The organism is Ureibacillus sp. 179-F W5.1 NHS (genome assembly GCF_045369345.1).
In the GTDB taxonomy this organism is placed as follows: domain Bacteria; phylum Bacillota; class Bacilli; order Bacillales_A; family Planococcaceae; genus Ureibacillus; species Ureibacillus halotolerans.
The window spans coordinates 1-50,676 of the sequence record NZ_JBIQFG010000024.1 but is presented as its reverse complement, the minus strand read 5'-3'; the positions used below and the strand labels follow the sequence as shown (position 1 = coordinate 50,676).

The window sequence follows — 50,676 nt, the reverse complement described above, 5'->3', positions numbered from 1 at the left end:
GATGATTATATGCAAAACGGACAATTAAAAGCTGGATATAATGTACAAATCGCAACGGAAGGTCAATATACGCTTGCTTATAGTATATATACAAATCCAACAGATACACGTACGTTAATTCCATTCTTAGATGAGATTGAGCAGCATTATTTTGAATTACCAAAACACATTGTCGCAGATGCAGGTTACGGTAGTGAACAAAACTTTCATGATATCCTTTCAAACAGAAAACGAGAAGCTCTTATTACTTATAGTAAGTATTTGAAAGAACAAAAGAAAAAGTATAAACAAAACATATTTAATCCCGACAACTGGACGTATGATGAAGAAACAGATACATATACCTGTCCAAATAAAAAACGTCTTGAATTTCAATATTATTCTGTTCGTAATGACCGTACAGGCTTCCAACGGAAGCTTAAGATTTACGAGTGTGAAAACTGTTCGGGATGCCCATTCCGTTTATCCTGTACCAAAGCAAAAGAAGGCAACAATCGAAAACTACAGGTGAATGAAAAATGGGAACAGCAAAAAGAATACGTAAGAGCAAAGCTTTCAGAAGAGAAAACAAGTGCCATTTATCGAAGACGCAAAATCGATGTGGAACCAGTTTTTGGATTCTTGAAGGCTAATTTGCGTTTCACTCGATTTTCTGTACGAGGAAAATCGAAGGTAGAAAACGAAATGGGCCTCGCATTAATGGCTGTGAATTTAAGAAAATTCACGGCCATTAACTAAAGAAAAAAAGAATTTACATACAAAAATAGAGAAAGGTGAATTTGAGTTTCCTCAAATTCACCTTTCTCACTATTTGAAGCTAGTTATGTCCCAGCCTCTTTTTTTTATTGGCCTTGGTAAATGTGAATAAGGTCGTTATTTTGTCCCCTAGCAAAGACATCAGTTCGATTTGGTCCCCAAGAAACAGCAGCAGGAGCACTAGTTAACGTCCCACCGATGGACTCCCAACTATCCCAACGAGATCCGTTCCAGGAACGTTTATAAAGTCGATTACCAGTACCTCTGATAAAGACATCCAATCGATTAGATCTACGGGAAGAAACGGTAGGAGCGCTTGTTAAAGTACCGCCAAGGTTTTCCCAATCACTCCATCTTGTACCGTCCCACCATTTGTGGATCAATTGATTATTTTGTCCTCGAGCAAAAACATCGATGCGGTTTGGTCCCCAGGAAACAGCAGTAGGTTCAGAAGCTAAATTGCCGCCAAGATCTTCCCAATCTTCCCATCGAGTGCCGTTCCACGTTCTTTTATAAAGTCGGTTGTTAGCGCCTCTAACGAACACATCGAGTTGATTTGAACGGCGTGATGAAGCAGCAGGACCACTTGTTAAAGTACCGCCAAGACTTTCCCAATCACTCCATCGGCTGCCGTCCCACCATTTGTGGTAAAGGGCATTATCAGTACCACGAACAAACACATCAATTCGATTTGGTCCCCAAGAAACAGCAGCAGGAGGAGAAGTTAAAACACCGCCAAGGTTCTCCCAACTACTCCAACGAGTGCCATCCCACCAAATATGGTAAAGGGCATTATCAGTTCCTCTTCCAAAAACATCTAAACGATTCGGTTGCCAAGAAGCAACAGCAGGAGCTCCTTGAAGTGTCCCACCAAGGCTCTCCCAATTGGACCAACCTTGACCAGGGCCCGGGGATGGACCAGGTCCAGGTTGCGCACCTCTAAGTATATTAAGAGTAATTTCAATAACTCTTGTTAATACTTGGTCAATTGTGTTGACAGGTAAATTCATTGAGCGAATGAGTAAATTAAACCAAGGTGTTTCCCTTTGGAATAGCGAGTAGATTTGACTAGCAGATTGGTTAAGATTTGCTTGATTTCTTGTAAAGTTAACGACAAAGAAAAACATTGCTTCCACTAACTGACGGTCTACTCCAGCCTGTGTTAATTGTGTAAAAAGATTGTTATTTTGGGCGCGAATTGTTTGCATAATTTGTTGAACTGTTGGTCGTCCAGTAAGTTGAACATATTGGACTTGTGCTTGATCGTATGGAGATGGGTAAGGGTATGTGGGTACAGGACTCATTGGAACATGCTGAACATAATAATATGGATATCCATAATACATGACTTAAAAATCCTCCGTTTTTGATTAGTGTATGCACATGCACTAAATATGGGAATAAAATTATCGGGTTAGGCAATTGAACTGACAAAACGGGGAGTTTTAATTACCTTCTTTTTTATTTGAAAACCATGAACGTAAAGGGCGTTCTAAAGGGGTAATGTTAATAATGAAGTAACAAATAATTAAAATTAAAATAATTAATGAAAAAATGAGCGTATCTATTGCATGCTCATGATCGACAATGACAAGTCTTACCATCGCTGTAATACCTATATATAAGAAATAACGAAGAGGAAAGTGATAGTCCTCCTTAAAATATTTTACAATCATCGTAATAAATTCAAAATATAAAAAGAAAACGAGAATGTTAGCGAGGAAGAGCTTGTAATCACTACCTCCATCTAGCATCAGGATTTTATAAAAATCCACCAATTTCTTAATTAGAAGAAATGCCAAAAAGAAGGTTAGGATGATAAGACAAAGATTTAAAAACCACTGTAATACTTTAGGGATGATTTTAACCGATACATTCCATTCAAACTTTTTTATTTTCAAGCCCTCCTTTTTTACATTTTTAAGCGTTTAGAAGTTGGAAATTGCTATTTTGAAAAACCAACTGTTGTCAAATAGTCTATGAAGATAGGAGCTTCCAAATGATAGGTTTTATTTTAGTTCCACTAAATAGGGAAACGGACAACCGAGTTCATTTTATATAGAGCATATTTACATTTAAAATGGAATATCTTATATAAACATGAGATGGTGTAATACATAGGTGGAATGATTGGGCATGAGATAGAGATAACAAAATTATCGAAGTTTAGTCACTAATAACTTACAGTTGGTCTATGTGGAAGGATGGATAAGAAAATATTAATTATCCGTAATATAAATAAATACAAGTCTATAAACTGAAATTCTATTTTTATATTAATAAAGTATAAATTTATATCTATTATACAAATAAAATCATAAAAATCAAAATTTACTAAAAAATCACACTAGACTAAATAAAAAGAATGTTTTACAATCAGAAAGTCAAATATATCGAAGAAGACTAGTGAAACAGCTATATTATTCAGAATATTTTGATTAACTATTGATGTTAAGAATTCTGAATATTATAATTAGTAAAAAAATAGACTATGAAACAATTTAGGGGGAGAAATAAATGGCAGAAAAGAGAAAGTTAAAGAGATTTGCATCGGTATTTCTAGCTTCATCTTTAATCGTTGGGGCGCTAGCAGCTTGTAGCTCTAATGAGCAAGGGACTTCATCAACTGGAAATTCATCGGAAGAAAATAGTGATGTAATTAAAATCGGTGCCAACTTAGAACTTTCAGGTTCAGTCGCTTCTTATGGCTCATCAATTGGACAAGGTGCTGAACTAGCTGTAGAGGAAATCAATGAAGCTGGTGGTATTGATGGAAAGAAAATAGAGCTAGTAAAAGTAGATAACAAATCTGATAACGCTGAAGCGACGAACGCTGCAGTTAAATTGGCAACACAAGAAAAAGTGGTCGCAATGATCGCTCCCGCAACTTCTGGTAACGTAATTGCAACAACTCAAATTGCCAATAAATATAAAATTCCAACGGTTACTGCATCTGGTACTGCGCCAAACGTAACAGAAAATGAAGATGGTTCGATTAACGAATTCGTATTCCGTACATGCTTTATTGACCCATTCCAAGGAATCGTTGCAGCGAATTTCGCAACGCAAGAATTAGGTGCTAAAAATGTGGCAATTTATGCGGACAACGCATCTGACTATGCAAAAGGTCTAGCTGCATCATTTAAAGAGCAAATTGAAGCGAACGGTGGAACTGTTGTAGCAGAAGAAGCTTATGTAGCCGATGATACAGACTTTAATTCTACTTTAACTCGTATAAAATCTGCCAACCCAGATTTCATCTTTATCCCTGGATATTATGAAGAAGTAGGGTTAATCGTAAAACAAGCTCGTGAGTTAGGTATCGAAGCACCACTTATGGGTGCTGACGGATGGGATTCCCCAACTCTAGTAGAACTCGCTGGTAGCGAAGCTCTAAACAACACATTCATTACAAACCACTATTCATCCCAAGATCCAGATGAAACAATTCAAGGATTCGTAAAAGCATTTGAAGGGAAAAATAATGAATCGCCAAACGCATTCCATGCCCTTGGTTATGACACAGTTTACTTCATTAAAGATGCGATCGAACGTGCAGATTCAACAGATGGCGAAGCAATTCAAAAAGCTTTAGCTGAAACAAAAGATTTAAGTTTAATTACAGGTACATTCTCAGTTGACGAAAAACACAACCCAGTTAAATCCGCAACAGTTCTAGAATATGTAGACGGTGAACAAAAGTTCAACTCTAAAGTTAATCCGTAATATTGCGTTTATAACGATAAAACAAAGGGGGGCGAACTGGCCTCCCTTTTTATCACTAAAGAAATTTAATTAAATGGCCATTTTATAAATTCGCTTTTCGTTTTTACGAACGAATAAAAGCCTTACTTAAAATGGAAAAAGGAGTGAGATCTCATGGAATGGATTCAACAGTTAGTGAATGGTATATCAGTTGGTAGTATCTATGCACTAATCGCATTAGGATATACGATGGTATACGGTATCATAAAGCTCATTAACTTTGCTCATGGTGATGTGTTCATGTTAGGGGCTTTTATCGGCTTTTTCGCCATTACAAGATGGGACGTAGGGTTCCTTCCAGCACTTATCATTTCGATGGTACTTTGTGCAATTATTGGTGTCATTATTGAACGAGTAGCGTATAAACGATTACGAAGTGCAACACGAATTGCAGCCCTTATTACTGCAATCGGTGTGTCCTTCTTAATTGAATATACAATGATTTTCTTCCGAGGAGCATCACCGGAAGCGTATCCTGAAGTATTGCCGAATACATCAATTGACATTTTTGGAGTAAGTATTAGCTCTAAATCTATTTTAATTTTAGTTGTTACGATCATTTTAATGATTTTATTGCAATTTATTGTACATAAAACCAAAATCGGAAAAGCGATGCGAGCTGTATCTTTGGATGCTGATGCTGCACGATTAATGGGAATTAACGTTGATAATACGATATCAGCAACCTTTGCCATTGGATCGGCTCTAGCTGGTGCAGCAGGGGTTATTTTCGGGGCTTATTACACGAGAATCGAACCATTAATGGGGGTTTTACCAGGATTAAAGGCCTTTATCGCAGCGGTACTTGGTGGTATCGGAAATATTCCTGGTGCAATGGTTGGCGGTTTAGTTTTAGGTGTAGTTGAAACGGTTGTTAGTGCTTTCGGTTTTTCGTTATGGCGCGATGCAGCAGCTTTCATCATTTTAATTTTAATACTCATTTTAAAACCATCGGGTCTATTCGGAAAAAATACCCGAGAGAAAGTGTAGGTGACTGGTATATGAAAAAATCAAAAGCCTTTTGGGTTTATATTATTTTTGCGCTAGTAATCTATACAATTGTACAAGTTATGATTTCAGGTGGATCGTTAGATTTATATTATCAAAATATATTAATACAAATGTGTATAAATATTATGCTAGCTGTTAGTTTGCATATTGTAATAGGAATTACAGGGCAATTCTCCATCGGACATGCTGGTTTTATGGCAGTGGGAGCTTACTTCAGTGCCATTGCGACAATGAACTTAGGGTTACCATTCACCGTAGCATTAATTATTGGTGCGGTAGCAGCAGGATTAGCCGGGTTACTAGTAGGAATTCCAACGCTACGACTTAAAGGAGACTATTTGGCAATCGCAACCCTTGGTTTTGCTGAGATTATTCGAATTGTCTTCCTAAATATTGATTACGTAGGCGGAGCGGCAGGTATGGTCGTGACGAATATGACAACGTGGACATACGCCTTCGTTGGTGTAGTTCTTACAATATTAGTTATTTCGAATTTTACAAATTCAAGACATGGTCGAGGAGCTATTTCTATTCGAGAAGATGAAATTGCAGCTGATGCTATGGGAATAAACACAACCTACTATAAAGTTGTTGCTTTTACAATCGGTGCTATATTCGCTGGGCTTGCTGGTGCGATATATTCCCATAACTTCTTTATTATTCAACCGACAACATTTAATTTCTTAAAGTCCTTTGATATTTTAATTTACGTTGTATTAGGTGGTTTAGGAAGTCTTTCGGGGTCTGTTATCGCAGCAATCTTTTTAACGATTGTTTCGGCTTATTTATCGAACTTCCCTGAAACGCGTATGATTATTTATTCTTTAGTTTTAATTTTAGTGATGTTATATCGTCCTACGGGATTAATGGGTACAAAGGAAATTACCCACTTATTTAAATTTGGTAAAAAGGGAGGTTCTAAAGTATGACGAGTAACCTTCTTTTACAAGTAGATAATGTAGGAATTCAGTTCGGTGGCCTTAAAGCAGTACACAATGTAAATATGCATTTGAATACGGGAGAGTTAGTCGGTTTAATTGGCCCTAATGGAGCTGGGAAAACGACAACTTTTAATATGTTAACGGGAGTGTATCAGCCGACGGAAGGGGTCATTACCTTTGACGGGAAAAATTTGAAGGGGCTAAAACCTTATCAAGTAACAAAATTAGGTATTAGCCGTACATTCCAAAATATTCGTTTATTTAAAGATTTAACGGTTTTAGATAACGTGAAAGTGGCAAACCACAATTTAGCGAAGCATTCCATTCTCTCATCTATCTTTCGATTACCTAGTCATTTTAAAGGGGAAGAAAAGATGGATAAAGAATCGATTGAGTTTTTAAAAATATTTGGATTAGATGTTTATAAGGATGAATTAGCAAAGAATTTACCTTATGGGATGCAACGGAGACTGGAAATTGCCCGGGCCCTTGCAGCAAAACCTCAACTCCTGTTATTAGATGAACCAGCTGCGGGGATGAATCCTCAAGAAACTCACGATTTAATGGAGCTGATTGCTTTTATCCGAAAAGAATTTGATTTGACAATTTTGTTAATCGAACATGATATGCATTTAGTAATGGGAATTTGTGAGCGTATTTACGTATTAGATCACGGTCAATTAATCGCGGATGGAACACCGGAAGAAATTCGTAACAATCCAAAGGTAATTGAAGCCTATTTGGGAGAGGAGGTCATTGAATAATGCTTAAAGTAAACAACATTGATGTATTTTATGGAAATATTCATGCATTAAAAGATGTCTCCATTGAAGTAAAAGAGAGTGAAATTGTAACGTTAATTGGTGCAAATGGTGCTGGTAAATCAACATTATTAAAAACATTATCAGGTCTATTAAAACCAAAGAGTGGGACAATTTCTTATCTTTCTCAACAAATTAATGGGAAACAAGCACAATCCATCGTAAAAAGTGGCATTTCTCATGTTCCAGAAGGACGAAGAGTCTTTTCGAATATGACGGTAGAGGAAAATCTTGAATTAGGTGCTTATTTACGCAAAGATCGTGATAGCATTAAAAAGGATATAGCCAATGTTTATGAACTATTTCCTATATTAGGAGAACGCCGTAAACAACAATCAGGGACGTTGTCTGGTGGGGAACAGCAAATGTTAGCGATGGGTCGAGCTCTAATGGCAAAACCGAAATTGTTATTACTAGATGAGCCATCCATGGGGCTAGCACCTTTAATTGTGAAACAAATTTTTGAAATTATTCAAATGGTTAATCAGCAAGGAACAACAGTATTATTAGTAGAACAAAATGCGAATATGGCATTATCAATTGCTGATCGTGCATATGTGATTGAAACAGGTAAAATTGTTTTATCGGGGACAGCGAAAGAGCTTCAAGAAAGTGAACAAGTTAAAGCTGCTTATCTCGGAGCATTATAACCGACGGTATTTGATTAATGGAAAAGGCAGAAATGTTGAAAGTAAAACATTTCTGCCTTTTGTTTTTATTTTTTAGGTGTGTAGTTTAATAGTTGAAATAGCTCTACCTTTTCTTTTTCTGTTAAGTCTCTCCACTGGCCAACCTTTAAATTGCCAAGATGGATATTCATAATTCGAATTCGCTGTAATCGTTTTACGGAATAACCAAGGGCTGAACACATTCGACGAATTTGACGATTTAAACCTTGCTCCAAAATAATTTTAAATACATGGGATGATACTTTTTCAACTTTACAAGGTAATGTTTTTGTATCTAAAATCTCAACACCTGATGCCATTTGTTTTAAAAAGGATGTTGTAATTGGTTGGTCCACTTGTACAACATATTCTTTTTCGTGATGATTTTCGGCACGTAAAATTTCGTTTACGATATCACCATCATTGGTTAGCAGTAGTAACCCTTCCGATTCCTTATCTAGTCGACCAATATGGAAAATGCGTTTTGAATGTCCAACGAAGTCAACGACATTACCTTTCACATGTTTTTCTGTTGTACTAGTAATGCCAACGGGTTTATTTAATGCAATATATACTAATTCTTCTTCTTTTTTGACAGGTTTGCCATCAACGCAAACGACATCCCCGTCCTGAACTTGACTACCTATTGTAGCCAGTTCACCGTTAATCGTAATTCTACCTTCTTCAATCCATTTATCTGCACCACGACGAGAAACAACGCCTGTTTCGCTTAAAAATTTATTTATTCTCATAAAGTCTCCTATAAATGTAATAACTTAAGTATACAATAACAACGCTTTTTTGAATAAAACGAATACTACTTTTCAACTCTTATCCATATCTATTTTTGCCCGTTTCCATGTTAATAAACTTCTCTATCATACAATTAGCAACGTACTTATTAAATAAAATTCGTCGATTTAAAATTATTCTATTTATTTTATAAAAAAATCTATTTTTCTAGTTCTATTTTTAGAATAACCGTCATATAAATTAGTAATACCTTTTGATAAATGGGGGAAGTCAGCACGAAAGGGTATTGGCTTTAAAGATATCATAATGAAGGGGAGAAATTAAAAATGAGCGTACTAACATTGGCTTATGCATTTCCAAACACAGAAGGAGCAATTGTAAATTTCAAAGACAAGTATGATAACTTTATCGGAGGAGAATGGACGCCACCAGTCAAAGGTCAATACTTTGAAAATATAACGCCTGTTACGGGAAAAGTATTTACACAAGTAGCACGTTCAACAGAAGAAGATATCGAACTTGCTCTTGATGCAGCTCATGCAGCGAAGGAAGTATGGGGGAAAACATCCGTTGCAGAACGCGCAAAAATTTTAAATAAAATTGCTGACCGTATGGAAGAAAATTTAGAAATGTTAGCTGTCGCTGAAACTTGGGAAAATGGTAAAGCTGTACGAGAAACATTAAATGCAGATTTGCCGTTAGCAATTGACCATTTCCGTTACTTTGCGGGGGCAATTCGAGCGCAAGAAGGTGGCATTAGTCAAATTAATGACGATACAGTAGCTTACCATTTCCATGAACCTATTGGAGTAGTAGGTCAAATTATCCCTTGGAACTTCCCACTTTTAATGGCTTGCTGGAAACTTGCACCAGCGTTAGCAGCAGGAAACTGTGTCGTATTAAAGCCAGCTGAGCAAACTCCTGCATCCATCATGGTATTAATGGAATTAATAGAAGATTTATTACCACCTGGTGTATTAAATATTGTTAATGGCTTTGGTTTAGAGGCTGGAAAACCTTTAGCATCTAACCCACGAATCGGGAAAATTGCCTTTACTGGTGAAACGACAACTGGTCGTTTAATTATGCAATATGCATCCCAAAATATTATTCCCGTTACCCTTGAATTAGGTGGTAAATCACCAAATATTTTCTTTGAAGATGTGATGGAAGCAGATGATGAGTTTTTAGATAAAGCGATTGAAGGATTTGTATTATTTGCGTTAAACCAAGGCGAAGTATGTACTTGTCCTTCCCGCGCATTAATTCAAGAATCCATTTATGAGAAGTTTATGGAACGAGCATTAAAACGTGTAGAAGCAATTAAAACGGGTAACCCGTTAGATCCAAATACAATGATGGGTGCTCAAGCCTCTTCTGAACAAATGGAGAAAATTTTATCGTATATCGATATCGGTAAACAAGAAGGAGCAGAAGTATTAATTGGTGGAGAACGTAATCAACTAGGGGAAGACTTTACGGATGGTTATTACGTAAAACCTACTGTATTTAAAGGAGATAACAGCATGCGTATTTTCCAAGAAGAAATTTTTGGACCAGTAGTAGCTGTTACAACTTTCAAAACGAAGGAAGAGGCGTTGGAAATCGCTAATGACACACTTTACGGTTTAGGAGCAGGAGTTTGGACTCGTGACATTAACACAGCTTACCGTATTGGTCGCTCAATAGAGGCTGGTCGTGTATGGACGAACTGCTACCATGATTATCCTGCTCACGCAGCATTCGGTGGTTATAAAATGTCTGGTGTAGGTCGAGAAAATCACTTAATGATGTTGGAGCACTATCAACAAACGAAAAACTTGCTTGTTAGCTATAGCCCGAATAAGCTTGGCTTCTTCTAAACCATTTAACTTTGAAAGGGGATTTCATGTGGTTGAACGTGTAATCGCTACAGATGCTGCCCTTGAATTAATTGAAAAGTTAAAAGCGAAACATGGACCGATAATGTTCCATCAATCGGGTGGTTGCTGTGATGGTTCTTCCCCAATGTGTTACCCTGAAGGGGATTTAATCATTGGAAATGCCGATGTGTTGCTCGGTGAAATTGGTGGAGTGAAGTTTTACATGCATAAAAATCAATTCGATTATTGGAAGCATACACAACTCATTATTGATGTTGTGGACGGTCGCGGTGGTATGTTTTCATTAGAAGGAGTCGAAGGAAAACGGTTCTTAACTAAATCTAGGGCATTTAATGCTGAGGAATTAGCCCAATTAAAATAAAGGATAGACCTTTTGCTAAATGAACTGCCCCCTGTCAAGTAGACAGTGGAAATAATAAAAATAGAATTAAGTGGCTTGGGTCCTATACTCCATAGGGCTTAAGCCGTTTAATCGTTCTTGGTATCTTTTGTGATTATAAAATTACTTAATTCGTCAAACGCATCAAATTTATATAAATAATACTTCTCGCACTTTAATGTTCCCCAAAATGACTCCATTGGTCCATTATCAATACATCTCCCTACGCGTGATATACTATGTGTCATCTTCGCCTCATCAATTCTTCTCTTAAATCCATGTGATATATATTGATACCCTCGATCACTATGAATTAACGAATGTTCATTATGTAAGGTAGCGATTGCCTGATCTAACGTCGTAAATACCAAATCATTATTGTTTGAATGTCCTAATACGTAACTAATAATTGAACCATCATAATGGTCTAAAATAGCACTTAAATAGGCTTTCTTTGTACAACCGTATTTCAACTCTGTTACATCAGTCACCCATTTTTGATTAGGTTTATTTGAAGTAAATTCACGATTTAATAAATTCTCTGCAACATGTTGGGGAGTCGAACGAATATAACGTTTCCGTTTTCTACGAATAACGGATTGTAATCCAGCTACCTTCATTAAGCGATAGATTCGTTTGTGATTATAATGCTTGTTAAACCTACGGTTCAAATTTAGCTTCATACGGCGGTAACCATAAATCCCTTCAACTTGCTTGTAAAGAGCTTTCATTTCTTTGATGATTTTTTCATTTTCACGTTCTCTAGCAGTAGGTGTTCGATTTAGCCATTATAATAAGCTGAACGTGCAATTCCTGCAATTTTACAGAGGAGCGAAACAGAAAATTTCTCTTTAGTATGTAATTCTTGAATAGTCTATACTTGTCCATTGATTGAATTTGACTTAACGTCGCCTCCTTTCGACTTCCTCTAACTTTTTTAAAATGGGCTGGATGTTCCTTTCCCCGTATCTTTCATTGCTCTATGACCATTATACTTTTTAATCCATTGTCTCAAAACAGATTTACTAGATATCTCATACTTTCTTGTCACTTCTCTCAATGAATAATGATAGATAATCCTGAATAGCTGCTTCCTTTAACACTTTCGAATATGGTTTCCAGCTTTTAGCATTTTCTAGACCTTCTGCTCCTAAAGCTTCGTATTTATCTCTCCAAATCCTTATCGTCTCCTGATTAACATTAAACATAGATGCGATTTCATTTACTGAATAAATTCCATTTTCAAGTTGAGTTAATATAGCTAATTTTTATTCTCTGGAATGTTTAATTCTAGCCATAAAAAAGACTCTCCCTAGGTAAACAGATTTTATTTGTTATCTGTCTACCCGAAGGGGAGCATATCAAAGAATTTAGCAAGAGGTCTTTTCATTTTTGAAACGAATTTTCATCTCATCTCGTATAAAAGGTAAGGAGTGATTAAAAATGAGTGACGAACAATTTATAAAAGCATTTATAGATAACTATCATCGGGTTTTTAATTATACAGGGGGTCAGGACCCACAACTGACGATGTTTCTTGCAAGTACATATACATTTTCAAAAAAAGAATTTAGTGGGGTAATCTTACAAAAAATAATTGACGAAATCGAGGAAAAAACAAAATCCTCCTCGGTACGCCTTGATTTGAAAATGAAGTATAAATTGGCCATTCAATTTTCACAACAAAACAATATGGATGAAACAATTCAATCATTCATAAAGAAAGATCAATTGTTAAAAGAAGTTAAATTTAAAAATACCCCCCACCGCGCTTTAGCTGCTCTTTTTTTACAGGAAGATGATAGGGAACATGCCATTAGGGCAAAACAATTGTTTGATGAATTAAATCGTCAACAACGGATTTTAACGTCTAATGAAGATGTTCCATTTGTAGTGTATTTATCTTCAGATATGAACGAACAACCGAAAACGCAAGCAGACACCATTGTAAAATACTATAACGAATTAAGAGAAAATCATTTTACGATGGGGAATTCTCTTCAAGGGTTAGCCCAAATTTTGACTGTCTATAGTTCCGACTATAATGAAGTCTTATTGCAATATGTCGTACAATTACGGGAAGAATTATTAAAACGGGATATTAAAGTGAAAAGGATTCATTATCCATATTTAGGTGTATTAGCTCTAGCTGCTACAAATGAGTCGAAAGTAGATGCGATTGTCTCATTACATCATCAATTTATAGAGATAAAAGAGTTGAAAAGTAATAAATCATACGCCCTTATTATCGCTATAAAAAAGGTGATTCAAGATGTCCTTGAAATACAAGAATTAATTGAAATGACGCCTTTATCGGATCTTACTGGACTGTTAGATATCGCAGACATTCTTGTAGATTTGGTTGGATTTTTGCCGCCTGGCTTATCAGATGTAGTGGATTTTTTAAATTAACTACAAACTTTAGAAGAAGTGGATATTACCGAACAGTGTTACAATGGGGTTATAACGATGAGGAGAGTGGTATCTATGGAAAAAACAAAATTATGGATAAATGGTGTTTGGACAGATGCTAACGATGTTTACGCGTTAACAGCTCCTTATTCAGGGGAAACTATTGCAGAAGTGGCGAAAGCTTCTGTAGAGGATGTAGAACGAGCAATTGAAGGTGCTCATAAAGCCTTTCAATCTTTTAAAAAGACGACTGCTTATGAGAGGGCAGAAATTTTATATAAAGTGGTAGACATTATGCGCGGTCGTAAAGAGGAACTTGCAAAAATTCTAGCTTCTGAAGCTGGAAAGCCTTTAACGACGGCATTAATTGAAATTGATCGTACGATTTCAACGTATCAATTTTCAGCAGAAGCAGCAAAACAATCAATGGGTGAAACGGTTCCCCTTGATGCTGCACCAGGAACAAAGGATCGAATCGGCTATACGAAACGGGTTCCAATTGGTGTCGTTTCGGCGATTACACCCTTTAATTTCCCTTTCAACTTAGTTTCTCACAAATTAGGACCTGCCTTTGCCGTAGGGAATACAGTAGTGTTGAAGCCAGCTACTCAAACACCTTTAAGTGCATTAGTTATGGCAGAGATCTTTAAAGAAGCTGGTTTACCAGATGGGGCATTACAAATTGTTACAGGGTCAGGGGGAGAGTTAAGTGATACATTAGTAACACATCCCCTTGTGAAAAAAGTGACGTTTACTGGTAGTAGTGCTGTTGGACTTAAAATAAAAGAAAAAGTCGGATTGCGTAAGGTGACATTAGAACTAGGTTCAAATTCAGCACTTATTGTTGAACCTAGTACGCCAATTGAAAAGGTAGTTTCTCGATGTGTCGGTGGGGCCTTTGGATTTTCAGGGCAAGTTTGTATTTCGTTACAACGAGTATATGTACACGAATCGATATATGAACAATTTACGACTGCTTTTGTTGAAGAAACGAAGAAGTTGAAATTAGGAGATCCTCTAGATCCATCAACAGATGTGAGTGCAATGATTAATCCTAACGAAGTAGAACGTATCAAACAATGGATTGAAGAGGCGAAAGCTGCAGGAGCTGTTGTTGCGACAGGCGGAGAATTTACACAGCGAACATTAACGCCGACAGTTATGACGAATGTTCAACCGGATATGAAAATTGTTTGTCAAGAAACCTTTGCACCAATCGTTTCCATTGTACCTTATCAAACATTAGATGAGGCGATTGCATTAGTGAATGAATCCGATTTTGGTTTAAATGCTGGAATCTATACGAATGTTTTAACGGATGCGATGAAAGCTGCTGATGAAATAGAAGCTGGTACAGTTGTAATCAATGATATTCCAACTTTCCGAGTTGATAATATGCCTTATGGTGGTGTAAAAAGTAGTGGCTACGGTAGAGAAGGGGTTAAATTTGCGATTGATGAAATGACCGAATTGAAATTCATCACAATTAAAACAACCATTTAAATAATAGTTCTCGACTTTCGTTTTTTTAGGGTAAAATGAAATTAGGTTATCAAATATTAACATCAAGAGAGTAGTAACTATGGAGGGTTTATCATGAGCAATGCAGTGCCGATGAGTCATTCTCGTTCTTTTCAAACACACTTAGTTTTACCACCTGATACGAATCATCATCAATCTATTTTTGGTGGAAGAGTATTAGCTTATATCGATGAAATAGCAGCCATTACCTCTATGAAACATGCACGATCTGAAGTGGTGACAGCATCCTTTGATTCCGTTGATTTTATCTCTCCGGCTTATGCAGGTGATATTCTAGAACTAGAAGCAATGGTAACTTCCACAGGACGATCTTCAATGGAAGTTTACGTTCGAGTAATGTCACGAAATATTAAAACAGGGGTAGAAAAATTAACGACTGAATCCTTTGTGACCATGGTCGCCGTTAATAAGGAAGGGAAACCTATCCCGGTACCTAGTGTTTACCCAGAAACGGAAAGGGAGAAGCAACTGTTTGAAACAGGACATACTCGCAGGCAATTACGTCAAGCAAAAAAGGAAAGTACACAAAAGCGTCGACTGCTTTTAGAAAATGAATAAAAAAACAGGACCTTCTTATAGAGAAGGTCCTTTCTATTTAATCTGTTAATTCGTGAACAACATTTAGCAATGAATCGGAAGAAGCGGATACTTGGTCTACACTTTCGGTTAATTCGTGGATTAGTCTTGAAATCTCAGTAATGTCTTTAGTTGTGTTTGTATATTGTTCTTTAATCCCTGATACAGCTTTGGCTATAGAATTAAAGGATTCCTCAAGACTACGTTGTGTTTGTACACTCTTTTGCACTTGTTCATCCACATTGCCTACTGATGAAGTCATATTTTCGATATTTTCTTCTGTTTCGCGAATTAAGTGAGAAACATTTTGAACTGCGCTCTTCGTCTCTTCGGCTAGTTTACGAACCTCTTCAGCAACAACTGCAAAGCCTTTTCCATGCTCACCAGCCCGTGCAGCTTCAATGGAAGCATTTAATGCTAATAAGTTTGTTTGATCGGCGATACCTGTTACTAAACCAACGATTTCTGTTATTTTCTGAGAAGAAGCTCGTAAGTTGATCATCGATTTTTCTAACATATTGACTCGTTCTAAAATAACATTCATTAACTCTGTTTGTGTTTCAATATGTGCTTTTCCATAATTTGATTTTTCTTCTGTATCCGCTACAAAATCTAGTCCTTGTTTTGTTGCTGTAGCAATACTTCCAGATTCCGAAGAAATGGCATGTAATGAAGCAGTCGTTTCTTGGCTGATAGCATGTAATTCTTCAGCAGTATTTTGTACTGTGTTCAATAAGGAATGTTTCATATCTTCCACAATCTGACGAATTCGTTGTTGTTCCGCATCGTAAGCTTGAATAACTAATTGTTGTTCCAAATTAATGATTTTCGAAAAGGCATTAATCGCTTTTGTCGTATCTTCTTTTGAAATATCTAATCCATTAACAAAATGGATAAATGTAGTCATTAATGATTGGAAGGAGCTTATATACCATTGGGATTCTAATCCAATACGTACATGAGTAGCGGCAATTTTTTTTCGTTCTTCTATATAGTTGCTATTAATACGACTTTCAAAAATATCGGTAATATGTTTTGTAAGGGTTACTTTTAATCGTTCAATTTTCGAATGTTTATTAATAATCCCCATTAAATGATCGCTTTGCATAATTGCTGCATAAAATTGATTCACCATTTCTGGAATAAATTGTTCAGTGAAAGGTTTTAATTGTCTTAAAATCGCTAATTCTTCTTTTGTTAATTTAATTAATTGAATTTGTTTAGTTAAGTCTGGGTACTTTGCAACATCTAGCTCGACTTCGTTTATGTATTTTTCAACTTCGAAATAGTTTGCTAACACTTTTTGTGAATTACTTCTGAAAATAGCCATCCTTTTATCCATTCCATTCCATTATGTATTTACCTATATTATCGTTCTATTTTCATAGATTGTAACAATAATATATTGAAAATATTATGAAATTTTACATAGATTGTTAGTTGGATTAAATTATGAAATAGTAACCTAACTATAGGGCTAATTTGTATTTTGTTTTTATCCCATGTAAAATACGAGTAGTTTATGATGTAACTAACGTGGAAAAGTGAAGTAAATATTTATAGAAAAGGAAGTTAAAGATGGAAAAGCACCGCTTTAAATTTGTTATCCCAACAATGGTCATTGTTGCTATAGGCTCTATTTTCATGTTAAGAAACTATTTTCAGGAAGTTTCAACCCGTGATAGTGTATTACTTGTAGTAATAGCAACTATCTTTTCTGGAATGATTGCTTATTTATTATTCCCGTATAATAATGAAGAAAAACCAGATCCAAAGCCAGAAAGTAGTAAGAAAAAAGTATCCAAATAATGAATTATGTTGATAGACCGCTAGTTTTACTGGCGGTTTTTTATTTTTAAATAAGGTTTATTCGTTTGAAAAAAAGTGAAACTATTTAGTACGAACTTCGTAAATATACTATAACTATAAAAACGAAACGAAAGGTTGATTTATAAATGGATAATAAATGGGCAAAGGTAATCATACATGCAAGTGCCTTTTTGATGCCTGTACTTATTCCAGTCCTATTCTGGCTACTAAGTTCAGAACATGAAATTAAAAGAATTTCGATCCAAGCTTTACTATTCCAAGGTGTTATGTGGATTTTAAATACTATTTCAATAATCTTTAGCTTTTTAATTATTGGAATTCCGTTTTTAATTGTCTTCGGAATTATGACGGTTGTTGTTCCGATTATTGGCATTGTGAAAGCGTTAATGGGTGAAAATTGGAATTACCCGATTGTTGGTCGTTGGGTATAAAAATAGGTTTAGTTTAAGTGAATAAAAGGAATACTAAGAAATAAATCCAAAATTAACCAGAATGGTATGTGGAGACTATTTCTTAATCCTTCGCTCAAAAAGCTAAAATGAGGGTGGTCTCAACTATTAATGAGACCGCCTTTTTTATGGATATAAATAGGATAGCTATAAAATAATTTAAACGCTATTCGAACGAAAAAATAGTATAGGCATTTGATTTGCATTTTGATTTTGATGTTAATATAATATAGTCAAATATAGTCAAAGTCAGAAATGGATGGGGTGAGGTATAAAAATGAGAAATATATCTGACATCATTGAAGGGTATTTGAAACAAGTTATCGAATTAGGTGGTCAAGGACATATTGAAATCAAACGAAGTGAATTGGCGGATAAATTTCAATGTGTACCATCGCAAATCAATTATGTTATTAATACGAGATTTACCGCCGAAAGAGGCTACTTAGTTGAAAGTAAACGTGGTGGTGGGGGATATATTCGAATTTTACGAGTAAGAGCTCATTCTAAGATTGATTTGATTGAAGATATGATAGACCAAATTGATAACGGTGCTACCCAATCGATGGCAGAGGATATTATCTATCGTTTGATCGATGAAGAAGTCATTTCTAAACGGGAAGCAAAATTAATGCTTGCTGCAATTGATCGGTCGACTCTTCGAATACAATTGCCGACGAGGGACCAATTGAGGTCATTGATTTTAAAGTCTATGTTAACAACATTAAAATACGATAAATAGGAACAATAGGTAATATAAAGGAAGTTCATTACTTATTTATTACTTTCCATACTTATTTGATAAAAGAGGTGAGGTCATGAATTGTGAACACTGTAAGGAACGTCAGGCTACAGTAACGGTTACACAAGTAATTAATGGCCAAAAAAGCGAAAAACACTATTGTGAGGTATGTGCACAAAATTTTCATCCTTTCAATTTAGATTTTCATAAAGAAGAACAAATTCCAATTCATCAACTTGTTTCCAATTTATTTGGTTTACCAGTGTGGAATAACGGGGTAGAAAAGGTCCAATCGACAAGTCAGAAAGCAACTGAATGCCCAAAATGCGGTTTTACTTTTCGTAAGTTCTTGAATGAAGGGAAGCTTGGTTGTCCACAATGTTATGAAACTTTCAGTACACAGCTTCCACAAGTATTAAATAAAATTCAAGCTGGAACAAAGCATAGCGGTAAAGCTCCGGGCAAACCAAGTCATCATAACGAGTGGATCAAAAAACAAATTGAAACAGCTCGAGAACAACTACAATTAGCGATTGCAGATGAACGTTTTGAAGATGCTGCCAAGCTGCGGGATGAAATAAGAGATATGGAACGCAAGCTTGATCGTGGAGGTGTTGATACACCATGAATTTAGAACATTTTTTGAAAAGTGAGGCGCCAGGCTGGATGGATGTTAAAGGTCTTGATGCAGATATTGTATTAAGTACACGCATTCGATTAGCAAGAAACTTAGATGGATATCGTTTCCCTTTAAGTTTTACGGATGGGGAAGCACAACAAATTGATGACGTTGTCACACAAGCTTTAATGGCGATTAATGACGAGCATAAGTTTTCCCATTTTACAATTAAAGAAATGCCTTCATTGCAACGTCAAGTGTTAGTTGAAAAACATTTAATTAGCCCTCTATTAGCTAAAAAAGAAAAGTCAGCTTCCGTTCTTATTTCAAATGACGAAACGATCAGCATTATGGTAAACGAGGAAGATCATTTACGAATCCAATGTTTAGCTCCTGGATTACAGCTTTTAGAAACATATGCAGAGGCTTCGAAATTGGATCATCAATTGGAGAAACATTTACCATATGCGTATAATGATACATTTGGTTATTTAACAAGTTGCCCAACGAATGTTGGAACAGGACTTCGTGCATCCGTTATGATGCATCTACCTGCCCTAACGATGTCTAAGCAAATTAAGGTTGTTACACAAATGCTAGCCCGCTTAGGAATGGTTGTAAGAGGGATATATGGAGAAGGTAGTGAAAACCTAGGAAACATTTATCAAATCTCCAACCAAGTAACTCTTGGAAAGTCGGAAGAGGAAATTTTAGAAGACTTACAAAATGTAGTTGTCCAAATTATTAAAAATGAACGAGGCGCACGAGAGGCATTATTCAAAAATTCTCGAATAGTATTAGAAGACCGCTTTAATCGCTCATTAGGTATTTTAAAATATGCGTGTATTATGACGAGCGAAGAAGCTGCTGCTTGTTTATCCAATGTTCGCCTTGGAGTGGATTTAGGAATCATTAAGGAAGTTCCATTACATGTTTTAAATGAGTGTATGATCCTCATACAACCCGGCTTTGTACAACAATATGCCGGTACAACTCTTCAAGCAAGTGAACGCGATATGTATAGAGCAAAACTTTTACGTGAAAAGCTTAATACGAACAATCAAAAGTTAATGGGAAAAGGAGAGGAAAGATATGATGTTTAACCGTTTTACTCAACGTGCACAAAAAGTATTGCAATTAGCACAAGAAGAAGCTATTCGTTGGAAGCACGAATCTATAGGAACAGAACATATTTTACTTGGCCTTATTCGTGAAGGCGGTGGAATTGCAGCAAAAGCATTAGAAGCAATCGATGTAAGTCCACAAATTATTGAATCAGGCATTGAGGAGTTAGTGGGGAAAGGTTCAAAAGATGTCGGTCCAATCGTTCATTATACTCCAAGAGCTAAAAAGGTAATTGAATTATCGGTAGATGAATCTAGAAAATTAGGTCATGCTTATATAGGAACAGAACATATATTACTTGCTTTAATCCGAGAAGGTGAAGGAGTAGCTGCTCGAGTTTTAGCGAATGCGGGTGTTAGCTTAAACAAAGCTCGTCAACAAGTTCTTTTATTACTTGGAAACAATGACGCAGCTCAAAACTCAACAAACCCAACTCAATCGGTAAATACACCGACTTTAGATGGATTAGCTCGTGACTTAACGGCCATTGCCCGTGAAGGTTCATTGGATCCAGTGATTGGCCGTAGCAAAGAAATTACACGAGTAATTGAAGTACTATCCCGCCGTACGAAAAACAACCCTGTATTAATTGGTGAACCCGGGGTAGGTAAAACGGCTATTGCAGAAGGTCTTGCACAACAAATCGTCAATAATGAAGTACCTGAAACCCTTCGTGATAAACGGGTGATGACATTAGATATGGGTACTGTTGTTGCGGGTACTAAATATCGCGGTGAATTTGAAGACCGCTTGAAAAAAGTAATGGATGAAATTCGCCAAGCAGGTAACGTAATTCTTTTCATTGATGAATTACACACATTAATCGGTGCTGGCGGTGCAGAAGGTGCTATTGATGCATCGAATATTTTAAAACCTTCATTAGCCCGTGGTGAACTACAATGTATTGGGGCTACAACATTAGATGAATATCGTAAATACATTGAAAAGGATGCAGCGTTAGAACGTCGTTTCCAACCAATTCAAGTAGATGAACCAACTGTAGATGAAACAATTCAAATTATTAAAGGTTTAAGAGATCGTTATGAAGCGCATCACCGTGTGAAAATTACGGATGAAGCAGTAGAAGCGGCAGCAAAATTATCTGATCGATATATTTCCGATCGTTTCTTACCAGATAAAGCGATTGATTTAATCGATGAAGCAGGTTCAAAAGTACGCTTACGTTCTTTCACAGTGCCACCAAACTTAAAAGCTTTGGAAGATAAATTAGAAAACGTTCGTAACGAAAAAAATGCGGCAGTTTCAAGCCAAGAGTTTGAAAAAGCGGCTGCCCTTCGTGATACAGAACAAAAAATTAAAGATGAATTAGAGCAAACAAAGAAAACATGGAAAGAAAAACAAGGTAAAGAAGAGTCTAAAGTGACTGTTGAAGACATTGCAATGGTTGTTTCCATGTGGACTGGAATTCCTGTTTCAAAAATTGCTCAAGAAGAATCAGCGAAATTACTAAACTTAGAAGAAGAATTGCACAAACGTGTCGTTGGTCAAGGAGAAGCGGTTGAAGCGATTTCTCGTGCTATCCGCCGTGCCCGTGCAGGGTTAAAAGATCCAAAACGACCAATCGGTTCATTCATTTTCCTAGGTCCTACTGGTGTTGGTAAAACAGAACTTGCCCGTGCTCTAGCAGAAGTAATGTTCGGCGATGAAGATGCAATGATTCGAATCGACATGTCAGAATACATGGAGAAACATTCGACTTCCCGTCTTGTAGGTTCACCTCCAGGTTACGTTGGATTCGATGAAGGCGGACAGTTAACTGAAAAAGTTCGTCGTAAACCATACTCTGTTGTATTGCTGGATGAGATTGAAAAGGCTCACCCAGATGTGTTCAACATTTTACTTCAAGTATTAGATGACGGTCGTTTAACGGATTCAAAAGGTCGTACAGTAGACTTCCGAAACACGGTTGTTATTATGACTTCTAACGTCGGCGCAGATGCCCTTAAATATCAAAAATCTTTAGGTTTCGGAATTGGTGATAATTCTGCTAACAAATATAAAGATATGAAAGGGACAATGCTTGAGGAATTGAAAAAAGCATTCCGTCCTGAATTCTTAAACCGTATCGATGAAATGATTGTGTTCCACTCTCTAGAAAAAGACGAATTAAAACAAATTATTTCATTAATGGCAAACTCTTTAACAACTCGCTTAAAAGAGCAAAATATTGAGCTTGAGTTGACAGATGCTGCATTAGAGAAAATTGCAGAAGAAGGATACGATCCACAATACGGAGCTCGTCCATTACGTCGTGCCCTTCAAAAACATGTGGAAGATCGTTTATCCGAAGAGTTGCTAAAAGGTACGATTTCAACAGGTCAAAGTGTTGTGATTGACTATGTTGATAATGAATTTATCGTCTTACCCAAAAGCGAAGTTCTTTCAAATTAATGCATAATTATAGGTGGTTGACTTAATTTCTAGTCAACCACCTTTTTAATATGGAAGGATTTTACGTGGGGAAATATAAGGAACTTTCAAAGGTTGTCATGTACAATGAACATAAGATTACTAATGAAGGAGAGACGATATGGTAAAAAAGAAAACGAAATTCTGTTGTAACTCCTGTGGCTATGAATCTCCAAAGTGGATGGGGCGTTGTCCGGGCTGTGGTGGATGGAACACGATGGTTGAGGAAGTAGAAGTAATAACGAAAGGTCCTCGAGGTGCTTTTCAACATTCAAATTCCATCTCGCAAAAAGCCACTCCTATTATCAATGTAGAAACTTCGGATGAACCGCGTGTTGAAACCGAAATGGAAGAGTTAAATCGGGTGCTAGGTGGAGGGATTGTTCCGGGATCCCTCGTATTGATTGGCGGAGACCCTGGGATAGGGAAATCAACTTTACTGCTTCAAGTATCAGCCCTTTTATCCAATAAAGGTCATCGTTTATTGTACATATCCGGAGAAGAATCAATGCGTCAAACAAAGTTGCGGGCGGCAAGAATTGGTGTGAAATCTCCTGAGCTATATATCCTTTCCGAAACGAATTTGGAATTAATTAACCAATCAATCGAAGAAGTACAACCTAAATTTGTTATTGTCGATTCCATTCAAACAATTCATCATCCAGAAGTTACAAGTGCTGCTGGTAGTGTCTCTCAAGTTCGTGAATGTACTTCGGAATTAATGCGCATTGCTAAAACAAAAGGAATCGCCATTTTCCTAGTAGGCCACGTAACAAAGGAAGGGCAAATTGCAGGTCCAAGATTACTAGAACATATGGTAGATACAGTTTTATATTTCGAAGGGGAACGGCATCATACGTATCGAATATTGCGCAGCGTAAAAAATCGTTTTGGTTCGACGAACGAAATTGCAATATTTGAAATGGTTCATGCAGGTTTAAAAGAAGTTTCTAACCCTTCAGAGCTGTTTTTAGAGGAGCGTTCCCACGATGTAGCAGGTTCGACCATTGTTGCTTCTATGGAAGGTACAAGGCCGATTTTAGTCGAGATTCAATCACTCGTCACACCGACTAGTTTTAATTATCCTAAACGGATGGCTACGGGAGTAGAACAAAATCGGGTTCAATTACTTATGGCGGTTTTAGAAAAACGAATGGGGATGCTTTTACAAGCCCAAGATGCCTATATAAAAGTAGCGGGTGGAGTTAAACTAGATGAACCAGCGATTGACTTAGCTGTTTTAACTTCCATCGTTTCCAGTTTTAAAGATCAACCAGTTAAAGGTACAGATTGTTTTGTTGGCGAAGTAGGGCTAACTGGTGAGGTTCGACGGGTTTCAAGAATTGAACAACGAGTTCAAGAAGCAGCGAGACTAGGTTTTAAACGGGCATTTATTCCAGCTTCCAATTTAGGGGGATGGGATTATCCGAACGGTATTCAAGTCATTGGAGTAGAAACAATCAATGAAGCATTAAGAGCGTGTTTCCAAGACTTGTAGCCATTCTTTTTAGTAAAAAAATAATAAATGGAGTATGCCTATACAATCATTTTTAGTGTATAGGCATTTTTCCGTTTGATTTTGGTTAGAAATAGACATAACTTAACATATAAGTAAAACAGTAGCTAATTTTTCCAAATGAAAAATTAGCTGATGTATTTATAGGGCAAACTATACTGGAACTATGTATAATTGTTATTAAAGAAAAGGAGGTGGAAGTATGTTAAAAAGAGTAATACAAATTGCTTTCTTATTAATTGGAGGGGCGTTAGGCTTTGTTTTTTTACCGCCATTATACGAATTCATTAATTTATCATCTAATCCTTGGCTTAACAATCCATATGTATCCATATTACTAGGAGCAATCTTGTTATTCCTTTTATCATTCTCGTTATCAGACTACTTTGTTAAGTTGATTGAGTGGATGGAAAACGTGTTATTTAAAATCCCAGCAGCTGATCTATTGTTTGGGACATTTGGACTTATTGTAGGGTTAATTGTTGCGTTTTTAGTTGGGTTTGCCATTGAACGTATTCAGATTCCTATTATTACGGAGATTATACCGATCTTATTATCAATTATCCTTGGTTATTTAGGTTTCCGTGTAGGGTTTACAAAGCGGGATGAACTATCGCAAATGTTTACGAAATCAAGTTCCCTTCCTAGGAAAAAACAACTGGATGTATCAACGCTCCAAGTAAATGAAGTGAAGACAAATTATAAATTGCTTGATACAAGCGTCATTATCGATGGGAGAATTGCTGATATTTCATCAACAGGATTTATTGAAGGTGTGCTAATTGTACCTCAATTCGTTTTAACGGAACTTCAGCATATTGCCGATTCGTCCGATACGTTAAAGCGTACCCGCGGTCGAAGGGGTCTTGATATATTGAAAAAACTTCAAGATGAACGGGCAACAACCGTGCAAATTTCAGAAGAAGACTTTGAAGATGTCCAGGAAGTTGATTTAAAACTAGTACGTCTAGCGAAAAAGATGGGAGCACAAATTTTAACGAATGATTTTAATCTAAATAAAGTTTGTGAGCTACATCATGTGGAAGTACTAAATATAAATGATTTAGCAAACGCCGTAAAGCCGGTTGTAATACCTGGAGAGGAAATGCAAGTGGTTGTGATTAAAGACGGGAAAGAGCACAATCAAGGCGTCGCCTACTTAGATGATGGTACGATGATTGTCGTAGAAGGTGGACGTAGCTATATTGGCCAATCGATTACGGTAACAGTAACAAGTGTCCTGCAAACATCTGCAGGGCGTATGATATTTGCAAAACCTAAGGATGAACAAGTAGCGTAAGCAACTTAGGTTTTTTGAGATTAGGAAGTGGATATGTGAATTACGAAGTAGTACTCCCTGCAGCTGGCAGTGGTAAACGGATGGGCGCGGGGCAAAATAAATTATTTTTATCCCTTGGGGGTAAACCAATTTTAATTCGTACTTTAGAAGTTTTTCAAAATGATGATAATTGTACAGGTATTTGGTTAGCGGTAAAGGCTGAAGAACGGGATTATATTCAACATTTGTTGGAAGAGTATGGCATAACAAAGGTAAAGGGATTGCCAAATGGAGGCGAAGAGCGACAACACTCTGTATATGCTTGCATTAAAGAAATGGAACAAGTTGATATTGTGCTTGTTCATGATGCTGCTAGACCATTTATTACAAAGCCTATTATATCCCGTCTCGTAACGGAAGCCTATGAAAAAGGGGCAGTAATTGCTGGAGTTAAGGCAAAAGATACGATGAAGAAAGTAAACAATGGTGTCATTGTTGAAACAGTTGATCGGGAAAGTTTATGGATGATTCAAACGCCTCAAGCCTTTCGTTTTGAATTGTTAAAGCGGGCAGAAGAAGAGGCTGAGGCAATCGGCTTTTTAGGAACCGATGAGGCAATGCTAGTTGAGCGTTTAAATCATCAGGTTTATATTGTAGAAAGCACCTATGAAAATGTAAAAATAACAACAAAGGAAGATTTAGTTTTCGGGGAAGCGATATTAAGGCACCGTAACGAGCTAGGAGGATAATGATGTTTAGAGTAGGACAAGGATTTGACGTTCATGCGTTTGCAGAAGGACGTCCATTAATTTTAGGTGGGATTACAATTCCCCATGATCGCGGATTGTTAGGGCATTCTGATGCAGATGTCCTATTACATACTGTGACAGATGCGGCTCTAGGCGCTATTGGGGAAGGAGATATCGGACATCATTTTCCAGATACAGACCCGGCGTTCAAAGACGCGGATAGCGCGAAATTGCTAGAGTACATTTGGAAAATTGTTGAAGATAAAGGGTATGTTTTAGGGAATGTGGATTGTACAGTTATGGCTCAGCGTCCAAAGCTTGCGCCATATATTGAGCAAATGCGGAATCGAATCGCCGAACTATTAAATGCCGAACCTACCCAAGTAAATGTAAAAGCAACTACAACAGAAAAGTTAGGATTTACTGGACGTGAAGAAGGAATAGCTGCAATGGCGACCATTTTATTAATCAAAAAATAAAAGTTTCACGGACTAGTTGGAAAAAGTTCTATCGGAATACTGGATATAACTTCAACTACCTTTCTTTTCATTCTGATTTTAGAGTGGTAAAATGTACAAGATTAATCAAGGACGTTCAGTTTTTAAAAAGTTATCGTATTTTTAAAAAATGGTTATAACTGAACCAATTTAGGAGGCACTTATTTTATGACGAAGGAAGTTCGCGTTCGTTATGCGCCAAGTCCAACAGGTTTTTTACACATTGGTGGGGCACGTACAGCGCTATTTAACTATTTATATGCAAAACACCATAACGGTAAATTTATCGTACGTATTGAAGATACAGATATTGAACGAAATGTAGAAGGCGGAGAAGCGTCCCAACTAGATAATTTGCGTTGGTTAGGGATTATTCCTGATGAGTCGATTGATATTGGTGGACCGTATGCCCCTTACCGTCAAATGGAACGATTAGATATTTATAAAAAACATGCCGAAGAATTGTTAGAGCGCGGAATTGCTTATAAATGTTTTTGTACTTCAGAAGAGTTAGAAGCTTCCCGTGAAGCGCAACGAGCAAAAGGTGTTGCTGCACCTACTTATGACGGAAAATGCCGTCACTTAACAAAAGAAGAGGTAGCTGCGAAAGAAGCGGAAGGAATTCCTTATACGATTCGTATGCGTGTTCCTGAAAACACAACTTATCGCTTTAATGACTTAGTACGTGGTGAAGTAACGTTTGAGTCAAAGGATATTGGTGATTGGGTAATTGTGAAAGCAAACGGTATCCCGACTTATAACTATGCTGTTGTATTAGATGACCACTTCATGGATATTACCCATGTATTCCGTGGGGAAGAACATTTATCGAATACACCAAAACAGATGATGATTTTTGATGCTTTTGGTTGGGAATACCCACAATACGGCCATATGACATTAATTGTTAATGAAGATCATAAAAAATTATCTAAGCGCGATGAATCGATTATTCAATTCGTTACCCAATATAAAGAACTTGGTTATTTACCAGAAGCGATGTTTAACTTCTTTGCCCTTTTAGGTTGGTCACCAGAAGGAGAAGAAGAAATCTTTACAAAAGACCAATTCATCGAAATTTTTGATGAAAAACGTCTTTCAAAATCACCATCTATGTTCGATAAAAATAAACTAACATGGATGAACAACCAATATATTAAAAAGCTTTCCCTTGAGGAAGTAGTAGAATTATCATTACCACATCTTCAAAAGGCTGGTTTACTTCCAGAACAATTAACGGAAGAACAACAAGCGTGGGCTACAGCATTAATCTCTCTATATCATAACCAAATGAGTTATGGTGCTGAGATCGTTGAATTATCTAGCCTATTCTTTACAGAAGAAATTGAATATGATGAAGCTGCGAAAGAAGTTTTAGCAGGGGAACAAGTACCTGAAGTAATGGCTGCATTCAAAGCGCAACTTGAAGCACTTGAAAGTTTTGACGCGCCATCGATTAAAGCAGCAATTAAAGCTGTTCAAAAAGAAACAGGCCATAAAGGGAAAAATTTATTTATGCCAATTCGTGTTGTAACGACTGGTCAAACTCATGGTCCAGAACTTCCGGATTCCATTGCTTTAATTGGAAAGGAAAAAGCGATTGCACGCATTGAGAAATTCGTAAAATAACGAACTTGCATTTTAGTTGACTTTTCAATTACCTATTGTAAAATGTATTTAACTTTGCAAGAAGAAACTATACGTGAAAAGATATAAATCATTTTAAAGCGTTGATAAGGAGAAGTACGTAAAAAATGTTTTAAAGAGAGGGTCATCACCGGCTGAAAGTGACCTAGACCGCTATTTTACGGAAATGCACCTTTGAGTACTTAGCTGAAATGTAGTAGGCTAGTCGGTTCGTCACCGTTAATGGACTTTTGAGTGGAAAGTAGGGACTTCTAGTATGGGTATCTTGCTTTCAATCAGAGTGGAACCGCGCAGTAGCGTCTCTGTCTTTCTTATGGAAAGATAGGGACGTTTTTATTTTGGGGGAAATATCAAAACTATAAAATGAGAATGGTAAGGGGTGTTCATCGTGTTTAAAAGAATTAAAGAAGATATTGATAACGTATTTGAAAACGATCCAGCAGCTCGCAGTGTGTTAGAGGTTGTATTAACTTATTCGGGTCTCCATGCGACTTGGGCTCACCGCATTGCCCATTGGTTTTATAAAAGAAGATTTTTCTTCATTGCACGTGCTATCTCACAGATTAGCAAATTTTTCACTGGGATTGAAATTCATCCTGGTGCCAAAATTGGCCGCCGCTTCTTTATAGACCATGGAACTGGTGTTGTCATTGGTGAAACTTGCGAAATAGGTGATAATGTTATTTTATATCAAGGTGTAACATTAGGTGGTACAGGGAAAGAGAAAGGAAAGCGTCACCCAACGTTAAAAGATAATGTATTAGTTGCTTCAGGAGCAAAAGTATTGGGATCAATTACGATTGGTGAAAATAGTAAGGTAGGAGCAGGTTCTGTTGTGTTAAAGGATGTTCCACCTAACGCGACTGTTGTAGGTATTCCAGGGAAAGTAGTTATTCAAGATGGTGTAAAAACAACAACGAATAAGAAGCTTGACCATCAAAATATCCCTGACCCAATAAATGATCGTTTTGTGAAGCTTGAAAAGGAAATAAAAGAATTAAAACAACAGCTAGTGGAATCTCAAAAGGAGAGATAGAATTGACTATTCAAATATTTAACTCTTTAACGAGACAAAAGGAACCCTTTGTCCCGCTTGAAGAAGGAAAAGTGAAAATGTACGTATGTGGTCCGACAGTATATAACTTTATTCATATTGGGAATGCTCGTCCTGTTATTGTTTATGATACTGTTCGCCGTTATTTCCAATATAAAGGCTATGATGTGAAATATGTTTCCAACTTTACAGATGTGGACGATAAAATCATTAAAGCAGCAAATGAATTAGGCGAAGATGTTTTTGAATTAACGAATCGCTTTATTAATGCTTACTTTGAAGATATTACAGCTCTTGGTTGCCACAAGGCTGATGTTCATCCCCGCGTAACGAATCATATGGATGATATTATTTCTTTCATCGGTGTTTTAATTGAAAAAGGCTACGCTTATGAATCTCAAGGGGATGTTTATTACCGTACACGTAAATTTGACGGCTATGGTAAACTGTCCCATCAATCGATTGATGATTTAAAAGTTGGTGCCCGTATTGAAGCAGGAGAGAAAAAGGAAGATCCTCTTGATTTTGCATTATGGAAAGCAGCAAAACCTGGTGAAATTAAATGGGAAAGTCCGTGGGGTGAAGGGCGACCAGGTTGGCATATTGAATGTTCTGTTATGGCTCGTGAACATTTGGGTGACACAATTGATATTCATGCTGGCGGTCAAGATTTAACATTCCCGCACCATGAAAATGAAATAGCCCAATCGGAAGCTTATACGGGGAAAACATTTGCTCGTTATTGGATGCATAATGGGTACATTAATATCGACAACGAAAAAATGTCAAAATCACTTGGTAACTTTGTATTAGTGAATGATATTCGTCAACAAATTGACCCACAAGTTTTACGATTCTTTATGTTATCGGTACATTATCGTCATCCCATTAATTTTGCACAAGATTTAGTAGAGTCAGCACGTTCTGGATTAGAACGTCTTCGTACTGCCTATTCCAATGTACAATATAGACTGGCATCTTCAGCAAACCTTTCTGATAATGGTGACGAGTATATCGAGAAAATCAATGAAGTGAAAAAGCAATTTGAACTGGCTATGGACGATGATTTTAATACGGCCAATGGGATTTCTGCTTTATTTGAACTTGCTCGTATTGCGAATACTTACTTAAACGAAAGTAATACAGAGGAACGTATTTTAAAAACATTGATTGAAACCTTTGATACACTAGGTGACGTCCTAGGTATTAAATTCTCAACAGAAAATGAACTTTTAGATGAAGAAATCGAAGCATTAATTGAAGAGCGAAATATGGCGCGTAAAAACCGTGACTTTGCTCGTTCCGATGAAATCCGAGACCAACTATTGAGTATGAATATTATTTTAGAAGATACTCGTCAAGGTACACGTTGGAAACGAGGTTTATAGTATGACGCAACTTCGGATAGCAGATGTAAAGCAATTAAATGCATTAGCATTAGCATATATGGGAGATGCTGTTCTTGAACAACGAGTTCGAGAACATCTTCTCTTAAATGGGAGAGCAAAACCGAATCGATTGCATAAGGAAGCAACGAATTATGTTTCTGCTAAAGCCCAATCTATGGTTGTTCATCGTTTAATCGAAGAGCATTATTTAACTGAAGAGGAACTCGCTGTATTTAAGCGAGGACGTAATGCAAAATCAGGTTCTGTTCCAAAAAATACGGACGTTCAAACTTATCGAAATAGTTCGGGTTTTGAAGCGGTACTAGGAAGCCTTTATTTAACGAAGCAAATTGAGAGAGTAAATGAAATTATTGACTATGCCATTACAATCGTTGAGCAATCGAAGGGAGCATCTTAACATGAGTGAACACAACGGCGAAATGATTGCTGGAAAAAATCCAGTTCTTGAAGCGCTTCGGTCTGGACGTGAAATTAATAAATTATGGATAGCAGAGGGAGTCAAAAAAACTGGAGTCAATGAATTGTTAGACTTAGCACGTGAGCGCGGTGTATTAGTTCAATTTGTTCCTAAGAAAAAAGTTGATCAATTGTCGGATGCGAACCATCAAGGAATAGTAGCTTCTGTGGCAGCTTATCATTATGCAGAAATTGAAGATTTATTTAATGCGGCTAAAGAAAAAAATGAAGATCCGTTTTTCCTCATTCTTGATGAATTGGAAGATCCCCATAATTTAGGTTCGATTATGCGTACTGCAGATGCAATAGGGGTTCACGGTATTATAATTCCTAAAAGACGGGCAGTTGGTTTAACAGCAGTTGTTGCAAAAGCTTCGACTGGTGCAATCGAACATGTACCAGTTGTTCGTGTAACGAATTTAGCTCAAACAGTTGATGAATTGAAAGACCGTGGTGTTTGGATTGCGGGGACGGATGCAAAAGGATCTGTAGATTATCGCAAAATGGATGCGACGCTTCCGCTAGCTGTCATTATAGGCAGCGAGGGTAGAGGGATGAGTCGATTACTAAAAGAAAAATGTGATTTCTTATACCATTTGCCGATGGTAGGTCATGTAAATTCATTAAATGCTTCAGTTGCTGCTGCCTTATTAATGTATGAAGTATACCGTAAACGACAAGAAAAGAATGGATAAGAATTATGCAAACGATTTTGATTGTTGATGGTTACAATATGATCGGCGCATGGAAAGAATTGCGGCCTCTTCGGGAAACAAACTTTGAAGAAGCCCGCAATCACTTGCTTGATCTAATGGCGGAATACAGAGCTGCCCTTGGCTGTCGAGTAATTGTTGTGTTTGATGCCCACCTAGTTCCAGGTGCTCAACAAAATTATGTGAAAAATGCAGTTGAAATAATTTATACTAGAAAAAATGAAACTGCCGATGAATGTATTGAAAAGTTAACAAATGAACTAAAGGGTAGAAAAGTCCAAATTTATGTTGCCACTTCCGATTTAACAGAACAAAACGTTATTTTCGGAAATGGCGCTCTACGGAAATCGGCTCGTGAATTAGAAATTGAAATGGCAATTATCAAATCGAATATTTCTCAAGAAGTAAAAAAAATGACGAATGAAGAAAAACCGAAATCTAGAATTCAATTATCAGAAGAAGTAGAGTTAGCTTTTGAAAAATGGCGACGGGGTTTGAAATAACTGATTGACCTATATTTTCCAATTCCGTTATACTGTTCCTATGACAATACAGAACGTTCTGGGGTGAGGCCAATGCTAAAAAGTAATCAGACACAAGTGTTGCAACGATTTGAAGACCTTTCAGATGAACAACTGATTGAAGAAGTGCATCAAGGTAATACAGAAGCGTTAGATTATTTAATTACGAAATATCGTATGTTTGTTAAAGCGAAGGCACGCTCTTATTTTTTAATTGGAGCAGATAAGGAAGATATCATTCAAGAAGGAATGATAGGTTTATATAAAGCGATAAGAGATTTTAAAGGGGATAAGCTGTCGTCTTTTAGAGCGTTTGCGGAACTTTGTATTACTCGTCAAATTATTACAGCTATTAAAACAGCTACGAGACAAAAACATATTCCGCTAAATTCCTATGTATCTCTTGATAAACCAATCTATGACGAAGAATCAGATCGTACCTTGATGGATATCATCACTAGCTCTGAATCGGATGATCCAGAACATTTAATGATTAATCGTGAGGAATATTCCCATCTTGAAGAAAAAATTGGCGAAATATTAAGTGAATTAGAACAACAAGTGTTATCCTTATATTTAGATGGACAATCCTACTTTGAAATATCAGAAGAGTTAAATCGGCATGTAAAATCGATCGACAATGCTCTTCAACGGGTAAAACGTAAATTGGAGCGTCATCTAGAAATAGGTGAGATAAGCTAGCGGTACAGCACCACTTGTTGACAGCAAAACTTTTAGGTGGTAGTCTTTAAAAGACAAAATGCCGAAATAGGTGAATTTTCAAGATGGCAAAGAAAATTGTTTTATGTTGTGAAAAATGTAGCTCTCGAAACTATTCGGTTCCTGAAAGAGTTGGCTCAACTGAACGACTAGAATTGAAAAAGTTTTGCTCACATTGTAACGAACACACTGTACACAAACAAACACGATAATTATGTAGTAAAGTCAATTGAAACATAGAATAGATGATTTGTTCGGAGGTTAAGCTAGAATGGGCAAGATTAAACAGTTTTTTCAAAATGTAACGTCTGAAATGAGAAAGACAAGCTGGCCAAAAGGTAAAGAGCTTACAAAATATACGATTGTCGTAGTTTCAACAGTGATTTTTATGGCAATATTTTTTGTGTTAGTTGACTTAGGCGTTTCAGAACTATTCCGTTGGTATATAGATTTATAATAATACGATGTTAATATTTCGAAAATAGCCCGTCTTTCAATGTTAACGGGTTTTTTTCATTTGTTTTGTTAATTGTATTATTTATGGTAAACAATTTATAAGACTTCGTCAGTGTATATGTGATAAGTGAAGGAGGGACGGACGACTAGTCCGAAAACGTTATGGAGAAAAGATGGTATGTAGTTCATACTTATTCAGGATATGAAAATCGTGTAAAGGCAAACCTTGAAAAACGTGTAGAAACGATGGGGATGCAAGATAACATTTTCCGTGTTATCGTACCTGAACATGAAGAAACGGATTTAAAAGATGGTAAAAAAAGAACGGTAATGCGTAAAGTTTTCCCAGGTTATGTATTAGTTGAAATGATTTTAACGGATGAATCATGGTATGTAGTACGTAATACACCGGGTGTAACAGGCTTTATTGGTTCTTCTGGTGGAGGTGCAAAACCAACACCTTTATTACCTGAAGAAGTAGATCGTCTATTACGTCAAATGGGAATTACGAAGAAAACAGTTGGCGAGTTAGACGTTACAGTTGGTGAAGTAGTCGAAGTTTTAGACGGACCATTTGCTCATTTCCAAGGTAAAGTAGAAGAGATTGATGCTGATAAAGGCAAAATTAAAGTAACAATTGATATGTTCGGTCGTGAAACGAAAATGGAATTAGACTTCGAACAAATTCAAAAAATTTAGGTTTATAAATGAATGTTAGGAACTTACTTATATCTATAGAAAATCGCCATAATAAGCGCGATGATAAACTATCGAAAAGTTATGTTGCCGAAATTGCTTTATAATTTCACTTGCTTATATAAATTAAAAGTGGTATCATTTCATAGGTCAGACCGTCTAAATGATAGTTTGTCAAATTAAAGTTAATCTTTTAATGTTATCGGCAATTAGCTGACAGACAGATATTTGAGTGGGAGGGGCAACCCAATTACCACATCACGGACTTAAGGAGGTGTGTCTCGTGGCTAAAAAAGTTATTAAAATTGTAAAACTTCAAATCCCTGCTGGTAAAGCTAACCCAGCTCCACCGGTTGGTCCTGCATTAGGTCAAGCAGGTGTAAATATCATGGGATTCTGTAAGGAGTTCAACGCTCGTACTGCTGATCAAGCTGGTTTAATTATTCCAGTAGAAATCACAGTTTTCGAAGACCGTTCTTTCACTTTCATTACAAAAACTCCACCTGCAGCAGTATTACTTAAAGTTGCAGCAGGTATCCAATCTGGATCAGGTGAACCAAACCGTAAAAAAGTTGCAACGGTTAAACGTGATAAAGTTCGCGAAATCGCTGAACAAAAAATGCCAGACCTAAACGCTGCATCAGTTGAAGCAGCTATGGCGATGGTTGAAGGTACAGCACGAAGCATGGGTATTGTTATCGAAGACTAATCGTTAACAAGTCCTGGTTACTTGATGATGAAGGCTTTTGTTTTGGAGGTTGCGGTAAGTTCTTTTTTGAACTCGCAACCTCTATTCGTGGGAGGAATATCCGCTAAAACCACAATCAAGGAGGAAAATATAATGGTAAAAAAAGGTAAAAGACTGCAAGAAGCAGCTAAATTAGTTGACCGTTCAAAATTATATAATGCTGAAGAAGCTATCGCTTTAGCAAAACAAACAAGCACAGTAAACTTCGACGCAACTGTTGAAGTGGCTTTCAAACTTGGTATCGATACTCGTAAAAACGACCAACAAATCCGTGGTGCAGTAGTACTACCAAACGGAACTGGTAAAACTCAACGTGTATTAGTATTCGCTAAAGGTGAAAAACTTAAAGAAGCTGAAGCTGCAGGTGCAGACTATGTAGGCGATGCAGAATACATCAACAAAATCCAACAAGGTTGGTTCGATTTCGATGTAATCGTTGCAACTCCAGATATGATGGGTGAAGTTGGTAAACTTGGTCGTGTATTAGGACCTAAAGGTTTAATGCCAAACCCTAAAACTGGTACTGTTACTTTCGATGTAACAAAAGCGATTCAAGAAATCAAAGCTGGTAAAGTAGAATACCGTGCTGACAAAGCTGGTATTATCCACGCTCCAATCGGTAAAGTTTCTTTCGATACAGAAAAATTAGTAGAAAACTTCTTAGCTGTATTTGATGTTATTCAAAAAGCTAAACCAGCTGCAGCTAAAGGTACTTACATGAAGTCTGTTAATGTAACAACTACAATGGGACCATCTGTAAAAGTTGATACTACTAGCGTAACTGTACGATAATATAGATCGTTTGAAATAAAATATATATGTTGACAACGCTCCTCTTTCTTGGTAAGATGGATGACGTTGTGAATATCCATTTGTACCGTAGACAGTAGGGGTGCTTGCACTTAATTATCCTACCGAGGACATCGAAATCGGATTCTTTTTTAGATGATGAATTTTCCGCCTCTAGTCTACTCTATTGACTAGAGGCTTTTCTTTTGTCGGTATAAATGACCCATTCTAATAGGAGGTGTCAATCATGGGCAATGCAATTGAAACAAAAAAAGTTCAAGTACAAGAAATCGCTGAAAAATTCCAAGCTGCTTCTTCTGTAGTAGTAGTGGATTACCGTGGTTTAACTGTTGCTCAAGTTACAGAACTTCGTAAACAACTTCGCGAATCAGGTGTTGAGTTCAAAGTTTACAAAAACACTTTAACTCGTCGTGCAGCTGAAATCGCTGGTGTTGCTGGAATTAACGAATTCTTAACTGGTCCAAACGCTGTTGCGTTCTCTAACGAAGACGTAGTAGCTCCAGCGAAAATCATTAATGAATTCGCTAAAAAGAACGAAGCGCTTGAAATCAAAGCTGGTATTATCGAAGGTAACGTTTCTTCTGCTGATGACGTTAAAGCACTTGCAGAACTTCCATCACGCGAAGGTTTACTTTCAATGCTTTTATCAGTTCTTCAAGCTCCAGTGCGCAACTTCGCACTTGCAACAAAAGCTGTTGCAGAACAAAAAGAAGAGCAAGGCGCTTAATCGCAGCCTAAACTTCAAACAAATTAATTTCGGGCAAGTAGCCTAATAAAATAACCATATCCATATAGGAGGAAAATAAAATGAACAAAGATCAAATCTTAGAAGCTATCAAAGCTATGACAGTTCTTGAGTTAAACGATTTAGTAAAAGCAATCGAAGAAGAATTCGGTGTAACAGCTGCTGCTCCTGTAGCAGTAGTAGGTGGCGCTGGTGCAGCTGCTGCTGAAGAAAAAACTGAATTTGATGTAGTACTAGCTAACGCTGGTGACCAAAAAATCAAAGTTATCAAAGTGGTTCGTGAAATCACTGGTCTTGGCTTAAAAGAAGCTAAAGAAGTTGTAGATAACGCTCCAAAACCATTAAAAGAAGGCGTATCTAAAGAAGAAGCTGAAGAAATTAAAGCTAAACTTGAAGAAGTTGGCGCTTCAATCGAAGTTAAATAATTTCTCCATTTACCTATTTTCAATAAATAAAGAAAGCTCGTCTATTTTGACGGGCTTTCTTCATTTTCTTTGAGGAGGGCACGGTTCGATGTCTGAACATTATTATTCAAAAAAGCCTCAAACTGAAAGTAAACCACGCCAATGGAAATTTACATTACTCGGACATACTTTCTTATTTGAAACAGATTCGGGTGTTTTTAGTAAAAGCGAAGTAGATTTTGGATCCCGTGTTTTAATTGAAACTTTTCAACTTCCTGAAATAGAAGGTGCTATTTTGGATGTAGGCTGTGGATATGGCCCAATTGGGTTATCGATTGCTAAACAAAATCCAGATCGTACAATTTATATGATGGATATTAATGAAAGGGCAGTTGCGCTAGCGAATAAAAATGCGCAAATAAACGGAGTTCAAAATGTACGTATTTTTGAAAGTGATGGTCTTGCTGCTGTTGGAGAAGAATTGCCGATTGCCGCAATTTTAACTAACCCACCGATTCGAGCTGGGAAAGATACGGTCTTTAAATTTTATGACGGTGCTTTCGAGAAATTAACGGTTGGGGGAGAGCTGTGGGTCGTCATTCAAAAGAAACAAGGTGCTCCATCTACAGTAAATCATTTAGAAGAAAAGTTTGCAGAAGTAGAAATAGTCGAGAAGAAAAAAGGCTATTGGATTATACGAGCAAAAAAATAATTAACCATTCATTGTAAGAATGGAAATAAATGAGTATAAGATATAAAATATTGACTTGACAAAATGGCTATGATAACATAATAAAATGCAAAATTATTATTTTGTGGGAGTTTGCCCTTTTGTATGCAATATATTTTATGTGGGTATACTTACCATGAATAAGTTTAGTTTAACCGAAAATGAGATCTAAGAAAAGACTCGTTTTCTTTTTGTCTTTCGAAATCATACACTATTTAGTTGATTTTGCAAAGACCTATTATCGCTTTAATGAGGGGTGAATGAGTTGACAGGTCAACTAGTTCAGTACGGACAACACCGCCAGCGTAGAAGCTTTGCGCGTATTAAAGAGGTGCTGGAGCTTCCGAATTTAATTGAGATTCAAACAGCATCTTACGAGTGGTTCCTTGAAGAAGGGTTGCGTGAGATGTTCCGCGACATTTCTCCAATCGAAGATTTTACAGGCAATCTTTCACTTGAATTCATCGATTATAGTTTAGGTGAGCCTAAATATGATGTTGATGAATGTAAAGAACGCGACGTAACTTATGCTGCACCATTGCGCGTAAAAGTACGTCTCCACAACAAAGAAACAGACGAAGTAAAAGAGCAAGATGTCTTCATGGGTGACTTCCCATTGATGACAGAAACAGGCACATTTGTAATCAATGGTGCCGAACGTGTTATTGTTTCACAATTAGTTCGTTCTCCAAGCGTTTACTTCCACGATAAAACTGATAAAAACGGTAAAAAAGGCTTTGGTGCAACTGTAATTCCAAACCGCGGTGCTTGGTTAGAGTACGAAACTGATGCAAAGGACGTAGTGTATGTACGTATTGACCGTACACGTAAACTTCCAGTAACAGTATTATTACGTGCTTTAGGGTTCGGTTCAGATCAAGAAATCATTGATATTCTTGGTGATAACGAGTATTTACGAAACACGCTTGAAAAAGATAACACTGATAGCACTGAAAAAGCGTTATTAGAAATCTATGAGCGTCTTCGTCCAGGTGAACCACCTACAGTTGAAAGTGCAAAAAGCTTATTATATTCTCGTTTCTTCGATGCTAAACGTTATGATTTAGCAAACGTTGGACGTTATAAAATGAACAAAAAGCTTCACATTAAAAATCGTTTATTCAATCAAACGGTTGCAGAAACTCTTGTCGATCCAGAAACAGGAGAAATTTTAGTTGAAAAAGGTACTACACTTGATCGTCGTACTTTAGACCGTATTATTCCTTATTTAGAAAATGGAATCGGCTTCCGTACATTATCCCAAGTTGGTGGGGTATTAGAAGAAGACGTAACGATTCAATCAATTAAAATCTTTGCATCAAATGATGAAGCGCAAAAAGAAATCAATGTTATTTCAAACGCTTATGTAGATGAAGAAGTGAAAAATATCACACCAGCTGATGTGATTGCATCGATGTCTTACTTCTTTAACTTATTACATGGTGTAGGAAATACAGATGATATCGACCACTTAGGTAACCGTCGCTTACGTTCAGTAGGTGAATTGTTACAAAACCAATTCCGTATCGGTTTATCCCGTATGGAACGTGTTGTACGTGAACGTATGTCTATTAATGACACTGCGTCTATCGTACCTCAACAATTAATTAATATTCGTCCAGTTATTGCATCGATAAAAGAGTTCTTTGGTAGCTCTCAATTATCGCAATTCATGGACCAAACAAACCCGTTAGCTGAGTTAACTCACAAACGTCGTCTTTCTGCTTTAGGACCTGGTGGTTTAACTCGTGAGCGTGCAGGTATGGAAGTACGTGACGTTCACTACTCTCACTACGGTCGTATGTGTCCGATTGAGACTCCAGAGGGTCCAAACATCGGGTTAATCAACTCACTTTCTTCTTATGCAAAAGTAAATAAATTTGGTTTCATTGAAACACCATATCGTCGTGTTGATCCTGAAACAGGTCAAGTGACAGATCAAATTGATTACTTAACTGCTGACGAAGAAGATAATTATATTGTTGCGCAAGCGAACTCCAAGTTAAATCCGGATGGAACTTTCGCAAATGATGAAGTTTTAGGTCGTTTCCGTGGGGATAACACAGTATTCAAAAAAGACCGTGTTGACTATATGGACGTTTCGCCTAAACAAGTAGTATCTGCTGCCACAGCGTGTATTCCATTCTTAGAAAACGATGACTCTAACCGTGCGCTTATGGGTGCGAACATGCAACGTCAAGCTGTTCCTTTGTTAAACCCAGAGGCACCATTTGTTGGTACTGGTATGGAACACGTTAACGCTCGTGACTCAGGGGCTGCTGTAGTAAACAAATACCACGGTATTGTAGAACACGTTGAAGCACGTTCTATTCATGTACGTCGTATTGAAGAAATTGATGGGAAAGAAGTAAAAGGTGAATTAACGAAATACAAACTTCAAAAATTCACTCGTTCGAACCATGGTACTTCAATTAACCAACGCCCAATCGTAAAAGTTGGCGATCGTGTTAAACCGAAGGACATTTTAGCCGATGGTCCATCAATGGAAAAAGGTGAACTTGCCCTTGGACGTAACGTTTTAGTTGCCTTCATGACATGGGAAGGGTTCAACTATGAAGATGCCGTTATTATGAACGAACGTCTAGTAAAAGACGATGTTTACACTTCTGTTCATATTGAAGAATATGAATCAGAATCTCGTGATACAAAATTAGGACCTGAAGAAATCACTCGTGATATTCCAAATGTCGGGGAAGATGCACTTCGCAACTTAGACGACCGTGGAATTATCCGTATTGGTGCTGAGGTTCGTGATGGCGATATTCTAGTAGGTAAAGTTACACCTAAAGGGGTAACGGAGTTAACTGCTGAAGAGCGTTTATTACATGCTATCTTCGGTGAGAAAGCTCGTGAAGTACGTGATACTTCATTACGTGTACCTCATGGTGCTGGCGGTATCGTTCTAGATGTTAAAGTCTTCAACCGTGAAGATGGCGATGAGTTACCACCAGGCGTTAACCAATTAGTTCGTGTTTATATTGTTCAAAAACGTAAAATCCGCGTTGGGGATAAAATGGCCGGACGTCACGGTAACAAAGGGGTAATTTCACGTATTTTACCTGAAGAAGATATGCCGTTTATGCCAGACGGAACTCCTGTTGACATCATGTTAAACCCACTTGGTGTACCATCTCGTATGAACATCGGACAAGTTTTAGAGCTTCATTTAGGTATGGCTGCTCGTTACTTAGGTCTTCATATGGCAACGCCAGTATTTGATGGAGCCAACGAAGAAGATGTTTGGGAAACAATGGAAGAAGCAGGTATGAACCGCGACGGTAAAACAATTCTTTATGATGGTCGTTCGGGTGAACCATTCGACAACCGAGTTTCAGTTGGTATCATGTACATGATCAAATTAGCTCACATGGTTGACGATAAACTTCACGCTCGTTCAACTGGACCTTATTCACTAGTTACGCAACAACCACTTGGTGGTAAAGCGCAATTTGGTGGTCAACGTTTCGGTGAGATGGAGGTTTGGGCACTTGAAGCTTACGGTGCTGCATACACTCTTCAAGAGATCTTAACGATTAAATCCGATGACGTTGTTGGTCGTGTGAAAACTTATGAAGCAATTGTTAAAGGTGAAAGTGTTCCAGAACCAGGTGTTCCAGAGTCTTTCAAAGTATTAATTAAAGAGCTTCAATCATTAGGTTTAGATGTGAAAATGTTAACAGTTAATGATGAAGAAGTTGAACTTCGCGATTTAGACGATGAAGATGAACTTCAACCAACAGATGCATTAAACATCTTACCAGCTAGTGAAAAAGAAGATGCTGTAGAATCAATGGAATAATTATAATAATTGGGCAGGAGAAAGATTTTCTGCCTGCCCATTATTAAAATACATTATTAATTTTTAAAATTAATGTTGAGCTTCGGAAAGTCTCAGAGGACTTATACTAAAGGGAGGTAGGCTCCTTGATAGATGTTAATGAATTTGAATATATGAAAATCGGTTTAGCTTCACCGGATAAGATTCGTTCATGGTCATATGGAGAAGTAAAAAAACCTGAAACTATTAACTATCGTACTTTAAAACCAGAAAAAGACGGTCTGTTCTGTGAACGTATTTTCGGACCTACAAAAGACTGGGAATGTCACTGTGGTAAATACAAACGTGTGCGCTATAAAGGCGTAGTTTGTGACCGTTGTGGTGTAGAAGTTACTCGTGCAAAAGTTCGCCGCGAACGTATGGGTCATATTGAACTAGCAGCACCTGTATCTCATATTTGGTATTTCAAAGGTATTCCAAGCCGTATGGGACTTATTCTTGATATGTCACCACGTGCATTGGAAGAAGTTATTTATTTTGCATCATACGTTGTAATCGAACCAGGTGATTCTAGCTTAGATAAAAAACAACTTTTATCTGAAAAAGAATACCGTGCATACCGTGAAAAATTCGGTAACAGCTTCGAAGCGGCAATGGGTGCAGAAGCAATTAAAAAACTTCTAGAACAAATTGATCTAGAAGAAGAAACAATTTCATTAAAAGAAGAGTTGAAAACTGCTCAAGGCCAACGTCGCACACGTGCAATTAAACGTCTTGAAGTAATCGAATCATTCCGAAACTCTGGTAATAAACCAGAATGGATGATCTTAGATGTACTACCTGTCATTCCACCTGAGCTTCGTCCAATGGTGCAATTAGACGGTGGTCGTTTTGCTACTTCTGACTTGAACGATCTATATCGTCGAGTAATTAACCGTAACAACCGTTTAAAACGTCTACTTGACCTTGGTGCACCAAGCATCATTGTTCAAAACGAAAAACGTATGTTACAAGAAGCGGTTGACGCATTAATTGATAATGGTCGTCGTGGTCGTCCTGTTACAGGACCTGGTAACCGTCCTTTAAAATCCCTATCACATATGTTAAAAGGGAAACAAGGTCGTTTCCGTCAAAACTTACTTGGTAAACGTGTAGACTATTCTGGTCGTTCCGTTATCGTAGTAGGTCCAAACTTAAAAATGTACCAATGTGGTCTTCCAAAAGAAATGGCAATCGAGTTATTCAAGCCTTTCGTTATGAAAGAACTTGTTGAACGAGGCCTAGCTCATAACATTAAAAGTGCAAAACGTAAAATTGAGCGTATGCACAACGAAGTATGGGACGTTTTAGAAGATGTAATCCGTGAACATCCAGTGTTACTTAACCGTGCACCGACTCTTCACAGACTTGGTATTCAAGCATTCGAGCCAACATTAGTAGAAGGCCGTGCGATTCGTCTACACCCATTAGTATGTACAGCTTACAACGCTGACTTCGATGGTGACCAAATGGCGGTTCACGTTCCATTATCAGCAGAAGCACAAGCGGAAGCTCGCTTACTTATGTTAGCTGCTCAAAACATCTTAAATCCAAAAGATGGTAAACCAGTTGTAACTCCATCTCAAGATATGGTATTAGGTAACTATTACTTAACGCTTGAGCGTGCAGGAGCTCGTGGTGAAGGTTCTGTATTCTACGGTACTGACGAAGTATTAATTGCTTACCAAACTGGTAATGTACATTTACACACTCGCATTGCTGTAAAAGCAAGTTCATTAAATAACCCTACGTTTACAGAAGAACAAAATAAACAGTTCTTATTAACAACAGTAGGTAAGGTGATTTTCAACGAAATTCTTCCTGAATCATTCCCTTATATTAATGAACCAACAGCTGTGAATTTAGAACAAAAAACACCTGAGAAATACTTCACAACGTTAACAATTGATGAAGAAACGTTAAAAGAGCTAGAAGCTACTGAAGGTTACAATGAACTTTCAGAAAATGAAAAAGTAGAAGCACAACGCCAAGCTGTGTTACAAAAACACTTTGCTTCAGTTAAAACAATTAGCCCATTCCGTAAAAAATTCTTAGGAAATATCATTGCGGAAGTATTTAAACGATTCCATATTACAGAAACGTCTAAAATGCTTGACCGTATGAAAGACCTAGGATTTAAATATTCAACTAAAGCTGGTATTACAGTTGCTATTTCAGATATCGTTGTATTACCTGAAAAAGTTGAAATTTTAGAAGAAGCACAGAAAAAAGTAGATAAAGTAATGGTTCAATTCCGTCGTGGTTTAATTACGGAAGAAGAACGTTATGATCGTGTCATCTCAAGCTGGTCTGCGGCGAAAGATGAAATTCAGTCTAAACTGATGGACTCTTTACCAGATACGAACCCAATCTTCATGATGAGTGACTCTGGTGCCCGTGGTAACGCATCTAACTTTACACAACTTGCTGGTATGCGTGGATTAATGGCCAACCCAGCTGGACGTATTATCGAACTTCCAATCAAATCTTCATTCCGTGAAGGTTTAACAGTATTGGAATACTTCATCTCTACTCACGGTGCTCGTAAAGGTCTAGCCGATACAGCATTAAAAACTGCGGACTCAGGTTACTTAACTCGTCGATTAGTAGACGTTGCCCAAGATGTCATCGTACGTGAAGACGATTGTGGTACTGACCGCGGCTTAACAATCGGTGCTTTAATGGAAGGCACGGAAGTAATTGAAACTTTAGAAGAGCGTATTATTGGTCGTCATACGAAGAAAACAATTCGTCACCCTGAAACAGGTGCGGTTATTTTAGAGCGTGATCAATTAATCACTCAAGATATAGCTCGTGAAATCGAAGATGCTGGTATTAAAGAAGTGACAATTCGTTCTGCATTCACATGTAATACAAAACATGGTGTATGTAAAAAATGTTACGGTATCAACTTAGCAACTGGTGAAGAGGTTGAAGTAGGTGAAGCGGTAGGTATTATCGCTGCTCAATCAATCGGTGAACCAGGTACACAATTAACAATGCGTACATTCCATACTGGTGGGGTTGCTGGTAACGATATTACACAAGGTCTTCCACGTATTCAGGAGATTTTCGAAGCTCGTAATCCTAAAGGGCAATCGGTTATCTCTGAAATCTCAGGTACTGTTTCTGAGATCGAAGAAATTCGTGAAGGCTTAAAAGAAATTACAATCCAGGGTGAAATCGAAACACGTAAGTACCAAGCGCCATACAATGCTCGCTTAAAAGTACAACTTGGTGATGTGATTAAACCTGGTCAAGTTTTAACTGAAGGTTCTATTGATCCAAAACAATTATTAAAAGTTAAGGACGTAGCAACTGTTCAAGAATATTTATTAAAAGAAGTGCAAAAAGTATACCGTATGCAAGGGGTAGAAATTGGAGATAAACATATTGAAGTAATGGTACGCCAAATGCTTCGTAAAGTTCGTGTAATTGAAGCAGGTGATACAGAGTTATTACCAGGTTCATTACTTGATATCCACCAATTCACTGAAGCAAATAAAGATGCAATTATTAACGGTAAAGTTCCTGCAACTTGTCGTCCTGTTATCCTAGGTATTACAAAAGCATCTCTTGAAACAGAATCATTCTTATCTGCTGCATCATTCCAAGAAACAACTCGTGTGTTAACGGATGCTGCTATTAAAGGTAAACGTGATGAACTTCTTGGTCTGAAAGAAAATGTTATTATCGGTAAACTAGTTCCGGCTGGTACTGGTATGCAACGTTATCGTCAGATTCGTATCGAAGAAACTGAAGCAGTTGAAGAACTGACATCTGCAGAATAAATATACAATTCAAATGTATATTTCATATAAAAATCTTCCGGGAGAAGGGTAATTCTTCCGGAAGGATTTTTATAAAAATATTTGACAGTTTAAATTGATAGTGTTAATATACTTAAGGTTGATAGTTAACTGTCTGTACTTTGGAGGATATGAAAATGTCTTATGAAAGAGTAGAACAGGCCAGTAAAACAATCATAGGTACAAAGCAAGCAGTGAAAGCAATCCGCGCTGGTCAAGTTATAGAGCTTTTTGTAGCACTTGATGCAGACAGTTGGGTAACCGATCCAGTAATTGTTCTTGCAAAAGAAGTCGGCGTACCAGTGAGTCTCGTCGAGTCTAAAAAAGAACTTGGCAAAGCTTGTGGTATTCATGTTGGAGCTGCGGTTGTTGCAATTACTGCAAGATAGTTTTTGTGTAAAAACACAAAGACTTTGTTTTTACCCTAAAAATGAACCACCTGGATGTGTGGTATTAAGGAATAAATGAAGGGAGGAAAAACCGATGCCTACAATTAACCAATTGGTACGTAAGCCTCGTAAATCCAAAGTAACGAAATCAAATTCACCAGCGTTAAACAAGGGATATAACAGCTTTAAAAAATCTTTAACAGATGTTAATTCTCCTCAAAAACGTGGGGTTTGTACTCGTGTTGGTACTATGACACCTAAAAAACCAAACTCAGCGTTACGTAAATATGCTCGTGTACGCTTAACTAACCAAATCGAAGTTACAGCTTACATTCCTGGTGAAGGTCACAACTTACAAGAACACAGCGTAGTATTAATCCGCGGTGGACGTGTAAAAGACTTACCAGGGGTACGTTACCATATCGTACGTGGTGCTCTTGATACTGCTGGTGTAAACGGCCGTATGCAATCTCGTTCTCTATATGGTACAAAACGTCCAAAAGAGAAAAAATAATTTAATTGTTTGAAATGATGTATGCCTTTTTAATCGTGACGGTTTTTGAATTATTTAACGTGCGCACGGTTCAAAATCTAAACGACTATATTGCGCCTAATTAACGCAATACATAAAAGGCGACTTGATACTATAAAATAGATATTTGTTGAAAGGAGGAAAACACATGCCTCGTAAAGGTCCTGTTTCCAAACGTGACGTGTTACCAGATCCAATTTATAATTCAAAACTAGTAACTCGTTTAATCAATAAAATGATGATTGATGGTAAAAGAGGTACTTCTCAAAAGATCTTATACGGTGCGTTCGAATTAGTAAAAGAACGTTCTGGTAAAGATCCAATCGAAGTATTTGAAGCTGCATTAAATAACGTAATGCCAGTTCTTGAAGTACGTGCTCGCCGTGTTGGTGGTTCTAACTACCAAGTACCGGTTGAAGTTCGTCCAGAACGTCGTATTACATTAGGTCTTCGTTACTTAGTTAACTATTCTCGTCTTCGTGGTGAAAAAACTATGGAAGAACGTTTAGCTAACGAAATTCTAGATGCATCTAACAACACTGGTGCTTCAGTGAAAAAACGCGAAGATATGCATAAAATGGCAGAAGCAAACAAAGCATTCGCACACTATCGTTGGTAATTTAGACTACGTGCTAGCTGTTAGCTAGTACGTAGGTTTAAATATATATTCAACAATTAGCGAAACCCAATATGGAAGGAGAAAATTTCCTATGAAACGCGAATTCTCACTAGAGAATACACGTAATATTGGGATCATGGCTCATATTGATGCTGGTAAAACAACAACAACTGAGCGTATCCTTTATTACACTGGTAAGATTCACAAAATCGGTGAAACTCACGAAGGTGCTTCTCAAATGGACTGGATGGAGCAAGAGCAAGAACGTGGTATTACAATCACTTCTGCTGCGACAACAGCTCAATGGAAAGGTAACCGTGTAAACATCATCGACACACCAGGACACGTAGACTTCACTGTAGAAGTTGAACGTTCATTACGTGTACTTGATGGTGCAGTAACAGTACTTGATGCTCAATCAGGTGTTGAGCCACAAACTGAAACTGTATGGCGTCAAGCTACAACTTATGGTGTTCCACGTATCGTATTTGTTAACAAAATGGATAAAATCGGTGCGGATTTCTTGTACTCAGTGAATACTCTTCACGATCGTTTACAAGCAAACGCTCACCCAATTCAATTACCAATCGGTGCTGAAGATGAATTCGAAGCAATTATCGATTTAGTTGAAATGAAAGCTACATTCTACGGAAACGACCTAGGTACTGATATCCAGGAACGTGAAATTCCAGAAGAATATAAAGCACAAGCTGAAGAATACCGTGAAAAACTTATTGAAGCGGTAGCTGAACTTGATGAAGAACTTATGGAGAAATACTTCGCTGGTGAAGAAATCACTAACGAAGAGCTTAAAGCTGGTATCCGTAAAGCTACTTTATCTGTAGAGTTCTACCCTGTACTTTGTGGTACTGCATTCAAAAACAAAGGTGTTCAATTAATGCTTGATGCTGTAATTGATTACTTACCAGCTCCAACTGATGTTGAAGCTATTAAAGGTGTAGATCCTGATACAGGTGAAGAAATCGTTCGTCATTCAAGTGATGAAGAGCCATTCTCTGCACTAGCATTCAAAGTTATGACTGACCCTTATGTTGGTAAATTAACTTTCTTCCGTGTTTACTCTGGTATTTTAGAATCAGGTTCATACGTTCAAAACTCTACTAAGGGTAAACGTGAACGTGTAGGTCGTATTCTACAAATGCACGCGAACTCTCGTGAAGAGATTTCAAAAGTTTACGCAGGGGATATCGCAGCTGCTGTAGGTCTTAAAGATACTACAACTGGTGACACTCTTTGTGACGAGAAAAACCTTGTTATCTTAGAGTCTATGGAATTCCCAGAACCAGTTATTGATTTATCATTAGAACCGAAATCAAAAGCAGACCAAGATAAAATGAGCCAAGCTTTACAAAAGCTTCAAGAAGAAGATCCAACATTCCGTGCTTATACAAACCAAGAAACTGGTCAAACAATTATTTCTGGTATGGGTGAACTTCACCTTGATATCATTGTTGACCGTATGAAACGTGAATTCAAAGTTGAAGCTAACGTAGGTGCTCCACAAGTTTCTTACCGTGAAACATTCCGTGGTTCAGCACAAGTTGAAGGTAAATTCGTTCGCCAATCTGGTGGTCGTGGTCAATTCGGTCACGTTTGGATTGAATTCTCTCCAAACGAAGAAGGTAAAGGCTTCGAATTCGAAAACGCTATCGTTGGTGGGGTTGTTCCTCGTGAATATATCCCTGCTGTTGAAGCTGGTTTAAGAGATGCACTAGAAAATGGTGTACTTGCTGGTTTCCCAGTAATTGATATTAAAGCGAAATTATTCGATGGATCATACCATGACGTTGACTCCAACGAAATGGCATTCAAAATCGCTGCTTCTATGGCACTTAAAAACGCAGTTTCTAAATGTAACCCAGTTCTTTTAGAGCCTGTGATGAAAGTAGAAGTAGTAATTCCTGAAGAATACCTTGGGGATATTATGGGTAACATCACTTCTCGTCGTGGACGTGTAGAAGGTATGGAAGCTCGTGGTAACGCTCAAGTTGTTCGTGCAATGGTTCCACTTTCTGAAATGTTCGGATATGCGACTACATTACGTTCTGCAACTCAAGGTCGTGGTGTATTCTCAATGGTATTCGATCACTATGAAGAAGTGCCAAAATCAATTGCTGAAGATATCATCAAAAAAAATAAAGGTGAATAATTGAAATTTCATCTTGTATCAAGTATAAATAATTTGTAAGCTATGATTGACTGGCTGAGAAGGGCCCTTATCAGCCAGCAGTTGTAACATAAAAAAATAATAAAAACACATATTAGGAGGCTAACTCTAATGGCTAAAGAAAAATTTGACCGTTCGAAAACGCATGCTAACATTGGTACAATCGGACACGTTGACCATGGTAAAACTACATTAACTGCTGCAATCGCTACAGTTCTTTCAAAACGTCTTGGTGGGGAAGCAAAATCTTACGACCAAATCGATAACGCTCCAGAAGAAAAAGAGCGTGGAATTACAATCAACACTTCTCACGTTGAATATGAAACAGCTACTCGTCACTATGCACACGTTGACTGCCCAGGACACGCTGACTATGTTAAAAACATGATCACTGGTGCTGCTCAAATGGACGGCGGTATCTTAGTAGTATCTGCTGCTGACGGCCCAATGCCACAAACTCGTGAGCACATCTTATTATCACGTCAAGTAGGTGTACCTTACTTAGTAGTATTCTTAAACAAATGTGATATGGTTGATGACGAAGAATTATTAGAATTAGTAGAAATGGAAGTACGTGACTTACTTTCTGAATATGACTTCCCAGGTGACGATGTTCCTGTAATTAAAGGTTCTGCTCTTAAAGCTCTTGAAGGTGAAGCAGAATGGGAAGAAAAAATCGTTGAGTTAATGGACGCTGTTGACAGCTACATCCCAACTCCAGAACGTGACACTGATAAACCATTCATGATGCCAGTTGAGGACGTATTCTCAATCACTGGTCGTGGTACAGTTGCAACTGGCCGTGTTGAACGTGGTCAAGTTAAAGTTGGTGACGTTGTAGAAATCATCGGTTTAGTTGAAGAACCAAAATCAACTACTGTAACTGGTGTTGAAATGTTCCGTAAATTATTAGACTATGCTGAAGCTGGTGACAACATCGGTGCTTTACTTCGTGGGGTTTCTCGTGAAGAAGTACAACGTGGACAAGTATTAGCTAAACCAGGCTCAATCACTCCACACACTACTTTCAAAGCAGAAGTTTATGTATTATCAAAAGAAGAAGGTGGACGTCACACTCCATTCTTCTCTAACTACCGTCCTCAGTTCTACTTCCGTACAACTGACGTAACTGGTGTTATTAACTTACCAGAAGGCGTTGAAATGGTAATGCCTGGTGACAACATCGAAATGAACGTTGAATTAATCTCTCCAATCGCTCTTGAAGAAGGTACTAAATTCTCTATCCGTGAGGGTGGACGTACTGTTGGAGCTGGAGTAGTAGCTTCAATCCAAAAATAATTTTAGCCTAGCTAAAACCTTTGACCAATTCGTGGGGACGCCTACGAATTGGTTTTTTTTATTCTTTTATAAATGAGGCTCTAAAATATTTGTTGGGGTACAGATAAAATTCAGAAAAAATAAACACGCAATCTCCTAATTTTGTTAGAC

46 protein-coding genes, 2 pseudogenes and 2 other annotated features are annotated in these 50,676 nt (G+C 37.4%); of the genes and pseudogenes, 43 read left to right on the top strand and 5 right to left on the bottom strand.

Annotated features, from left to right (window positions below; all coding sequences use genetic code 11):
- Positions 1 to 729 (top strand): annotated as a pseudogene (locus ACH0B5_RS11650) (transposase); the annotation flags it as partial.
- 113 nt (positions 730 to 842) lie between these two features.
- Here ACH0B5_RS11650 and ACH0B5_RS11645 read toward each other — a convergent pair.
- A complete protein-coding gene (locus ACH0B5_RS11645; protein ID WP_122973431.1) occupies positions 843 to 2,102 on the bottom strand; it encodes a PLL family lectin in 1,260 nt (419 codons plus the stop codon).
- A gap of 99 nt (positions 2,103 to 2,201) precedes the next feature.
- Positions 2,202 to 2,657 (bottom strand): phosphate-starvation-inducible protein PsiE, encoded by a 456-nt coding sequence (gene psiE / locus ACH0B5_RS11640; RefSeq protein ID WP_241559383.1) that lies wholly within the window; start codon positions 2,655 to 2,657, stop codon positions 2,202 to 2,204.
- Positions 2,658 to 3,273: 616 nt separating this feature from the next.
- On the opposite strand from psiE, the gene ACH0B5_RS11635 reads away from it, so the two are divergent.
- The 5 genes from ACH0B5_RS11635 to ACH0B5_RS11615 all read left to right on the top strand — a co-directional run bounded on the left by ACH0B5_RS11635 (position 3,274) and on the right by ACH0B5_RS11615 (position 7,944).
- Positions 3,274 to 4,482: an ABC transporter substrate-binding protein gene (locus ACH0B5_RS11635; protein ID WP_341362874.1), complete on the top strand. Its 1,209-nt coding sequence runs from the start codon at positions 3,274 to 3,276 to the stop codon at positions 4,480 to 4,482.
- A 153-nt stretch (positions 4,483 to 4,635) separates the two neighbouring features.
- Positions 4,636 to 5,511: a branched-chain amino acid ABC transporter permease gene (locus ACH0B5_RS11630; RefSeq protein WP_122973433.1), complete on the top strand. Its 876-nt coding sequence runs from the start codon at positions 4,636 to 4,638 to the stop codon at positions 5,509 to 5,511.
- Between the two features lie 11 nt (positions 5,512 to 5,522).
- Positions 5,523 to 6,461 carry a branched-chain amino acid ABC transporter permease gene (locus tag ACH0B5_RS11625; RefSeq protein ID WP_122973434.1) on the top strand — a complete coding sequence of 313 codons (939 nt, stop codon included), beginning with the start codon at positions 5,523 to 5,525 and terminating at the stop codon, positions 6,459 to 6,461.
- Entirely contained in the window at positions 6,458 to 7,237 is a 780-nt protein-coding gene (locus ACH0B5_RS11620) for an ABC transporter ATP-binding protein (RefSeq protein ID WP_122973435.1), read from the top strand. Before ACH0B5_RS11625 ends, ACH0B5_RS11620 begins: the two co-directional genes overlap by 4 nt.
- A complete protein-coding gene (locus ACH0B5_RS11615; RefSeq protein WP_122973436.1) occupies positions 7,237 to 7,944 on the top strand; it encodes an ABC transporter ATP-binding protein in 708 nt (235 codons plus the stop codon). The genes ACH0B5_RS11620 and ACH0B5_RS11615 overlap by 1 nt, the downstream gene beginning before the upstream one ends.
- Before the next feature lie 65 nt (positions 7,945 to 8,009).
- On the opposite strand, the gene rluF is transcribed toward ACH0B5_RS11615, so the two are convergent.
- On the bottom strand, positions 8,010 to 8,714 hold the full coding sequence (gene rluF / locus ACH0B5_RS11610) for a 23S rRNA pseudouridine(2604) synthase RluF (RefSeq protein WP_122973437.1): 705 nt from the start codon (positions 8,712 to 8,714) through the stop codon (positions 8,010 to 8,012).
- Positions 8,715 to 9,056: 342 nt separating this feature from the next.
- Between rluF and adh the strand changes: the two genes are divergently transcribed.
- Complete coding sequence (gene adh / locus ACH0B5_RS11605) at positions 9,057 to 10,577, top strand: aldehyde dehydrogenase (RefSeq protein ID WP_341362996.1); 1,521 nt, start codon at positions 9,057 to 9,059, stop codon at positions 10,575 to 10,577.
- A 28-nt stretch (positions 10,578 to 10,605) separates the two neighbouring features.
- Positions 10,606 to 10,959: a DUF779 domain-containing protein gene (locus tag ACH0B5_RS11600; protein WP_122973438.1), complete on the top strand. Its 354-nt coding sequence runs from the start codon at positions 10,606 to 10,608 to the stop codon at positions 10,957 to 10,959.
- Positions 10,960 to 11,025: 66 nt separating this feature from the next.
- On the opposite strand, the pseudogene ACH0B5_RS11595 reads toward ACH0B5_RS11600, so the two are convergent.
- Positions 11,026 to 12,236, bottom strand: a pseudogene (locus ACH0B5_RS11595) (IS3 family transposase).
- Between the two features lie 184 nt (positions 12,237 to 12,420).
- On the opposite strand from ACH0B5_RS11595, the gene ACH0B5_RS11590 reads away from it, so the two are divergent.
- The 3 genes from ACH0B5_RS11590 (at position 12,421) to ACH0B5_RS11580 (ending at position 15,489) form a co-directional block, all read left to right on the top strand.
- The gene (locus ACH0B5_RS11590; RefSeq protein ID WP_341362873.1) at positions 12,421 to 13,389 is read left to right on the top strand and encodes a DUF4003 family protein; all 969 of its coding nucleotides are present in this window, start codon (positions 12,421 to 12,423) and stop codon (positions 13,387 to 13,389) included.
- Between the two features lie 75 nt (positions 13,390 to 13,464).
- Positions 13,465 to 14,892: an aldehyde dehydrogenase family protein gene (locus ACH0B5_RS11585; RefSeq protein WP_122973440.1), complete on the top strand. Its 1,428-nt coding sequence runs from the start codon at positions 13,465 to 13,467 to the stop codon at positions 14,890 to 14,892.
- A gap of 93 nt (positions 14,893 to 14,985) precedes the next feature.
- Entirely contained in the window at positions 14,986 to 15,489 is a 504-nt protein-coding gene (locus ACH0B5_RS11580) for an acyl-CoA thioesterase (protein WP_122973441.1), read from the top strand.
- Between the two features lie 37 nt (positions 15,490 to 15,526).
- Here ACH0B5_RS11580 and ACH0B5_RS11575 read toward each other — a convergent pair whose 3' ends face one another.
- Complete coding sequence (locus ACH0B5_RS11575) at positions 15,527 to 16,837, bottom strand: globin-coupled sensor protein (protein WP_174232653.1); 1,311 nt, start codon at positions 16,835 to 16,837, stop codon at positions 15,527 to 15,529.
- A 248-nt stretch (positions 16,838 to 17,085) separates the two neighbouring features.
- Between ACH0B5_RS11575 and ACH0B5_RS11570 the strand changes: the two genes are divergently transcribed.
- The 32 genes from ACH0B5_RS11570 to tuf all read left to right on the top strand — a co-directional run bounded on the left by ACH0B5_RS11570 (position 17,086) and on the right by tuf (position 50,526).
- Positions 17,086 to 17,316 (top strand): accessory gene regulator B family protein, encoded by a 231-nt coding sequence (locus tag ACH0B5_RS11570; RefSeq protein WP_122971237.1) that lies wholly within the window; start codon positions 17,086 to 17,088, stop codon positions 17,314 to 17,316.
- Positions 17,317 to 17,462: 146 nt separating this feature from the next.
- On the top strand, positions 17,463 to 17,768 hold the full coding sequence (locus tag ACH0B5_RS11565) for a magnetosome magnetite crystal formation protein family (protein ID WP_122971238.1): 306 nt from the start codon (positions 17,463 to 17,465) through the stop codon (positions 17,766 to 17,768).
- Between the two features lie 295 nt (positions 17,769 to 18,063).
- Positions 18,064 to 18,528: a CtsR family transcriptional regulator gene (locus ACH0B5_RS11560; RefSeq protein WP_122971239.1), complete on the top strand. Its 465-nt coding sequence runs from the start codon at positions 18,064 to 18,066 to the stop codon at positions 18,526 to 18,528.
- 76 nt (positions 18,529 to 18,604) lie between these two features.
- Entirely contained in the window at positions 18,605 to 19,156 is a 552-nt protein-coding gene (locus ACH0B5_RS11555) for a UvrB/UvrC motif-containing protein (RefSeq protein WP_122971240.1), read from the top strand.
- Entirely contained in the window at positions 19,153 to 20,250 is a 1,098-nt protein-coding gene (mcsB, locus tag ACH0B5_RS11550) for a protein-arginine kinase McsB (RefSeq protein WP_122971241.1), read from the top strand. Before ACH0B5_RS11555 ends, mcsB begins: the two co-directional genes overlap by 4 nt.
- Positions 20,240 to 22,684 carry an ATP-dependent Clp protease ATP-binding subunit gene (locus ACH0B5_RS11545; protein ID WP_122971242.1) on the top strand — a complete coding sequence of 815 codons (2,445 nt, stop codon included), beginning with the start codon at positions 20,240 to 20,242 and terminating at the stop codon, positions 22,682 to 22,684. The genes mcsB and ACH0B5_RS11545 overlap by 11 nt, the downstream gene beginning before the upstream one ends.
- Positions 22,685 to 22,823: 139 nt before the next feature.
- Positions 22,824 to 24,200 (top strand): DNA repair protein RadA, encoded by a 1,377-nt coding sequence (radA, locus tag ACH0B5_RS11540; protein WP_122971243.1) that lies wholly within the window; start codon positions 22,824 to 22,826, stop codon positions 24,198 to 24,200.
- 220 nt (positions 24,201 to 24,420) lie between these two features.
- Positions 24,421 to 25,518: a PIN/TRAM domain-containing protein gene (locus ACH0B5_RS11535; RefSeq protein WP_122971244.1), complete on the top strand. Its 1,098-nt coding sequence runs from the start codon at positions 24,421 to 24,423 to the stop codon at positions 25,516 to 25,518.
- Positions 25,519 to 25,553: 35 nt separating this feature from the next.
- Positions 25,554 to 26,246, top strand: a complete 693-nt coding sequence (gene ispD / locus ACH0B5_RS11530; RefSeq protein ID WP_122971245.1) for a 2-C-methyl-D-erythritol 4-phosphate cytidylyltransferase — start codon at positions 25,554 to 25,556, stop codon at positions 26,244 to 26,246.
- A gap of 2 nt (positions 26,247 to 26,248) precedes the next feature.
- Positions 26,249 to 26,725 (top strand): 2-C-methyl-D-erythritol 2,4-cyclodiphosphate synthase, encoded by a 477-nt coding sequence (gene ispF / locus ACH0B5_RS11525; protein WP_122971246.1) that lies wholly within the window; start codon positions 26,249 to 26,251, stop codon positions 26,723 to 26,725.
- A gap of 186 nt (positions 26,726 to 26,911) precedes the next feature.
- Complete coding sequence (gltX, locus tag ACH0B5_RS11520; protein WP_122971247.1) at positions 26,912 to 28,372, top strand: glutamate--tRNA ligase; 1,461 nt, start codon at positions 26,912 to 26,914, stop codon at positions 28,370 to 28,372.
- Positions 28,373 to 28,464: 92 nt separating this feature from the next.
- Positions 28,465 to 28,697, top strand: a binding site (T-box leader).
- An 81-nt stretch (positions 28,698 to 28,778) separates the two neighbouring features.
- Positions 28,779 to 29,426: a serine O-acetyltransferase gene (gene cysE, locus ACH0B5_RS11515; protein WP_122971248.1), complete on the top strand. Its 648-nt coding sequence runs from the start codon at positions 28,779 to 28,781 to the stop codon at positions 29,424 to 29,426.
- Between the two features lie 2 nt (positions 29,427 to 29,428).
- Positions 29,429 to 30,832, top strand: a complete 1,404-nt coding sequence (cysS, locus tag ACH0B5_RS11510; protein ID WP_341362872.1) for a cysteine--tRNA ligase — start codon at positions 29,429 to 29,431, stop codon at positions 30,830 to 30,832.
- A 1-nt stretch (position 30,833) separates the two neighbouring features.
- Positions 30,834 to 31,250 carry a Mini-ribonuclease 3 gene (locus ACH0B5_RS11505; protein ID WP_122971250.1) on the top strand — a complete coding sequence of 139 codons (417 nt, stop codon included), beginning with the start codon at positions 30,834 to 30,836 and terminating at the stop codon, positions 31,248 to 31,250.
- A 1-nt stretch (position 31,251) separates the two neighbouring features.
- Positions 31,252 to 32,004: a 23S rRNA (guanosine(2251)-2'-O)-methyltransferase RlmB gene (rlmB, locus tag ACH0B5_RS11500; protein ID WP_122971251.1), complete on the top strand. Its 753-nt coding sequence runs from the start codon at positions 31,252 to 31,254 to the stop codon at positions 32,002 to 32,004.
- 5 nt (positions 32,005 to 32,009) lie between these two features.
- A complete protein-coding gene (locus ACH0B5_RS11495; RefSeq protein ID WP_122971252.1) occupies positions 32,010 to 32,525 on the top strand; it encodes an NYN domain-containing protein in 516 nt (171 codons plus the stop codon).
- A 72-nt stretch (positions 32,526 to 32,597) separates the two neighbouring features.
- Entirely contained in the window at positions 32,598 to 33,245 is a 648-nt protein-coding gene (gene sigH, locus ACH0B5_RS11490) for an RNA polymerase sporulation sigma factor SigH (protein ID WP_122971253.1), read from the top strand.
- An 83-nt stretch (positions 33,246 to 33,328) separates the two neighbouring features.
- Positions 33,329 to 33,475, top strand: a complete 147-nt coding sequence (gene rpmG, locus ACH0B5_RS11485; RefSeq protein WP_122971254.1) for a 50S ribosomal protein L33 — start codon at positions 33,329 to 33,331, stop codon at positions 33,473 to 33,475.
- 59 nt (positions 33,476 to 33,534) lie between these two features.
- The gene (gene secE, locus ACH0B5_RS11480; protein ID WP_122971255.1) at positions 33,535 to 33,720 is read left to right on the top strand and encodes a preprotein translocase subunit SecE; all 186 of its coding nucleotides are present in this window, start codon (positions 33,535 to 33,537) and stop codon (positions 33,718 to 33,720) included.
- A 161-nt stretch (positions 33,721 to 33,881) separates the two neighbouring features.
- Positions 33,882 to 34,418, top strand: a complete 537-nt coding sequence (gene nusG / locus ACH0B5_RS11475) for a transcription termination/antitermination protein NusG (protein ID WP_122971256.1) — start codon at positions 33,882 to 33,884, stop codon at positions 34,416 to 34,418.
- Positions 34,419 to 34,698: 280 nt separating this feature from the next.
- Complete coding sequence (gene rplK / locus ACH0B5_RS11470; RefSeq protein WP_141396955.1) at positions 34,699 to 35,124, top strand: 50S ribosomal protein L11; 426 nt, start codon at positions 34,699 to 34,701, stop codon at positions 35,122 to 35,124.
- Between the two features lie 132 nt (positions 35,125 to 35,256).
- Positions 35,257 to 35,955: a 50S ribosomal protein L1 gene (rplA, locus tag ACH0B5_RS11465; protein WP_122971257.1), complete on the top strand. Its 699-nt coding sequence runs from the start codon at positions 35,257 to 35,259 to the stop codon at positions 35,953 to 35,955.
- Between the two features lie 67 nt (positions 35,956 to 36,022).
- Positions 36,023 to 36,166 (top strand) — a sequence feature (ribosomal protein L10 leader region).
- 33 nt (positions 36,167 to 36,199) lie between these two features.
- Complete coding sequence (gene rplJ / locus ACH0B5_RS11460) at positions 36,200 to 36,700, top strand: 50S ribosomal protein L10 (RefSeq protein WP_122971258.1); 501 nt, start codon at positions 36,200 to 36,202, stop codon at positions 36,698 to 36,700.
- 80 nt (positions 36,701 to 36,780) lie between these two features.
- Complete coding sequence (rplL, locus tag ACH0B5_RS11455) at positions 36,781 to 37,143, top strand: 50S ribosomal protein L7/L12 (protein WP_122971259.1); 363 nt, start codon at positions 36,781 to 36,783, stop codon at positions 37,141 to 37,143.
- Positions 37,144 to 37,231: 88 nt separating this feature from the next.
- A complete protein-coding gene (locus tag ACH0B5_RS11450; protein ID WP_122971260.1) occupies positions 37,232 to 37,834 on the top strand; it encodes a class I SAM-dependent methyltransferase in 603 nt (200 codons plus the stop codon).
- Positions 37,835 to 38,108: 274 nt separating this feature from the next.
- Positions 38,109 to 41,672 carry a DNA-directed RNA polymerase subunit beta gene (gene rpoB / locus ACH0B5_RS11445; protein ID WP_406927841.1) on the top strand — a complete coding sequence of 1,188 codons (3,564 nt, stop codon included), beginning with the start codon at positions 38,109 to 38,111 and terminating at the stop codon, positions 41,670 to 41,672.
- Positions 41,673 to 41,797: 125 nt separating this feature from the next.
- Positions 41,798 to 45,481, top strand: coding sequence for a DNA-directed RNA polymerase subunit beta' (gene rpoC, locus ACH0B5_RS11440; RefSeq protein WP_122971262.1), 3,684 nt, complete (start codon positions 41,798 to 41,800; stop codon positions 45,479 to 45,481).
- A gap of 155 nt (positions 45,482 to 45,636) precedes the next feature.
- On the top strand, positions 45,637 to 45,888 hold the full coding sequence (locus tag ACH0B5_RS11435; protein WP_122971263.1) for a ribosomal L7Ae/L30e/S12e/Gadd45 family protein: 252 nt from the start codon (positions 45,637 to 45,639) through the stop codon (positions 45,886 to 45,888).
- Positions 45,889 to 45,982: 94 nt separating this feature from the next.
- Positions 45,983 to 46,402: a 30S ribosomal protein S12 gene (gene rpsL / locus ACH0B5_RS11430; RefSeq protein ID WP_122971264.1), complete on the top strand. Its 420-nt coding sequence runs from the start codon at positions 45,983 to 45,985 to the stop codon at positions 46,400 to 46,402.
- A gap of 166 nt (positions 46,403 to 46,568) precedes the next feature.
- The gene (rpsG, locus tag ACH0B5_RS11425) at positions 46,569 to 47,039 is read left to right on the top strand and encodes a 30S ribosomal protein S7 (RefSeq protein WP_122971265.1); all 471 of its coding nucleotides are present in this window, start codon (positions 46,569 to 46,571) and stop codon (positions 47,037 to 47,039) included.
- A gap of 91 nt (positions 47,040 to 47,130) precedes the next feature.
- Positions 47,131 to 49,209 (top strand): elongation factor G, encoded by a 2,079-nt coding sequence (gene fusA, locus ACH0B5_RS11420; protein WP_341362871.1) that lies wholly within the window; start codon positions 47,131 to 47,133, stop codon positions 49,207 to 49,209.
- 129 nt (positions 49,210 to 49,338) lie between these two features.
- The gene (gene tuf / locus ACH0B5_RS11415) at positions 49,339 to 50,526 is read left to right on the top strand and encodes an elongation factor Tu (RefSeq protein ID WP_122971267.1); all 1,188 of its coding nucleotides are present in this window, start codon (positions 49,339 to 49,341) and stop codon (positions 50,524 to 50,526) included.
- The last annotated feature ends 150 nt before the right edge of the window (positions 50,527 to 50,676 follow it).

What these genes read in the sequence shown, in the direction of transcription:
- rpsL (WP_122971264.1), top strand. Translation starts at nt 45,983, where the DNA reads ATGCCTACAATTAACCAATTGGTACGTAAGCCTCGTAAATCCAAAGTA.
- sigH (WP_122971253.1), top strand. Translation starts at nt 32,598, where the DNA reads ATGCTAAAAAGTAATCAGACACAAGTGTTGCAACGATTTGAAGACCTT.
- ACH0B5_RS11615 (WP_122973436.1), top strand. Translation starts at nt 7,237, where the DNA reads ATGCTTAAAGTAAACAACATTGATGTATTTTATGGAAATATTCATGCA.
- ACH0B5_RS11535 (WP_122971244.1), top strand. Translation starts at nt 24,421, where the DNA reads ATGTTAAAAAGAGTAATACAAATTGCTTTCTTATTAATTGGAGGGGCG.
- rplA (WP_122971257.1), top strand. Translation starts at nt 35,257, where the DNA reads ATGGTAAAAAAAGGTAAAAGACTGCAAGAAGCAGCTAAATTAGTTGAC.
- mcsB (WP_122971241.1), top strand. Translation starts at nt 19,153, where the DNA reads ATGAATTTAGAACATTTTTTGAAAAGTGAGGCGCCAGGCTGGATGGAT.
- nusG (WP_122971256.1), top strand. Translation starts at nt 33,882, where the DNA reads ATGGAGAAAAGATGGTATGTAGTTCATACTTATTCAGGATATGAAAAT.
- ACH0B5_RS11495 (WP_122971252.1), top strand. Translation starts at nt 32,010, where the DNA reads ATGCAAACGATTTTGATTGTTGATGGTTACAATATGATCGGCGCATGG.
- ACH0B5_RS11590 (WP_341362873.1), top strand. Translation starts at nt 12,421, where the DNA reads ATGAGTGACGAACAATTTATAAAAGCATTTATAGATAACTATCATCGG.
- radA (WP_122971243.1), top strand. Translation starts at nt 22,824, where the DNA reads ATGGTAAAAAAGAAAACGAAATTCTGTTGTAACTCCTGTGGCTATGAA.
- ACH0B5_RS11575 (WP_174232653.1), bottom strand. Translation starts at nt 16,837, where the DNA reads ATGGCTATTTTCAGAAGTAATTCACAAAAAGTGTTAGCAAACTATTTC.
- tuf (WP_122971267.1), top strand. Translation starts at nt 49,339, where the DNA reads ATGGCTAAAGAAAAATTTGACCGTTCGAAAACGCATGCTAACATTGGT.
- ispF (WP_122971246.1), top strand. Translation starts at nt 26,249, where the DNA reads ATGTTTAGAGTAGGACAAGGATTTGACGTTCATGCGTTTGCAGAAGGA.
- rplL (WP_122971259.1), top strand. Translation starts at nt 36,781, where the DNA reads ATGAACAAAGATCAAATCTTAGAAGCTATCAAAGCTATGACAGTTCTT.
- ACH0B5_RS11435 (WP_122971263.1), top strand. Translation starts at nt 45,637, where the DNA reads ATGTCTTATGAAAGAGTAGAACAGGCCAGTAAAACAATCATAGGTACA.
- ACH0B5_RS11545 (WP_122971242.1), top strand. Translation starts at nt 20,240, where the DNA reads ATGATGTTTAACCGTTTTACTCAACGTGCACAAAAAGTATTGCAATTA.
- rluF (WP_122973437.1), bottom strand. Translation starts at nt 8,714, where the DNA reads ATGAGAATAAATAAATTTTTAAGCGAAACAGGCGTTGTTTCTCGTCGT.
- rpsG (WP_122971265.1), top strand. Translation starts at nt 46,569, where the DNA reads ATGCCTCGTAAAGGTCCTGTTTCCAAACGTGACGTGTTACCAGATCCA.
- ACH0B5_RS11620 (WP_122973435.1), top strand. Translation starts at nt 6,458, where the DNA reads ATGACGAGTAACCTTCTTTTACAAGTAGATAATGTAGGAATTCAGTTC.
- fusA (WP_341362871.1), top strand. Translation starts at nt 47,131, where the DNA reads ATGAAACGCGAATTCTCACTAGAGAATACACGTAATATTGGGATCATG.
- rplJ (WP_122971258.1), top strand. Translation starts at nt 36,200, where the DNA reads ATGGGCAATGCAATTGAAACAAAAAAAGTTCAAGTACAAGAAATCGCT.
- ACH0B5_RS11630 (WP_122973433.1), top strand. Translation starts at nt 4,636, where the DNA reads ATGGAATGGATTCAACAGTTAGTGAATGGTATATCAGTTGGTAGTATC.
- ACH0B5_RS11635 (WP_341362874.1), top strand. Translation starts at nt 3,274, where the DNA reads ATGGCAGAAAAGAGAAAGTTAAAGAGATTTGCATCGGTATTTCTAGCT.
- ACH0B5_RS11565 (WP_122971238.1), top strand. Translation starts at nt 17,463, where the DNA reads ATGGATAATAAATGGGCAAAGGTAATCATACATGCAAGTGCCTTTTTG.
- ACH0B5_RS11580 (WP_122973441.1), top strand. Translation starts at nt 14,986, where the DNA reads ATGAGCAATGCAGTGCCGATGAGTCATTCTCGTTCTTTTCAAACACAC.
- ACH0B5_RS11625 (WP_122973434.1), top strand. Translation starts at nt 5,523, where the DNA reads ATGAAAAAATCAAAAGCCTTTTGGGTTTATATTATTTTTGCGCTAGTA.
- ACH0B5_RS11555 (WP_122971240.1), top strand. Translation starts at nt 18,605, where the DNA reads ATGAATTGTGAACACTGTAAGGAACGTCAGGCTACAGTAACGGTTACA.
- ACH0B5_RS11450 (WP_122971260.1), top strand. Translation starts at nt 37,232, where the DNA reads ATGTCTGAACATTATTATTCAAAAAAGCCTCAAACTGAAAGTAAACCA.
- secE (WP_122971255.1), top strand. Translation starts at nt 33,535, where the DNA reads ATGGGCAAGATTAAACAGTTTTTTCAAAATGTAACGTCTGAAATGAGA.
- ACH0B5_RS11645 (WP_122973431.1), bottom strand. Translation starts at nt 2,102, where the DNA reads ATGTATTATGGATATCCATATTATTATGTTCAGCATGTTCCAATGAGT.
- rlmB (WP_122971251.1), top strand. Translation starts at nt 31,252, where the DNA reads ATGAGTGAACACAACGGCGAAATGATTGCTGGAAAAAATCCAGTTCTT.
- gltX (WP_122971247.1), top strand. Translation starts at nt 26,912, where the DNA reads ATGACGAAGGAAGTTCGCGTTCGTTATGCGCCAAGTCCAACAGGTTTT.
- ACH0B5_RS11570 (WP_122971237.1), top strand. Translation starts at nt 17,086, where the DNA reads ATGGAAAAGCACCGCTTTAAATTTGTTATCCCAACAATGGTCATTGTT.
- ACH0B5_RS11560 (WP_122971239.1), top strand. Translation starts at nt 18,064, where the DNA reads ATGAGAAATATATCTGACATCATTGAAGGGTATTTGAAACAAGTTATC.
- ACH0B5_RS11585 (WP_122973440.1), top strand. Translation starts at nt 13,465, where the DNA reads ATGGAAAAAACAAAATTATGGATAAATGGTGTTTGGACAGATGCTAAC.
- ACH0B5_RS11505 (WP_122971250.1), top strand. Translation starts at nt 30,834, where the DNA reads ATGACGCAACTTCGGATAGCAGATGTAAAGCAATTAAATGCATTAGCA.
- rpmG (WP_122971254.1), top strand. Translation starts at nt 33,329, where the DNA reads ATGGCAAAGAAAATTGTTTTATGTTGTGAAAAATGTAGCTCTCGAAAC.